General features: G+C 43.7%; 50 protein-coding genes (1 of these 50 running past the window's edge). 30 read left to right on the top strand and 20 right to left on the bottom strand.

The features are described from left to right. Positions 1 to 225, bottom strand: the 5' end (the start) of a protein-coding gene (gene ribF / locus RH96_RS12585; RefSeq protein ID WP_010201494.1) for a riboflavin biosynthesis protein RibF. 816 nt of this gene lie to the left of the window's left edge; 225 of the gene's 1,041 nt are visible here — the first part of the coding sequence; the start codon lies at positions 223 to 225; its stop codon lies off the left edge, out of view. Between the two features lie 253 nt (positions 226 to 478). On the opposite strand from ribF, the gene RH96_RS12580 reads away from it, so the two are divergent. Then, a complete protein-coding gene (locus tag RH96_RS12580; RefSeq protein WP_010201493.1) occupies positions 479 to 1,087 on the top strand; it encodes a GNAT family N-acetyltransferase in 609 nt (202 codons plus the stop codon). An 11-nt stretch (positions 1,088 to 1,098) separates the two neighbouring features. On the opposite strand, the gene RH96_RS12575 is transcribed toward RH96_RS12580, so the two are convergent. From RH96_RS12575 to ampD, 3 genes are all read right to left on the bottom strand, one after another. Next, positions 1,099 to 1,719, bottom strand: a complete 621-nt coding sequence (locus RH96_RS12575) for a hypothetical protein (protein ID WP_026037358.1) — start codon at positions 1,717 to 1,719, stop codon at positions 1,099 to 1,101. Positions 1,720 to 1,846: 127 nt separating this feature from the next. After that, complete coding sequence (gene murJ / locus RH96_RS12570; RefSeq protein ID WP_010201491.1) at positions 1,847 to 3,397, bottom strand: murein biosynthesis integral membrane protein MurJ; 1,551 nt, start codon at positions 3,395 to 3,397, stop codon at positions 1,847 to 1,849. A 322-nt stretch (positions 3,398 to 3,719) separates the two neighbouring features. After that, the gene (gene ampD / locus RH96_RS12565) at positions 3,720 to 4,310 is read right to left on the bottom strand and encodes a 1,6-anhydro-N-acetylmuramyl-L-alanine amidase AmpD (RefSeq protein ID WP_010201490.1); all 591 of its coding nucleotides are present in this window, start codon (positions 4,308 to 4,310) and stop codon (positions 3,720 to 3,722) included. 176 nt (positions 4,311 to 4,486) lie between these two features. On the opposite strand from ampD, the gene RH96_RS12560 reads away from it, so the two are divergent. From RH96_RS12560 to lpxC, 12 genes are all read left to right on the top strand, one after another. Further along, positions 4,487 to 6,673, top strand: coding sequence for a DUF4105 domain-containing protein (locus tag RH96_RS12560; protein ID WP_081501603.1), 2,187 nt, complete (start codon positions 4,487 to 4,489; stop codon positions 6,671 to 6,673). Positions 6,674 to 6,734: 61 nt separating this feature from the next. Further along, positions 6,735 to 7,574, top strand: a complete 840-nt coding sequence (locus RH96_RS12555; RefSeq protein ID WP_010201487.1) for an SDR family oxidoreductase — start codon at positions 6,735 to 6,737, stop codon at positions 7,572 to 7,574. Positions 7,575 to 7,662: 88 nt separating this feature from the next. Next, the gene (locus RH96_RS12550; RefSeq protein WP_010201485.1) at positions 7,663 to 8,667 is read left to right on the top strand and encodes a hypothetical protein; all 1,005 of its coding nucleotides are present in this window, start codon (positions 7,663 to 7,665) and stop codon (positions 8,665 to 8,667) included. A gap of 61 nt (positions 8,668 to 8,728) precedes the next feature. Beyond that, positions 8,729 to 9,433, top strand: coding sequence for an orotate phosphoribosyltransferase (gene pyrE / locus RH96_RS12545; RefSeq protein WP_010201484.1), 705 nt, complete (start codon positions 8,729 to 8,731; stop codon positions 9,431 to 9,433). 57 nt (positions 9,434 to 9,490) lie between these two features. Beyond that, entirely contained in the window at positions 9,491 to 10,462 is a 972-nt protein-coding gene (gshB, locus tag RH96_RS12540; RefSeq protein ID WP_010201482.1) for a glutathione synthase, read from the top strand. A gap of 280 nt (positions 10,463 to 10,742) precedes the next feature. Further along, positions 10,743 to 11,828: an undecaprenyldiphospho-muramoylpentapeptide beta-N-acetylglucosaminyltransferase gene (murG, locus tag RH96_RS12535; protein WP_010201479.1), complete on the top strand. Its 1,086-nt coding sequence runs from the start codon at positions 10,743 to 10,745 to the stop codon at positions 11,826 to 11,828. Positions 11,829 to 11,895: 67 nt separating this feature from the next. Next, on the top strand, positions 11,896 to 13,332 hold the full coding sequence (gene murC, locus RH96_RS12530) for a UDP-N-acetylmuramate--L-alanine ligase (RefSeq protein WP_010201477.1): 1,437 nt from the start codon (positions 11,896 to 11,898) through the stop codon (positions 13,330 to 13,332). 154 nt (positions 13,333 to 13,486) lie between these two features. Continuing rightward, positions 13,487 to 14,455, top strand: coding sequence for a D-alanine--D-alanine ligase (locus RH96_RS12525; RefSeq protein WP_051000758.1), 969 nt, complete (start codon positions 13,487 to 13,489; stop codon positions 14,453 to 14,455). 503 nt (positions 14,456 to 14,958) lie between these two features. Continuing rightward, complete coding sequence (locus tag RH96_RS12520) at positions 14,959 to 15,756, top strand: cell division protein FtsQ/DivIB (protein WP_026037355.1); 798 nt, start codon at positions 14,959 to 14,961, stop codon at positions 15,754 to 15,756. Positions 15,757 to 15,970: 214 nt separating this feature from the next. After that, on the top strand, positions 15,971 to 17,263 hold the full coding sequence (gene ftsA, locus RH96_RS12515) for a cell division protein FtsA (protein ID WP_201592179.1): 1,293 nt from the start codon (positions 15,971 to 15,973) through the stop codon (positions 17,261 to 17,263). Positions 17,264 to 17,553: 290 nt separating this feature from the next. Continuing rightward, a complete protein-coding gene (ftsZ, locus tag RH96_RS12510; RefSeq protein ID WP_010201472.1) occupies positions 17,554 to 18,753 on the top strand; it encodes a cell division protein FtsZ in 1,200 nt (399 codons plus the stop codon). A 403-nt stretch (positions 18,754 to 19,156) separates the two neighbouring features. After that, positions 19,157 to 20,074, top strand: a complete 918-nt coding sequence (gene lpxC, locus RH96_RS12505; protein ID WP_010201470.1) for a UDP-3-O-acyl-N-acetylglucosamine deacetylase — start codon at positions 19,157 to 19,159, stop codon at positions 20,072 to 20,074. Positions 20,075 to 20,372: 298 nt separating this feature from the next. On the opposite strand, the gene RH96_RS12500 is transcribed toward lpxC, so the two are convergent. Continuing rightward, a complete protein-coding gene (locus tag RH96_RS12500) occupies positions 20,373 to 20,888 on the bottom strand; it encodes a hypothetical protein (RefSeq protein ID WP_010201467.1) in 516 nt (171 codons plus the stop codon). 257 nt (positions 20,889 to 21,145) lie between these two features. Between RH96_RS12500 and RH96_RS12495 the strand changes: the two genes are divergently transcribed. After that, positions 21,146 to 21,871: a CHAP domain-containing protein gene (locus RH96_RS12495; RefSeq protein ID WP_010201465.1), complete on the top strand. Its 726-nt coding sequence runs from the start codon at positions 21,146 to 21,148 to the stop codon at positions 21,869 to 21,871. Between the two features lie 276 nt (positions 21,872 to 22,147). Here the strand turns inward: RH96_RS12495 and RH96_RS12490 are convergent, their stop codons facing one another. Together RH96_RS12490 and RH96_RS12485 are read right to left on the bottom strand one after the other, a co-directional pair. Continuing rightward, positions 22,148 to 22,924, bottom strand: a complete 777-nt coding sequence (locus RH96_RS12490) for a hypothetical protein (protein WP_010201461.1) — start codon at positions 22,922 to 22,924, stop codon at positions 22,148 to 22,150. A gap of 139 nt (positions 22,925 to 23,063) precedes the next feature. Next, positions 23,064 to 23,375, bottom strand: coding sequence for a YhbY family RNA-binding protein (locus tag RH96_RS12485; RefSeq protein ID WP_010201459.1), 312 nt, complete (start codon positions 23,373 to 23,375; stop codon positions 23,064 to 23,066). A 342-nt stretch (positions 23,376 to 23,717) separates the two neighbouring features. Between RH96_RS12485 and RH96_RS12480 the strand changes: the two genes are divergently transcribed. From RH96_RS12480 to RH96_RS12455, 6 genes are all read left to right on the top strand, one after another. Then, positions 23,718 to 24,350, top strand: a complete 633-nt coding sequence (locus tag RH96_RS12480; RefSeq protein ID WP_010201458.1) for an RlmE family RNA methyltransferase — start codon at positions 23,718 to 23,720, stop codon at positions 24,348 to 24,350. Positions 24,351 to 24,731: 381 nt separating this feature from the next. Then, the gene (gene ftsH / locus RH96_RS12475) at positions 24,732 to 26,627 is read left to right on the top strand and encodes an ATP-dependent zinc metalloprotease FtsH (RefSeq protein WP_010201457.1); all 1,896 of its coding nucleotides are present in this window, start codon (positions 24,732 to 24,734) and stop codon (positions 26,625 to 26,627) included. A gap of 166 nt (positions 26,628 to 26,793) precedes the next feature. Next, complete coding sequence (gene folP, locus RH96_RS12470; protein ID WP_010201455.1) at positions 26,794 to 27,690, top strand: dihydropteroate synthase; 897 nt, start codon at positions 26,794 to 26,796, stop codon at positions 27,688 to 27,690. Between the two features lie 109 nt (positions 27,691 to 27,799). Continuing rightward, positions 27,800 to 28,078 carry a succinate dehydrogenase assembly factor 2 gene (locus RH96_RS12465; RefSeq protein WP_010201454.1) on the top strand — a complete coding sequence of 93 codons (279 nt, stop codon included), beginning with the start codon at positions 27,800 to 27,802 and terminating at the stop codon, positions 28,076 to 28,078. A gap of 260 nt (positions 28,079 to 28,338) precedes the next feature. Next, positions 28,339 to 28,797, top strand: coding sequence for a hypothetical protein (locus tag RH96_RS12460; protein ID WP_010201452.1), 459 nt, complete (start codon positions 28,339 to 28,341; stop codon positions 28,795 to 28,797). Between the two features lie 230 nt (positions 28,798 to 29,027). After that, positions 29,028 to 29,741 (top strand): YidB family protein, encoded by a 714-nt coding sequence (locus RH96_RS12455; RefSeq protein WP_010201450.1) that lies wholly within the window; start codon positions 29,028 to 29,030, stop codon positions 29,739 to 29,741. A gap of 116 nt (positions 29,742 to 29,857) precedes the next feature. Here the strand turns inward: RH96_RS12455 and RH96_RS12450 are convergent, their stop codons facing one another. The 4 genes from RH96_RS12450 to RH96_RS12435 all read right to left on the bottom strand — a co-directional run bounded on the left by RH96_RS12450 (position 29,858) and on the right by RH96_RS12435 (position 34,452). Next, the gene (locus tag RH96_RS12450) at positions 29,858 to 30,997 is read right to left on the bottom strand and encodes a regulatory protein RecX (RefSeq protein ID WP_010201448.1); all 1,140 of its coding nucleotides are present in this window, start codon (positions 30,995 to 30,997) and stop codon (positions 29,858 to 29,860) included. Positions 30,998 to 31,037: 40 nt separating this feature from the next. Continuing rightward, the gene (gene recA / locus RH96_RS12445; RefSeq protein WP_010201447.1) at positions 31,038 to 32,096 is read right to left on the bottom strand and encodes a recombinase RecA; all 1,059 of its coding nucleotides are present in this window, start codon (positions 32,094 to 32,096) and stop codon (positions 31,038 to 31,040) included. 1,029 nt (positions 32,097 to 33,125) lie between these two features. Further along, positions 33,126 to 33,923, bottom strand: coding sequence for a tRNA (guanosine(46)-N7)-methyltransferase TrmB (gene trmB, locus RH96_RS12440; protein ID WP_010201446.1), 798 nt, complete (start codon positions 33,921 to 33,923; stop codon positions 33,126 to 33,128). A gap of 130 nt (positions 33,924 to 34,053) precedes the next feature. Then, positions 34,054 to 34,452 (bottom strand): hypothetical protein, encoded by a 399-nt coding sequence (locus tag RH96_RS12435; RefSeq protein WP_157999889.1) that lies wholly within the window; start codon positions 34,450 to 34,452, stop codon positions 34,054 to 34,056. Between the two features lie 256 nt (positions 34,453 to 34,708). Between RH96_RS12435 and RH96_RS12430 the strand changes: the two genes are divergently transcribed. Then, positions 34,709 to 35,638: a DUF2628 domain-containing protein gene (locus RH96_RS12430; RefSeq protein ID WP_010201443.1), complete on the top strand. Its 930-nt coding sequence runs from the start codon at positions 34,709 to 34,711 to the stop codon at positions 35,636 to 35,638. Between the two features lie 9 nt (positions 35,639 to 35,647). Here the strand turns inward: RH96_RS12430 and RH96_RS12425 are convergent, their stop codons facing one another. The 8 genes from RH96_RS12425 to gmk all read right to left on the bottom strand — a co-directional run bounded on the left by RH96_RS12425 (position 35,648) and on the right by gmk (position 46,845). Further along, on the bottom strand, positions 35,648 to 37,534 hold the full coding sequence (locus RH96_RS12425) for a monovalent cation:proton antiporter-2 (CPA2) family protein (RefSeq protein WP_010201442.1): 1,887 nt from the start codon (positions 37,532 to 37,534) through the stop codon (positions 35,648 to 35,650). Between the two features lie 89 nt (positions 37,535 to 37,623). Continuing rightward, complete coding sequence (locus RH96_RS12420) at positions 37,624 to 38,328, bottom strand: hypothetical protein (protein WP_010201440.1); 705 nt, start codon at positions 38,326 to 38,328, stop codon at positions 37,624 to 37,626. Between the two features lie 301 nt (positions 38,329 to 38,629). Then, entirely contained in the window at positions 38,630 to 39,730 is a 1,101-nt protein-coding gene (locus tag RH96_RS12415) for a cation diffusion facilitator family transporter (RefSeq protein ID WP_010201439.1), read from the bottom strand. A gap of 449 nt (positions 39,731 to 40,179) precedes the next feature. Beyond that, positions 40,180 to 42,477, bottom strand: a complete 2,298-nt coding sequence (locus RH96_RS12410) for a primosomal protein N' (RefSeq protein ID WP_010201438.1) — start codon at positions 42,475 to 42,477, stop codon at positions 40,180 to 40,182. A 133-nt stretch (positions 42,478 to 42,610) separates the two neighbouring features. Beyond that, on the bottom strand, positions 42,611 to 42,991 hold the full coding sequence (locus RH96_RS12405) for a RidA family protein (protein WP_010201437.1): 381 nt from the start codon (positions 42,989 to 42,991) through the stop codon (positions 42,611 to 42,613). Between the two features lie 133 nt (positions 42,992 to 43,124). Then, a complete protein-coding gene (locus RH96_RS12400) occupies positions 43,125 to 45,311 on the bottom strand; it encodes a RelA/SpoT family protein (protein WP_010201436.1) in 2,187 nt (728 codons plus the stop codon). A gap of 471 nt (positions 45,312 to 45,782) precedes the next feature. Then, entirely contained in the window at positions 45,783 to 46,043 is a 261-nt protein-coding gene (rpoZ, locus tag RH96_RS12390) for a DNA-directed RNA polymerase subunit omega (RefSeq protein ID WP_010201435.1), read from the bottom strand. Between the two features lie 175 nt (positions 46,044 to 46,218). Next, a complete protein-coding gene (gmk, locus tag RH96_RS12385; RefSeq protein ID WP_010201434.1) occupies positions 46,219 to 46,845 on the bottom strand; it encodes a guanylate kinase in 627 nt (208 codons plus the stop codon). A gap of 336 nt (positions 46,846 to 47,181) precedes the next feature. Here gmk and ispH point away from each other — a divergent pair, with 336 nt between their 5' ends. The 9 genes from ispH to RH96_RS12335 all read left to right on the top strand — a co-directional run bounded on the left by ispH (position 47,182) and on the right by RH96_RS12335 (position 56,557). Further along, entirely contained in the window at positions 47,182 to 48,138 is a 957-nt protein-coding gene (gene ispH / locus RH96_RS12380; protein WP_010201433.1) for a 4-hydroxy-3-methylbut-2-enyl diphosphate reductase, read from the top strand. 1 nt (position 48,139) lies between these two features. Further along, on the top strand, positions 48,140 to 48,385 hold the full coding sequence (locus RH96_RS12375) for a hypothetical protein (protein WP_010201432.1): 246 nt from the start codon (positions 48,140 to 48,142) through the stop codon (positions 48,383 to 48,385). A gap of 153 nt (positions 48,386 to 48,538) precedes the next feature. Then, complete coding sequence (locus RH96_RS12370; protein WP_010201431.1) at positions 48,539 to 49,354, top strand: thioesterase family protein; 816 nt, start codon at positions 48,539 to 48,541, stop codon at positions 49,352 to 49,354. A 551-nt stretch (positions 49,355 to 49,905) separates the two neighbouring features. Beyond that, the gene (gene htpG, locus RH96_RS12360) at positions 49,906 to 51,891 is read left to right on the top strand and encodes a molecular chaperone HtpG (protein ID WP_010201427.1); all 1,986 of its coding nucleotides are present in this window, start codon (positions 49,906 to 49,908) and stop codon (positions 51,889 to 51,891) included. A 319-nt stretch (positions 51,892 to 52,210) separates the two neighbouring features. Beyond that, positions 52,211 to 53,713, top strand: coding sequence for a C13 family peptidase (locus tag RH96_RS12355; RefSeq protein WP_010201425.1), 1,503 nt, complete (start codon positions 52,211 to 52,213; stop codon positions 53,711 to 53,713). A gap of 102 nt (positions 53,714 to 53,815) precedes the next feature. Beyond that, entirely contained in the window at positions 53,816 to 54,721 is a 906-nt protein-coding gene (gene fghA / locus RH96_RS12350) for an S-formylglutathione hydrolase (RefSeq protein ID WP_010201424.1), read from the top strand. A gap of 298 nt (positions 54,722 to 55,019) precedes the next feature. Next, positions 55,020 to 55,268: a TIGR03643 family protein gene (locus tag RH96_RS15340; RefSeq protein WP_026037348.1), complete on the top strand. Its 249-nt coding sequence runs from the start codon at positions 55,020 to 55,022 to the stop codon at positions 55,266 to 55,268. A 92-nt stretch (positions 55,269 to 55,360) separates the two neighbouring features. Further along, entirely contained in the window at positions 55,361 to 56,050 is a 690-nt protein-coding gene (gene rpe / locus RH96_RS12340; RefSeq protein ID WP_010201422.1) for a ribulose-phosphate 3-epimerase, read from the top strand. Positions 56,051 to 56,200: 150 nt separating this feature from the next. Further along, positions 56,201 to 56,557, top strand: coding sequence for a hypothetical protein (locus tag RH96_RS12335; RefSeq protein ID WP_010201420.1), 357 nt, complete (start codon positions 56,201 to 56,203; stop codon positions 56,555 to 56,557). A gap of 66 nt (positions 56,558 to 56,623) precedes the next feature. Here the strand turns inward: RH96_RS12335 and RH96_RS12330 are convergent, their stop codons facing one another. After that, the gene (locus tag RH96_RS12330) at positions 56,624 to 57,238 is read right to left on the bottom strand and encodes a transposase (protein WP_026037347.1); all 615 of its coding nucleotides are present in this window, start codon (positions 57,236 to 57,238) and stop codon (positions 56,624 to 56,626) included. Positions 57,239 to 57,671 lie beyond the last annotated feature (433 nt).

Genomic DNA, 57,671 nt, shown 5'->3' with positions numbered 1-57,671 from the left:
AGGGGCAAAAAATTCACGAGGCTGTGGCTCAAATATCATGACGGCAGAGCCAAGATTTTGCGCTTGGGCAATCTCACGAACTTGAGCCAGCATCGCTTGATGACCCAGATGTACGCCATCAAAATTGCCGATAGTCAGCGCACAAGGTGCTAGATTTATCGGATTCGTATGTGCAGGCAAAGCGCTCGGCGACGCAATCAGTTGCTCAAGAAAATAGGTGTTCATAAGTTTTCAGCTATGATAAGACCAGATAAAAAACGAAAAAACACACCTATACTAACAATCGATGTGTCTAAAAACAGCCATTATAAAGTAAAATAGCCCCACTAACATCCTATAGTCGACGCATAGTGAAAGTATCAGTCACTCAGCGTGGTCATTCTTTATGAGTTATTTGTATTTGCTTGTGTTATCAGTATGACTATTATTCACTATTATCGATGATGCCGATAATAATGCTAAAAATTATGGAGATCTTATGTCTGATGTTGCCTTGAACGCTATACCAACTGATTTATCGACACATCAGCTCGCTGATCAGTTTGTTGTGCAGCGTGCGAGTAAAGAAGATTTAGCAGAAGTCTTAGCCATTTATAATCAAAGCATACCTGCTAAACAAGCAACAGCTAACCTTGCATTGGTAACCGTAGATGAGCGAGCTGCTTGGTTTGATGAGCATCTAAGCAGTCCAACAAGACCCATATATGTGGTCAAAACATTGCGAGGAGGGGATGATACAGCGCAAGCGCAGTCGCCGATAGTTGCATGGGGCAGCTATAGTGATTTGTATGCGCGGACAGCTTATCATATCAGTACTGAGATCAGCATCTATCTAAATCAAGATTATCAGGGTCAAGGCCTAGGTAGCTTGTTGACACGCTGGATGTTGACGCAAGCGCCAAGCTTGGGCATTCGAAATATTGTCGCGCTTGTCTTTGCTCACAATCAGCCAAGTTTAGGACTTTTCCGTAAACTTGGCTTTGAGCAGTGGGGCTACATGCCAGAAGTTTGCGATATGGAAGGGTTTATTGCTGATGTCGTGATGCTTGGTAAAGCAGTAACATCGGATGACGATTCAGATAAGTAAGCTAAAATAGCTTAACCCAAGATCTTCCATTGACCTTCTATCTTCTGTAGCTGATAGGTCAATGGCGCAGGTTCGCTCTGTCCTTTGAGCATCAACTCACCAGTAATAGTGGCACGAGTCTTGTCATCATTATACCTAGTATCAGTGATAGTAACGCCATCGACAGTCTGCTGAAAAGCGGATTGTGTTTTGGCAAGCTCTTTTTCAAAATTCGCCATATCTACTTGATAGTATCCAACCGCTTCTTTTACATCGCCATAATATAAGCTATTTAGCGCCTGTTTGACGGTGTCTTCTGGCGTACCAGCTTCAGTCGGATTGGTCACTAAGCTTTTTTGTTTGGATGAAGCAGTGATTGGGTTGATGTTATCACTATCGATGGCTGTCTCATCTTTAGCGCTATCCGTCATTTGCTCGCTTGCCACTGGGTTATGTGCATCAACGTCTGCCGTCTGATTGGCTGCATCGACTTCAGGGTTTTCAGCTACGGCAGCTGTATCGCTCGCTGTGTTTGCGCTATCGGCTTCTACATTATCGTTGTTGCTACACCCGCTGATTAGTAGTCCGGTGCTTAATACACCAGCAGTTAGTAGCATTGGTAAGCGTCGTAACGTTGAATATTCGACTGTCATAGTAAACCTCAAATTTCATTTATTTATCAATAATCGATTATGACAACTATCAGCGGCATTCACTGTCAATTCTCATATTAAGCTTGTTTTGGTTTAGTAAGTCATTTATTCAGCGTTCACAAATAAATTAGCCATGCTTTAGCTGACGCGGACGGAAGCCTGTTGCTAATAATACCACCCCATAAACTAGGGCACCAACCGCACACATGATGAGCAGAGCCGCGATACGTCGCCACTGAGCCTCATCGGCTGGGAAGTAAGGTAACATGATATAAAGGACAGCAACCATAGAAGCGGTAGAGATTGCAAACTGAGCAAACAGCTTTTTCCAATGGCTGCCAAAACGGAAAATATCGCGCTTATGTAAGAAATAATATAATAAGCCCGCGTTTACGAAGGCCGCTCCTGTGGTCGCCAGGGCAAGACCACCATGCAGAGGTATCTCTAAAAAGTAAAATATCCCGATAAAAATTACACTAAAAACCATATTGGCAAATACCGATACGATACCGATTTTTACTGGTGTTCTAGTGTCTTGACGGGCAAAAAACGCTGGCGCAAAGATTTTGATGAGCATAAAGCCTAAAATACCACCTGCCATACTGCGTAATGCCAGCGAACTCATTTGCGCATCACGCAAGGTAAATTCACCGCGTAAAAACAGCGCTTGCATCAGCACATCAGCCAGTATAAATAAGGCTGCTGATGCTGGAACACCCACCAATATGATTAAACGTGCCGCCCAATCAATGGTCTTTTTAAAGCTAACATCGTCTTTTTTGGCTTCGCTTTTCGACAAGCTGGGCAAAATGACCGTACCAATCGCTACGCCAATCAGTCCTAACGGCAACTCACTCATACGTTCTGCCGCATAAAGCCAAGAAACCGAACCACCAATCATTAACGAGGCAAAAATAGTATTGAGGAGCAGATTAATCTGAGTGACAGAGACACCAAAGATAGCAGGCAACATGAGTTTTAAGATGCGTTTAACGCCTTCGTGCTGAAAGTCAATCTTGGGCGCGACCAGCAACTTTTGTTGCCAAAGCTGCGGTAATTGTAATAAGAACTGTAGCAAACCGGCGATTGCAACGGCATAACCGAGTGCCATAATCGGTGTATCGAACATAGGGGCAAAAATTAATGCGCCACCAATCATACATAAGTTTAACAGTACGGGTGCAAAAGCTGGCGCAGCAAAACGCCCGTAGCTTTGTAAAATACCGCTCGCAAAAGCGGTCATAGAAATAAATAATAAATAGGGAAAGGTAAGGCGCAGTAGCTCAGCGGTGATGGCAAATTTACCAGGTTGGTCAGCAAATCCGGGAGCAAATAACGTCACTACCCATGGTGCCATCAAAATGACGACCACGGTGAGCATCGATAGAATCAACAACAGGGCGCCCGAGGTACGACTGACTAATATCTGTACCTGTTGTAAGCTGTATTTTTCTTTGTATTCGGACAGTACTGGCACGAAAGCTTGGCTAAAAGCGCCTTCAGCAAACAGACGGCGCAAAAAGTTAGGTATCTTAAAGGCGACCAAAAAGGCATCCATCAGACCACCTGCGCCAAACACCCCTAATAATACGACATCGCGTACCAGACCTAAGATACGGGACAGCATGGTCATGCTGCTGACGACCATGGTTGAGCGAAATAACCGACTTTTTGCCATGAGAACCTATTTTGCTAAGTTGTTTACTGTTATTTGTTTACTGATGATTGTTTGCTGAGTTGCTGCTATCAAAAAACTGACGGATTATAGCACTTTCATAATCGAGATAAATGGATTGGATGTGGAATTGCTTTAGGGTGCTTAGATAAGCTAGGGCGTGTCCTCATTTTAAAAATGGTGATAAAAGTGAGGTAAATTGTAGTCAAACAAGGAAAAGAGCGCAGATAATATCGAGATATTACCTAGCTATTTGACGATGATTGGCAAGATTTAACCATTTTTAGCCCATTTAGATCGCTATCAGTTGAATTGAGGACACGCCCTAGCCCTTAAGGTTTTTCCCTACCAGTTCACGTAACTTTGGCCAGTCAAAATAATCGCCAGGATCTGTCTTTCGACCCGGTGCGATATCGCTATGACCAGTTAAGTGTCGGCGAGTTTTTGGGTAGGCGTCATATAGCGCAGCGATAACGGCTGCAAGTGTGTCATATTGCACCGAGGTAAAGGACACAAAATCTGACCCTTCCAGCTCGATGCCAATGCTATAATCATTACATTCAGGACGACCAAGGTAGCTGGATCTGCCTGCATGCCATGCGCGCTCGGCAAAGTTTACAAACTGTGTGATAGCACCATCACGTTCTATAAATACATGTGCTGAGACTTCTGCGCCTTTAATCGTCTGAAAATAAGGATGCGCATCCCAGTCCAATTGATTGGTAAATAATGCTTTTACATAATGAACGCCATCACTGCCGCAGACGCCAAACTCATTCGATGGTAGGCTAATATTGTGAATGACAATGGTGTCAATAGTCAGGTTGTCGGGGCGTTTATTATAGTTCGGCGACATAAGCCAAGTGGCTGAGGATAAGCGCCCGTCCTTTATAATCATTGGCGGTGTCGTGGACATAGTGCTCTCTTTTATTATGTGATTAATAAGTGCGTAGCAAATACTTGTGATTACCGATTTTTTATTAATTAATAGCAAGACTCTCTAAAAAATAGCCAATCACAACCTTCTTTTGACGATTCGATAGACCCAGTAACGCGATGAGCGTATGGCTTCTACAGTGCGAGATATTACTCATGTCTATATATTCAAACCTTGTGGTGCATTGCAACTTGTTGGCGACAGACTGTACGCCAACAAAGATGAGCAGGCGCGCGCGTTTACCATTAACGATTGCAGGTCTGTTACTGACGGTACAAGCGCAGGCATTTTTGCCAACGCCAGCAGAGCTTGTGACCACAGGTGAGCTAGCGTTAGATAACAAAGCTGATGCTGGGCTAAATAATAACATCAAGCCAAATAGCATCTCAAATAAAGATGGCACTGATCATTCGCGCACTAAGAATACTATTGGTAGTGTCGATAATAACGTTAGTCATATTGTCGCTACCAACACCAACGCAGAACAGCTGCTAGCATCATGGCGCGAGCAAGCAAAAACAGAAAACCTAGCCCAGCATACGACATGGCGACGTTTATTGTACTTCTTTGATGATCAAAAGAATCTAATTGGTAAGAAAAAAGACACAAGTCTCGTTGATGATGCTAGCTTCTTTTTAAGTGAAAAAGGTGCGCAAGACTCAGGCGCAGAGCTTGATGCATTGTTGGTCGCTCTTGCTGAAGAATTAGTACCGACTCATAATACGGTTGTCAAAAACAATAGCGCTAATAACTCGGTGCTCTGCCGTTTTCCAGCGCGCGTACAATGGCTGACTGATACGCTAAATATTGATAAGACAAGCTGGCAAGCTGAGTGTCCAGAGCTGGATGAGTGGATGCAAAAGCTGGCACCTGAGCAGCTGTCTATTATGTTTGCCGAAGAGTATTTGGACAATCCCATATCAGCCTTTGCCCATACCTTGTTGCGTATTGACTCAAAGGCCAGTGTGGCTGATCCCAGTCAGATTCATCATGCCTACGCGCTGAATTATACGGTCGATGGTGATCCAAACGATAGTTTTCCAGTTTATGCCATCAAATCCATGACAGGTCTCTATGATAACGCCATTGAAATCTATCCTTACCCAGAAAAACTGGCGAAATACTTGCAAGACGATGAGCGCGATGCGTGGACGTATCAGTTGAACTTGACCCCAAGCGAGGTGCAACAAATCATGTTGCATGTTTGGGAAACCAAAGGGTTAGAACTACCGTATTATTTCACCACTGATAACTGCGCCTCTGAGGTTTTGCGCCTCATCGATGTCGTGCGTCCACAGCAGCATTTATTAAGCCGATTGCCTTATGCCGTCGTACCCTCTGACGTCATTCAGCTGCTTAATGAAGAAGACTTACTGGCAAACCCTCGTTATACGCCAGCTGACAATACCGTACGTCAAGCCGTGCTTAACCAAGCCAAGGCCGCCGCTAAGCTGGGTTATCAGCCATTGACTAAAGAAGCTGCCCAAGAGATTAAATCCGCAGAGCGCAATCCAGCATCCAGTATGTCAACAGATGGTCAAACCATACTAGATCCACCTATCGTCGCTGCCAACAACAATCCAATAGACAGACATCCATTGCAAATGGCGCAGATTGGTGTCGGACAGCGCGGTGACAATAATTATATCGATGTGGGCGTGCGTGCAGGCTTTCATGACACCCTTGATAGGACAGCTGGTTTTTCACAGTTTTTTAATTTAGAAGGGCTGGCAGCGACGCTACGCCTTTACGACAAAGATGATAACAATAGCAGCCACAAACAGCCGGATAGTGTGGTCTTGCAGAATTTTACACTGCTGCGCGGACGCTCATTTAACCCAGTAAATAGCGCTCAGCAAGGCAAAACTTGGGGCGTCAGTGTCGAGGCGACCCGAGTAAACGATGGCTCACAGCAAGATGGTACGGATCATTTGGTTGGGAGCGTGGGTTATGAGACTGGCTGGTCGTGGGCATTTGGTACACCAAGTGCTGGTACTGGCGAGATGCCGCCGCAATTATGTTACACCTTGCTATCAGGCACGGGACAAGCAGGGCGCGGTATTAATAAAGGCTTTCGCGTAGGTGCAGGTGTGAATGCTGGTTGCCGTTATCAAATTAACAATCAGTTACGTGCGCAGGCTGAATTGCAATTGCCATATTGGTATCATGGCAGCAGCGATGAGTCTAATGCTCGCGGTCATTACTGGCAGCCGGTCTCAATGTTAGGTCTACAATACGATATCGATAAAAAACAAGCATTACGTATCAATGCCAACTACGAGTGGCAAGATCGCATCGATGCCAATGACGATGTACAACTGTCATATAGACGTTATTTTTAGTACTTATTATAAAAAATGTATAAGCAGTCATTAGAAATGGCGTTCGAATAAAGGATAAATGATGAGTACGCAAAATTTACTGATTATCGGTCAAGGTGATATCGGTTTACCGGTTACCAACAAGCTTGCGCAAGATGGCTTTAACGTTACTGGGCTGGCACGCAATGAACGCGAGCACTATCATTTGGATAGTGAGGCAACGTTTATGCAAGCCGATGCGTTGACATTGACCGCTGAGCAGCTGCAAGATTTTACACATATAGCGATTATCGTCACGCCCGATGACTATTCAACCAGCGGCTATCACGAGAGTTACTTGGCGATTAATCAGCATTTGGCGACGCTTGCTCCAAAGTTAACTAATCTTGAACGTATTGTCTTTATTTCCTCAACGGGTGTTTATGGGCAAGATAACGGCGAATGGATCGATGAAAATACCGCGCCTGTCAGTCCTGAGCGCGAAGCATCAAAGGTCATATTGCAAGCAGAGCAAGTCTTGCAGCAAGGCTTTGATGATAAAGCCATTATCATTCGTCCAAGCGGTATTTATGGTCGCGCGCGCTTAATGCGACTACGTAAGGCTCGTGAGCCAAATAAAGATCCAATGCCAGCTGAGCATTGGAGCAATCGCATTATGGATCGCGACTTGGTCAATATTATCACCAACGTCCTGACCAGTACTGCGCCAAAATCACTCTATATCGCCACTGACTATGCGCCCGTCACTACTTATGAGCTAGGCGTTTGGTTAAGCGAGCAAATAGGTGAGACGCCACCTGCTATTGATCATTCAAAAACAGCGGTTACGGGGAAGCGCTTGCACAGCAACATTCCGTTAGCTTGGCTGGATTATCCTGACTGGCAAGCAGGTTACCGTGACATTTTGAACCATCAAGAGTAAGCCCTTAAGAGTCAGCCCTTAAGAGTAAGACAATTGCCTTATTTAAGCATTCTTATTCGTTTTATACTTTATAAACTATGGAGATTTCATGACCCAGCCTTCTACTTCTGATGACCGTTTATCTCATGCTAATCTGGCAGCAGAAGGCGGTAAGCTGGCAGAAAACCATGTGCAAAAAAAGGCTGAGCAATCGTCTATGCTAGCTGATTCACAGCAGCCTGCAATCGTCCACCCCAACTTTGATCCCAGACAATCTCCCCTTGATCCTGCACGGCCCTTAACTGATATCCCAGAGCCTGCCCGCCGCTTGAACGGTCAATTGAGACGGCTTTACGGTAACTCTGCGCGGTTTTATCAGCCCAATGAAGACCGCTTTTCGAAATGGGCACTGATTGCTTCAGAAGCGCTGGCTGAGCATTTGTCATTACTTAATGCTGCCAAACTTATCGAGTTGCCTGATAACTTTTACGAAAATCATAGGGAGCAGCCATTGTTATCAGCATTATCCGATATGACTATGTTAGATATGTCAGATATCCAAAAGGCCATTCGTGCTTATCCAAAACTGCACCGCTTTGGGTTTAGGCCTGCTGATCGCTCTGAAATGATTGAGTCAGATAATAAACGCCACGACGCTTCAGCATCGCTACGAGCATTGACCAAGCGTTATAATCCTGATGAGCTACTCAATAGTCTGTATGCCGATGATTGGCAAGTGGTTTTGCAGCCGCAGCAGTTTGAGACAGGAGAGGGCAGTTTAGCGACAGATATCATGGCCTGTAGTGCTGCTGTCCATGCTTTAAAACAGTGCAGTACGCGCAAAAGTATCAATTATAGCTATAGCGCTGCGCAAATATGTCAGTATGTGCGTAGTTATTTGCTCAGTCAGATTGTTTGTGAGCCCTCGCAGCGGCACGCGTATCGTCAAATTCGGATGTTTTCTGGTCACATTATTGTTGCCGCTTATCATTTGGGCTGGGAGATACAAGTACGGAACGATGGCCAAAGCTATTTTAATGTCTCATCACGTAGTGGCTTACTGACTCGCTATGCCAATATGCAGGATTACGAGATCAATGGTTGGTCAAGCTGATCAATAATGCGTACAATAATGCCAGTTTTTCGCCCCTCTTTTTGCTGATAGGAATGTCATAATGTCTCACGTACCACGCCCTCAAGACCTCACGTTTTCATCTCATCAATTCATTCAATTGGCCTTAGACAACCAAGTCCTGAAGTTTGGTGAGTTTGTACTCAAGTCTGGTCGCATTAGTCCGTATTTTTTTAATGCTGGCTTGCTAGCGACGGGTGAAATGTTGTCGTTGCTCGCGCGCGGTTATGCCGATGCCTTGGCCGAACAGTTGGCTGCTAGCAATAACGGTACAGATGAGCAAGAGCTGGTTATTTTTGGCGCCGCTTATAAAGGTATTCCATTTGTGGCTGCCACCGCGCAAGCCTTATGGCACCATCATGGTATCAATGCTAAGTGGGGTTATAACCGTAAAGAAGCCAAAACCCACGGTGAAGGTGGTAATTTAGTAGGCGCTGATGTCAGTGGCAAAGCAGTTTGGGTACTTGACGATGTCATTACGGCTGGCACAGCGATGCGCGAAGTGGTCGATATTTTAGAGCAAGCAGGTGCAAGCGTTGCTGGTATTATCGTCGCACTTGATCGTAAAGAAAAAGGCTTGGCTGAGCATTCTGCTATTCAAGAGCTTGCAGCTACACTAGAAGTGCCTGTACGTGCATTGGTCGATATCGATGATTTGATCAGTTATTTGTCAGACGGCGAGAGCCAGTACAAAGATGCGACTCAATTAGCCAAAATGCAACATTACCGCGCGCAGTACGGCGTATAGTTGGGCGCTGAAGTTTGAATCTGTTTTAATAATAATATAACGTAAGTGAGCCTTATCATGAGCCAAGAAAATCAAAAAAAATCTTTAAAAATACTCGTCATCATGGATCCTATCGAACGGGTTAATTATAAAAAAGACACTAGCTTGGCGATGATGTGGGCAGCGCAAGATCGCGGGCATCAGCTTGGCTACTGTCAGATTCATGACTTATGGTTGGATCGTGGTCAGTTGATGGTCGATACGCAGCCGCTCACGGTAAAGCGTGATCCAGCAGATTTTTATACGTTGGGTGATAAAAGCACAGGTCCAGTCAGTGGTTATGACGTGATTTTGATGCGTAAAGACCCACCGTTTGATATGCGCTTTATTTATGCGACTTATATGCTTGACCATGCCAAAGCGGCAGGCGTGCTCGTGGTCAATGATCCACAAGCGATCCGTGATTGTAATGAAAAACTATTTGCGACGTGGTTTAGCGACTATATGAGCCCAACGATTGTGACCAGTAAACAGGCACATATTCGTCAGTTTATCGCTGAACAGCAAGATGTCATCGTCAAGCCACTAGATGGTATGGGCGGTACAGGTATCTTCCGTCTGACTGCCGATAGTCCTAATATTGGTGTAACGATTGAGGTGCTGACTGAACTTGAGACACTGCCAATCATGGCACAGCGTTACTTGCCAGAGATTAAGGAAGGCGATAAGCGTGTGTTAATCGTCGATGGCGTCGTGGTAGATTATAGCTTGGCACGTATTCCAAGCAAAGGCGAGACGCGTGGTAATCTAGCAGCGGGTGGTAGTGGTGTTGCTATGCCATTGACTGATATCGAACGCCAAGTGGCAGAAGTCGTGGCACCGATTGTCAAAGAAAAAGGCCTAATGTTCGTTGGTTTGGACTTAATCGGTGGGCGTATCACTGAAATTAACGTTACTAGCCCAACATGCGTGCGTGAGATTGATGATCAATGCGGTACAGATATCGCAACCGACTTTATCATGGCGATTGAGAACAAATTTACTGCATAGCTTTAGCTATGTTAAGGAATACTTTGACTACGTAAAACCCATATTTTAAGGTATTGTTAGTCATTGATTTTTCTTACCGTTTATTAGCATTACACGACGCCAAGCTGTGACCGATCATGGCTTGGATTTTTGTTATTTTTGCTGCATAAAGTGCTGTATATAAGACGATGATTTCCTCTATACTATGCGGGCTTTGGCTAGGTCATTATTTTTTCATAATTGTCTGCGCAGCAGAGAGATAAACCCTTCATATAAATAAAGTAAAGATAGGCAGGCGTTCATGAAAACACCGCATATATTGATGATGGCAGCTGGTACTGGCGGGCACGTTTTTCCAGCGCTTGCCGTTAGTGATGAGCTGACCCAGCGCGGTGCGGTCATTCATTGGTTAGGAACGCCAAACGGTATGGAAAATGGTTTAGTCAAACCGACTGGCTATACTTTTCATGCTATTAATATGCAAGGGCTTCGTGGTAAAGGCGTTGGTCGACTATTAAAGCTACCAATGACTCTGCTGTCAGCGACGATGTCTGCCGTAAAAGTGATTCGTAGTAATCAGATTGATGTGGTTGTTGGGTTCGGTGGTTATGTGACTGCACCTGGTGGTATCGCTGCACGTCTAACCAATACGCCACTGATTATCCATGAGCAAAATGCCATCGCTGGCATGAGCAATCGCTACCTGTCTAAGCTTTCGACCAAGACATTACAAGCGTTTGAGGATACCTTTGCTAATAGTGTGCAGTATGCCAAGCTTGAGACAGTGGGCAATCCCGTGCGTAATGCCATTACAGGTGTCGCAGAGCCAACGGTACGCTATGATGTGAATGATCGCTCACCGCTTAAATTGTTGGTAGTAGGCGGATCACTTGGCGCTCAAGCCTTAAATGACACCGTGCCAAAAGCGCTTGCACTGCTAAACGAGCCTTTTGAAGTGCGTCACCAATGCGGGCGTAACAATGAGGCCGCCACGCAAGCAGCTTACGATAGCGAAGACTTAAGCAGGCATCAGTTTACGGTACAGCCTTTTATCGATGATATGGCAGCGGCTTATAACTGGGCAGATATGATTGTATGCCGTGCAGGCGCATTGACCGTTACCGAAATCCAAAACGTCGGTATCGCTGCTATTTTTGTGCCGTTACCGCATGCCGTTGATGATCACCAAACGGCTAATGCGCGCACGCTAACCTCACATGATGCGGCAATCTTGTTACCGCAAACTGAGCTGACAGCCAAGCGTTTGAGTGACGAGCTTGCTGTACTTAATCGAGAAAAGTGCTTAACGATGGCAAAAAAAGGTCATGCTCTTGCCAATCGTAGTGCGAGTAAGCAAGTTGCCGATATTATTTGGCAAGCGTTGTAGCCTGTAACTCATACCCATTATTTTTAATTTACCAAATTTTATTGACCTTTAATAAAGAGAGATCCTTATGTCTACCTCTGCAAAAGCCTTACCTAAGCGTTTGATTGAAATACCAGAGATGCGCCGTATTCAGCATTTGCATTTTGTTGGTATTGGCGGTTCAGGTATGTGCGGTATCGCAGAGGTAATGAACAATCAAGGCTATCAAGTCAGTGGTTCTGACATCGCAGAAAGCTTGGTGACGAAGCGCCTACAGCAGATTGGCATCGAGATATCGATCGGTCATGACTCCAAAAATATCGCCAATGCGGATGTTATTGTCGTCTCGTCAGCGATTGATCGCAGCAACCCTGAAGTAAAAGCAGCGCTTGAAGCGCGTCTGCCAGTGGTACGCCGTGCCGATATGTTGGGTGAATTAATGCGCTATCGTCATGGTATTGCAGTTGCTGGCGCGCATGGCAAAACCACCACGACCAGTTTGCTCACCACGATGATGGCAGAAGGCCAGCTCGATCCTACTTACGTAATTGGTGGTAAGCTGAACGCCTCTGGCAAAAATGCCGCACTTGGTAGCAGCCGTTTCTTGGTGGCAGAAGCCGATGAGTCTGATGCATCGTTTTTGTCTTTACATCCGATGGCAGCGATTGTGACCAATATCGACCAAGACCATATGGAAACGTATGAGAATAGTTTTGATAAATTAAAAGCAGCTTATATTCAGTTTTTGCAAAACATGCCGTTTTATGGCTTGGCAGTGGTGTGCGGTGATGATCCAGAATTGTATGCAATGATTGATGATATCGGTCGCCCAGTCTTGACCTTTGGGCTTGAACCTTTTAACGATGTACAAGGCGTTGACTTGGTGACGGAAGGCACTAAAACGCACTTCACAGTATTGCGCCGTGACCGTGAGCCTTTGCGCTTGACGCTTAATATTCCTGGTACACATAACGTCTACAATGCCCTTGCCGCTATCACCATGGCGACCGATGAAGGTGTCGATGATGAAGCGATCAAACGCGCTTTGCAGAAATTTGAAGGCGTTGGTCGCCGATTTGAGCAGCATGCCTCTGTCGATATCGATGATGGTAATGTCTTATTGATCGACGACTATGGTCATCATCCAAAAGAAGTCGACGCCACCATTAAGGCCGCTCGTCAAAGTTTCCCTGATCGTCGTTTGGTAATGCTATTTCAACCGCATCGTTACAGCCGTACCCGTGATTGCTTTGATGACTTTGTCGAAGTGCTCTCAAGCGTAGATGAGCTATTATTGTTAGACGTCTATTCAGCAGGTGAAACACCAATTACAGGCGCTGATACCAAGTCACTAGCGCGCAGTATTCGTTTGCGTGGTGAGGTTGAACCGACGATTATTGATAAAGATAATTTAGCCCCTGTCATGCAACGTTTACTAAAAGCCAATGACATGCTCATTACTCAGGGTGCAGGTAATGTGGGACAGATTGCTGTCGACTTGGCTGCCAATAACCTTTACATTTAGTAAGCTAAAAATTTTAGGAACTGTCCTTATGACAACGAACGATAATCAAGAAAGTATAAACAATAATAATGCCGTTGATGCTGCTGAGGATAAGACAGCCATTATCAATCCAGAGTCCGCTCTAGCAGCTGCTGCACAAGCAGAGAAAAATGATATGGAAAACAACCGGTCAAGCCAAGACAAACCATTGAGCGCTGATGCCAACGAAGTAAAAGATGCTGGACAATTTGGTAAAGTAGCCGTCATTTATGGTGGCAGCAGCAATGAGCGCAGCGTATCGTTGGATAGTGGTGCCGCTGTATTGCAGGCACTACAAAACCAAGGCGTTGATGCCACTCATTTTGATCCTAAGCATCAAGACATTACTGAGCTTCGTGACTATGATCGCGTGTTTAACGTGTTGCATGGTCGCGGCGGCGAAGATGGCTTGCTACAAGGCGTGTTGCAATGGTTTGATATTCCGCAGACGGGTTCAGGTATTCTGGCATCAGCGCTAGGCATGGACAAAGTTCGTACCAAGCAATTGTGGCAAGGCTGCGGCTTAGCGACGGCACCATTTTCACTATTGACGGCCGATACCGACTGGCAGCAAGTGGTTAACATGCTAGGTTTACCACTCATTATCAAGCCTGTTCATGAAGGCTCCAGTATTGGCATGACCAAGGTTAATAACTTGGACGAGTTGCCTGCGGCTTATGCAACAGCGGTACAGTGCGGTGATGCGGTCATGGCTGAGCGCTGGATTACTGGTCGCGAGTTTACGATTGTCATTATCGATGATGAAGCCTATCCGGTCATTCGTCTTGAACCTGCTGATATTACCAACTTCTATGATTTTGAAGCCAAGTACAATCGTAATGATACCAGCTATTATATTCCTTGCGGCTTGAGTGATGCTGATGAAAAGCATTTACAAGACTTGAGCCTTGCGGCATTTCGCGCAGTAGACGCAAAAGGCTGGGGGCGTATCGATGCCATGCAAGATGAGGCGGGCAATTTTTGGTTACTTGAAATCAACACCGTACCGGGTATGACCAGTCATAGTCTGGTACCGATGGCAGCCAAAGCTCGCGGTATGGATTTTGATACACTGTGCTGGCATATCCTTGCGCAAACGTTATAAATAATTGATAACAGCTCAGATGTTTTTATCTAGGTTAATATGAATGACGCAGTTTATGACAGAATTATTGATGGCATAGATGTTTGAGAAACGGCTATTAATGAGTAAAAATAACCGTTTGAACAGCACTGATACTGTTGGTTGTTGGCAAACATAAACATAATTGAATGTATCGCTAGCCCTGCTATACCACAGCTTCATGTAAACTTGTGTAAATTCGTTGTCCGTAGTAGGGGTTAGGCTATTGTTTGACCGCAAAATACGTTAATATTGTAATTATTGAATCGTTTTAGTGATATTTATGAATGATTTATGACCTTGCGTTATAAATCGAGAGAAATAGACGCTTGATCGAAAATGATAGCGCCTTAAAGACGTTTTTAAATAAAATTTTTGATACTATATTAGTTATCCTACTGCAAAATATAAGCAGACTTACCTTTAATAAAAGTGCTATTGGCTTCATTAAAATAGCTTTATGCAAAATAGGGACAAAGGTCATTATGGCTCAAGCTGTCAACGACGTAACTGACTTGATGAGTGATAAAGCCCGTCGTCCAACATCTAACTTCCAAGTACCGAATTCGGTCAGATATTTTTTTATGGTATTGGTGTTAGGTCTGCTAGTGCTTATATTAATTATGGGTGGCAAAGCGTTACGTGATGCGCCTCCAGCTGCCATTCATGTCAGCAATCAGGGACTTACGGTTGCTCAGTACCAAAAGCTACAGCAAGTCATGAATCAACAGAAAGTGAGCAGTTTTTTTACTTCTGATCTACAAGCATTAAGAGATATTACTACGGGTCTTGCTTGGGTGGATCAAGTGAGTGTGACTCGTGACTGGCAACTTGGCATTGTGGTCACAGCGCTGCCCAAGCAGGCGGTTGCGAATTTTGGTACAGAACGTTTGGTCGATGCAAAGGGGATTGTTTTTGTCCCTGCTGATAGTAAGGATTTGACCCAAGCCCAATTTGCCACTTTGCAAGGTGAGATAACGCAAGCGCCGGTCATCATGCAACAGATGCAACAAATCAACGATTGGTATGCACCACTCGATATGCAAGTTGCAGATATTATCCTGTCGCCAAGAATGACATGGCTCATTCGTTTTGATAACGGTCAGCGAGTCATTGTTGATAATGAAAATACCGCGCAAAAGCTGCTGAATCTTAGTCAATTACTAGGTAATCAGTTAAGTAATCGCCGAAATGAAATACAGTCTGTAGATTTACGTTATAAAAATGGCTTTACCATCGCTTGGAATATGGCACAACCAGAAATCGAAGCACCAAAAAGCTGACTGTCATAAAAAATAGTGAGTAGTAAGGAACGGTGAGTAGAAAGAACGGTAAGCAAAAGTAGTTGATAAACTACCAGTACTTCATGACACTTTGTTTATTTAGTATAGAGATTGTAGGTACGATAGGATATAACGGCGTAAAGATAGTGATTTTTTTAATGATTTAATGGAGACGTCATTTGGTCTCCTGTTTAGCGATAATTTGTCTGGTACCATGAAAAATACTGAAAATCTGGTTGTTGTCCATCTAAGTGCCACGGCAGTGTATGTCGTTATTGGCAGCGTTGTCTCTGCAAAAGACATTCGTATTATGGGTGTAGGGCAAGTCAAAAATAGTGACTTCTATCAAGGTCAAATAAAACATCGCGAACGCTTGCAAGGCGCTATCAGGCAAGCCATTCAAGAAGCAGAAGATACTGCCAATTGCCGTGTGCATAGTGTGTGGTTGACCTTGGCAACGCCTGAGCTCCTGAGTAAAAACAGTGCGGGCGAAGTACTAGTAGAGGATGAGGTCGTACGTGCCAAAGATATGGTACAGGCATTGTCTAACGCCAAATCACGCGACTTGTCCTCAGACTATTATTTGATGCACTGTTGCCAGCAAGGTATCTATGTCGATGAACAAGATTTTATGGTCGACGATGCGATTGAGACGGTAGCGCACAATATCAGCGTGATGTATCACATGATGATGATGCCGGTCGCCAGCCGTCAGAACATCCAAAAACTATTGCAGAGTTGTGATGTCGGCATCGATCATATTGTCTTTGATGCGGTGACCAGTGCAGAATATAGCTTGATGAGTGATGAACGCCAGCAGGGTGTCTGTTTGGTTGATATCGGAGCGAGCACGACTAGCATCTGTGTTTATAAAGAAAACAAGTTGATTTTTACCCATTGTATCGCGACTGGCAGCCATGAAGTGACGATGGATATTTCCGCAGATGTCGGTATATCGATGATAGAAGCTGAAAAGCTTAAAAAATCGCATGGTACGGTCGATGTCAATAGCGTCGATCCTAGCTCGTTTTTTATCTTTAAGCCGCAAGGGACTAGCGACGAGATTAATATTGGTATTTATAACTTAGCCCGTATTATTGAAGCGCGTTATGTGCAAATTTTTACTGAAGTGGCGCGTCAATTGCATGAGGCAGATTTGATCAGCTATATTGATAAAGGCATCGTGCTGACAGGCGGCGGTAGTGTGATCAAAGGCATGATACCCTTTGCTAAGAAGCTGCTTAAAATGCCAGTCGTTTTGACCAATACCCACCCAGCAATCAGCGCTTATAATCACTTTGATAATGACGAATCATTCAAACAGCTAAATATCCAAGTCAATGATCGCGCTTATCAAACGGCATTTGGTACACTACTGTACAGCCAAAGCGAGCAGTTTCGCCACAGTGAAAAAAGCGAACCGGAAGCGATTCAAAAAAACAGAGTAACTGGCGTCTTTCAAAGTGCAGGGCAACGTTTTGCTAGTGTGCTCAAAAAGATACTATAACTCCGTTGCTAACGACGTTGGTACAAAAATATTTATATCAAAGAATACTTATACAATAAGCGTTGTTGTTTTGAAAGATGTACCACAATTAAGCGTATAACGTAATATCGAAAGTAACATTGAAGTTAATACCCTGAGCGATGATGACATATTTTCGTCCAAGCTTAACGGTTTAAGATATAGCCCTGTTTTATTTAAATACATTTATATATAGTAAGTCGATAGCGCGTCATATGAGTGCGTTACCATGTATCGACCATCACGCTATCTGCAACTGGAGAATCTTTTTTATGTCAAAATACACCATGCCAGATGATAACCAGCTTCAAAATAACGGCCAAGCAAGCTTCACAGTATTCGGTGTGGGTGGTGGTGGCGGTAATGCGGTTGAACATATGGTACAACAAGGAATTAGAGGTGTGACGTTCGTCTGTGCTAATACGGATAAACAAGCACTTGATCGTCTGACAGCGCCGCATAAGTTACAACTTGGCGCAAAAACGAACCGCGGTCTAGGCGCTGGTGCCAATCCAGAAGTCGGACGTGAAGCAGCAGAAAGCGAAGAAGAAGCCATCCGCGCATTACTCGAACATTCAGATATGGTCTTTATTACCGCTGGAATGGGCGGCGGTACTGGTACGGGTGCAGCGCCAGTCGTGGCTCGTATTGCCAAAGAGATGGAAGTATTGACGGTCGCTGTTGTGACCACACCTTTCAAATTCGAAGGCGGGAAACGTATCAAAGCAGCTAAGGCTGGTATTGAGCAACTGACCAACTTCGTTGACTCTATCATTACCATTCCAAATGACAAGCTGATGAGCGTCTACGGCAATATCTCTATGCAAGATGCGTTCAAAAAAGCGGATGATGTGTTATTACACGCCGTGCAAGGTATTGCTGAAACCATCGCAAGCGAAGGTATGATCAATATTGACTTTAACGATATCCGTACGGCGATGACTGCTAAAGGTCACGCCATGATGGGTATTGGTCGTGCTAGCGGTGATGATCGTGCGCGTCAAGCAACCGAAAAAGCCATTAGATCACCATTGCTTGATGATTTACGTTTAGAAAACGCCAAAGGTCTACTGGTTAACGTTATCTCTTCTGAGTCATTATCATTAGATGAGATGAGTAAAATCAGCGCAATCGTCGAAGAAATTACCGATATCGATGATGCCCATATCTTCTATGGTTCTGTAATCGACGAAAAAATGGGTGAAGATCTACATGTGACCGTTATTGCAACGGGTTTGACGTTGGATGAAAATGCAGGCCAAGAGCCAGAAGTAGTGGAGCAGCCTGTGCCTTCTGTGAATAGCACACAGCCTGTTGATCCTAATTTGCATACCAGTGCGCTAAACAGCCAAAAGCAGTCACAAGCGCAGCTGCATCAAGATAGTCTAGCGCGTGCAAATCCGACGCAAGAGCAGCCCAAAACCAAGACCAACAGCATTCAAGATTATTTAAAGCGTCAACAAAATAAATAGTCATTGTTTACTTCTCGTGATTATAAAAAGCCAGCGCTATGTCGCTGGCTTTTTTGTGCTCATCCATAAGAAATGATTTGTTTTGAAACATTATTTTTTAGTAAGCCGTTATTAGAGCGTGCTAAACGTTCACGGATAGCCTCTGTTAGTACATGATTAAAGGATCAAACATGCCTTATCCATGTACCACGCGATATATGCTGTAATTATTGTGTTTATTCATAACTAGCTGTTTTTTAAGGAAATTTATAGGTTGGTAAAATATGATTCACTCGAGTAATAAAATCACGATAAGTGTTATCAATCAAAGAGATAAGAAAATTAACGCTTTTTAACTATGGCGAATGGGGTGTGGATAATGGTACACTAGGTCAATTGTAACAAAATATGTGGGAAAACAGCCATGAACCAACGAACCATAAAAGCAGCGATAGCTGTTACAGGTACCGGTCTCCATAGTGGTCAGCCTGTTGATTTAGAGTTTCATCCACAGCCAGTTGATACTGGTATTGTTTTCGAGCGCTCAGATATTGAAGGCAGTCAGCCAATTCCAGCCAGTGCTTTTTTAGTACAAGATACTATGATGTCATCCAATCTCGTATTCGGTGGCGCGCGTGTAGGTACTGTAGAACACTTATTAAGTGCAATTGCTGGACTGGGTGTTGATAACCTATTGATTCGTGTTTCCGCATCAGAAATACCTATCATGGATGGTAGTGCTGCGCCGTTTGTCGCATTACTGATGCAAGCTGGTTTTTGTGAGCAAGAAGCTTCAAAGAAGTTCATTAAGGTTGTAAGACCAATAAAAGTAAAAGTAGACGATAAATGGGCAGAGCTACGCCCTTATGAAGGCTTTGAATTAAATTTTGAGATTGACTTTGATCATCCTGCTATTGATAAAAACTTTCAGCATGCACAGCTACAGTTTTCTACGCAAAACTTTATAGAAGAGTTGAGTTCAGCGCGTACTTTTGGTTTTTTACGGGACATCGAAGCCCTACGTCAGAATAACTTGGCTTTAGGCGGTAGTATGGAAAACGCGATTGTCATCGACGAGGCCAATATCCTTAATGAAGAAGGCTTACGTTTTAATGATGAGTTTGTGCGCCATAAAATTTTGGATGCTCTAGGCGATTTATATCTGATTGGCTATCCAATTTTGGGTCGTTTTAACGCTTATAAGTCTGGTCATGCATTAAATAATTTGTTGGTACGTGAGATATTGTCTAATCCTGATAGCTTTGAAATTGTAACTTTTGATGACAATGTAACCTGTCCTATCGAATATTTGCCCCTAAAAGGGGTCGCAGTTGAAGGATGAATACAGGAATACACACGAAGTATCGAAACATTTACGCAATATTACATAAAATGGTTATAAGAACCATTAATTTATATTCTCGTATATAGATATATAAGTAAGTATTTTTAAATAATACAACGTTAGCGTAGATAATACCGACGCTGTAGGTAATCAAAAAATCATCTGTTAGTCGCATTCACATTGTGAAGCTGACTAACAGATGATTTTTTTTGTTTACGTCATTACAAAAACCTAGCGTAAATGGCCTCATTTTTTGGAAATAGTTACATAACTTTACATGATGAAGTCGAGGTTTTTAATGATTTGCTAAGCGCAAAAGTGCTTTTCTGAGCTTTTCATCAGTGGTGACATGCTCTGCGGCCTGTGATATAGTCCGCTTTGTGTTTTGGCTAAGAGCCTGATTTTCATTGGCTTTGTGAGACTTTGATAAAGTTGCTGATAGCGCTAATGGTTTTTTAGATGAAAGACTATGCGCAGGTATTTTAGCTACAACGACGCGAATTTGCTTGAGTTGTTTAAATGTAATCGACTGCTCTGTTAATATCTGCAAATAAGCGTTCTGTAAATAGCGAATATGGTTAGCAGCGGTCATTGAGCCCACACTGAGTGTTAATTGCTCAGAGGTTAAGCCAACGACCCAGCAGGTACTAAGAATTTCTTCCGGTAGACAGTCTATTAGAAGCTCTTTTATCTCAGTGGTTGCTTCAATATATAGACGCATATTGTCAGCAAGGGTTTGGGGTAGCGCGCTACCAGAAAAGGCTTGATGATCAATAAGTTGGGCAAGCCGATTAGGCTGTTTTTTTGACATCGTAATGACTCATCTAATAGGTGACAAAATCGATATTCATAACAAATAAGCTCAATATATATGGGATGGATAGCAAACGATTTATGAAGCAGAAGACCGCGCTGCCAATAATACCAGCGTTAGTTACTGTAGAAAAAAGAGTGAGCTGTTGTACTAAGGATTTTATCATGTTTATTTGATGATTATGTCCTCTAAACTAATTGATGCTTTGTCACGGATGACGAGCAGTCTTGTATTAACAAATAGGTAGTAAATTTATGAAACAAGCTTTATTAATTTTGTCAGTACTGGGAATGGGCATAGCACAAACGAGTGGTGCTGCCGAGACCACCTTTCAACCAAATAATACCTTGAGTCATACCATCACCAATATCTCTACTTCTGCGAACTACGGTTCTAGTCGTAACATCTATAGCACTAATAGTGGTGCTCATGTATATAGCAACGACGAAATCAGTCAAGCGATTGACAACTTAAGCGCACATGCCAAGCAAAAAGAATATCAGCTTGCCTCGCTAACCAGTCGTTTATCGTATGAGCAGCGTCAGCAGCAAGCCAGCCGTGTGCCTGATCGCAACTCTGCTCCTGCTATGGCAGCAGCAAGCGCGTCACGAGTAGCGCTATCTAGAAGCTCTGGTTACTGTGCTCGCTACGTACGCAAAGCGCTACAATCAGCAGGTTATGAATTTACGCCAAACCCTTCAGCTTATCAGTACGCCTCTCGTGGTACGCTTGCTCAAGCAGGCTTTAGCAAAATCAGTAACGATATGTCGCCACAAGTTGGTGATGTCGTAGTCTACAATCGCACGTCAAGTCGTCCACATGGTCATATCCAGATCTTTGATGGCAATGATTGGGTATCAGACTTCCGTCAAAACAGCATTAGCCCATACAGTGGCACTTATAGCTATACTACATGGCGTGACTCGCAGTACGTTGATGATGCATCAGACCGCGGTATCTACCTTGCAATGGCTGACTAATAAGCGTCAAGTACATCGTATTTTAAGTAAACCGTTTTCTCCGAATCCAGTAATGCTCTTAATGACATTGCTGGTTTTTTTTGTTTAATAATATTAGGGCGTGTCTTCATTTTAAAAATGGTGATAAAAATGAGATAAATTGCCGTCAAACAAGAAAAATAGCGCAGATAATATCGGGATATTAACCAGCTATTTGACGATGTTTGGCAAGATTTAGCCATTTTTAGCCCATTTAGATGACTATCGAGTGAATTGAAGACACGCCCTAGATACGCGTTATCGTTCAATTGCTATCGATGACGCTAGCTGGTTAAGTAAGGCGGCTTCAGGATCAAACCTAGACCAATAGCGATGGTCGTGAAAGTCAGGCGGAAAGGCATGTGTAGGTGCGAAATATAAAGCGGTTTCACCGAACCATAAAATGACGCAAGGATGTATGTGCTCAATAGTCATATTACTGATAGAAAAATTTTGGCTAGACAGTTTGTCTAATGGCACACCGAAGGTTCGCTCGTAGCTATGAGGTGTATGCGTTTTCGATAATTTGTTCGAGGCATTGGCATTTATTGATGGTATTTGCGTATTTGGGCGATCAGTCCAGCTAATCTTTGCGGGTGTACGCCCATTTGCTAATAACAAGCGGGGTGGTGGCAGAGTGGCAGGGTTTCGATAGCTGTCAAACTGATAAAGCGCATAACGACCATCTGGGCTGGCGTTAACTTCAATATAAGTCGAATTACTGCTAATGTCAGCCATATCGTGATTATTTATTGAGTTACCTGTTATAAAGCATTCAAGACAGCTCTCTTCCCACAAATAGTCAGTAAAGCCGACATTTGCTTCTTCCCAAGTAGGCCAGTCTAATTGACCCACCAAAGATTGTGTTGGCAAGGTGATTTGATAGGTTAGCTGTAAATGCAACTGTGGCTGCTGCATGATAGTCGCATGTACAACGACTTGGATAGCTCTTAGCGTGTCTATGCTAACGCCAAGCTGCTGGGCATCATCTGCTATCTTTTCAGTGGCGATGCAAAGGTTAAAAGTCTGGCTCATAATTTGGTATGACTCAAAAAGTTATAATATTTGAATGTTCAAAAGACCCTAAGTTCACAAAAAGATAAAAGCCGCGAGCAGATTGCATCACGGCTTTTAGGTTGTATCAAAACACTCAAATCAAGCTGAGTATGACACACTACTGCGTGTGACGAGCAAGGTTTGATAGCTTAGGATTGGCATTTGGATTTTTACGTAGTAACAAGGCCATGCGGCCAATTGAATGTACCAAAGAGGCCTTTGCTGCTGCGGCAAGCTCAGCACCGATGACATCGCGTTCTTCTTTTGTGCCAGCAGGTAATTTCACTTTGATGAGCTCATGATCTGATAAAGCGCGATCAATCTCTTCAGTAATGGTCGGGGTAATACCTTTATTGCCAATCATAACGACAGGTTTTAGCTCGTGACCGATGCCTTTTAGGCGTTTGATAGTAGCGTTATCGAGTTGCATAGAATTCCTAGGTGTTGGTAAAAATAAAAATGGTACTGTCAAAAAACAGTGATTGATCATTATAGATAATCTGTGCCCATCTTGCATGAGATCAGCAGGATTTTGCACGATTTTACGTGACGAAAATGTTAAACTGAATGTTTGGTCACATTATAAACGCTACTGCCTTATAAAGCAGTGTTTTAACCAATAGAATTTGGTCAGTTTGCGATCATCAACGAATAAATAGCCTGATTGATGACACATCTAGAGTAATCGACGCTTTATTGAATTTAGTTTGTCAGTGATAGAGCGATTCAAAAAATTGTATTCAGGTTTTGTAAGGTAATAGGAGCAGGTATTTTGGCCACGCGTATTGAGAACAAAAAACTGTCAAAGAGCAGCAGTGCTTGGATGAAAGAGCATATTGACGATCACTATGTCCAAAAGGCGCAAAAAGATGGCTATCGTGCCCGTGCCGCTTATAAGTTATTAGAAATAAATGAAAAGACCAACCTCATCAAAAAAGGCATGACGGTCGTTGATTTGGGTAGTGCGCCGGGCAGTTGGTCACAAGTTGCTGGTCAATTGGTAGGTGAACAAGGTATCTTGATTGCCTCTGATATCTTAGCGATGGATACCTTGCCTGATGTTACCTTTATCCAAGGTGATTTCCGTGAAGCTGAGGTTTTTGACGCCATTATGGCAGAAGTCGGTGACAGGCAGGTTGACGTAGTATTGTCTGATATGGCACCCAATACTGCTGGCAATAGCGCAATTGATCAGCCGCGTATGATGTACTTGTGCGAGCTGGCAGTGGACTTTGCACTTGCAACCTTACCAGAAGATGGCGCGCTTATTATGAAAGTGTTTCAGGGCGAGGGTACACAAGAATTACGCAAGCAGATGCAGCTCGATTTTAGTAAGATTCGTAGTATCAAGCCAGGTGCATCACGACCGCGCTCAAAAGAGATGTTTTGGATAGCGATTAAATAGTTTTAACATCAATGAGTTGTTGCTATTGTAAGCGAGATGATGAGTCACCATAAAGTATCATTAGCGCACTATAAAAACCGCTACAATCGTTAACTGAATAAAAGTGAAACCTGCTTGAATTATGCAGGACAACACCACATATCATGGTATATTAACTTTGTTTCGAGCATATGTTTTAAGCAAAGTCGTCTGAAAATAAGCGCTTTATCAGCTCATTTACGATAGGTCAATGATAGCGAGTACTTGTTAATGCGTCTTTTTAGTCGCTGCAATGCAAGTACAGTGTTAAGCGTCTGGGCAGTTATTCAAGCAATGAGCAATGCGTTTATAGACGTCACGTGTTTAGTAAACACACCAATAAGTAAGGGATGGGAATAACTAGTGAGCGACATGGTAAAAAATACCTTATTGTGGCTGGTGGTAATCGGCGTTTTGGTGCTGGTGTTTAGCGGCTTTGACCAATCGTCTGAGCCGGATAGCCTTAACTACTCTGAATTTGTGACCGCTGTGTCAGAAAGTCAGGTAGCCAGTGTTGAAATTGATGGCGAGCAGATCACCGGCGAAAAGAAAAATGGCTCATCTTTTGAGACCATTAGACCAGCCGTGGCTGATGAGCAACTAATGCCGTTATTGCGCGAGAACCAAGTTGAGGTTCAGGGCACAGCACCGAAACGTCAAAGCGTGTTGATGCAGTTACTGATAGCCAGTTTCCCAATCCTATTGATTATTGGTCTGTTCTTATTCTTTATGCGTAATATGCAGGGTGGTGCAGGCGGTAAAGGCGGCGGCCCAATGAGTTTTGGTAAGTCAAAAGCCAAGATGCTGACTGAAGACCAAATCAAGGTCAACTTCGAAGACGTGGCGGGTTGTGAAGAAGCCAAAGAAGAAGTGGTCGAAGTGGTCGAGTTCCTGCGTGATCCTGATAAATTTACCAAACTTGGTGCAACCATTCCACGTGGTATCTTGATGGTAGGTCCACCGGGTACTGGTAAAACGTTGCTAGCAAGAGCGATTGCTGGTGAAGCGAAAGTACCATTCTTCTCAATTTCCGGTTCTGATTTTGTTGAGATGTTCGTTGGTGTCGGTGCCTCGCGTGTCCGTGATATGTTTGAGCAAGCGAAGAAAAGCGCCCCTTGTATCATCTTTATTGATGAGATTGATGCAGTCGGTCGTCATCGTGGCTCTGGTATGGGCGGTGGTAATGATGAGCGTGAGCAAACACTTAACCAACTATTGGTTGAGATGGATGGTTTTGAAGGCAATGAAGGCGTCATCGTCATTGCGGCTACCAACCGTGCAGACGTTCTTGATAAAGCGCTATTGCGTCCGGGTCGTTTCGACCGTCAGGTACAAGTTGGCTTGCCAGACATCAAAGGCCGCGAGCAAATACTAAAAGTACATTTAAGAAAGTTGCCGAATACCGTTAGTGTTGATGCCAACTCTTTGGCTCGTGGTACACCAGGATTTAGCGGGGCACAGTTAGCCAACCTTGTGAACGAAGCCGCTTTGTTTGCTGCGCGTCGTAACAAGCGTAGCGTTGATATGAATGACTTTGAAGATGCCAAGGACAAGCTGTACATGGGTCCTGAGCGTAAATCAATGGTCATCCGTGAAGAAGAGCGCCGTGCCACTGCCTATCATGAAGCAGGTCATGCGCTAGTGGCTGAGCTACTACCGGGTACCGATCCAGTGCATAAAGTCACGATTATGCCGCGTGGTTTTGCCCTTGGGGTAACTTGGCAGCTGCCTGAGCATGATCAAACCAGTATGTATAAGTCAAAAATGCTCAGTGACATTGCGATTTTATTTGGTGGTCGTATCGCTGAAGAAGTCTTTATCAATCAAATGTCGACGGGTGCCTCAAACGACTTTGAACGTGCAACCAAAATGGCACGAGCGATGGTAACTAAATATGGCATGTCTGATGCCTTAGGTATCATGGTCTATGAAGATGATGACAATTCACAAGGTTACTTCGGTGGCGGTGGTCGTACGATTTCTGAAGCAACTCAGCAAAAAGTTGATGACGAAGTTCGCCGCATGCTAGAAGAGCAGTATGATATCGCTCGAGAACTGATTGAAGGCAATCAAGAAAAAATGCATGCGATGGTTGATGCGCTGATGAAGTGGGAGACCATTAATAGTGATCAACTGCAAGACATCATAGCGGGTGAAGATCCACGTCCACCTAGAGTGTACCAGCATAATGAAGTAAACTTAGCTAAAGATAATGTGAAAACGACGGGTTCGACCCCACCGCCATTACCAGCGATGTAGTTTACCGCTCATGAGTAGCAAACATAAAAAGCCCTTTTTAATAGAGGGCTTTTTTATTGTCATCATTTTATGAAGGATTTAGAAAGACAGCAGATTTACTGATATCATAAGAGAAAAATAGAGCGCTAGCCCAGTTTTTATAAATTTAATCTACAACGGATTGGCTATGTCATTATTTCAACCTTTACCTATTTATACCGTCTCTAGTCGCGAAAAAACTTTAGATTTATCGCAACCACACATTATGGGCATCCTTAACGTCACACCCGATTCATTTTCAGACGGTGGCCAGTTTAATGCTATTGATAGCGCGCTTGCTCATGCCAAAGAGATGATAGAGGCGGGTGCGACCATTATTGATATTGGTGGTGAATCTACCCGTCCAAATGCTGACGCCGTTGCTACCACTGAAGAAATGCAACGAGTTGTGCCAGTCGTTAAAGCAATTAGACAGCAACTTGGTAATACCGTTTGGTTGTCTATCGATACCAGTAATCCTACCGTTATGCAGGCAGCTTTTGAGGCAGGCGCTGATATTTGGAATGATGTAAGAGCGCTCAAACGCGAGGGTGCAGCAGCGTTAGCGGCTGAGCTTGATATACCAGTTATGTTGATGCATATGCGTGGTGAGCCGACGACGATGAAGAATCTGGCACGTTATGACGATGTGATCGCTGACGTCAAAGCGGAGCTAAGCGCTCGTATCGATGAAGTCACGAGCGTTGGTGTTAAGCGTGAGAAAATAATGATCGATCCAGGTTTTGGTTTTGCCAAAAACTACGAACATCATTGCGCGCTATTGTCTCAGCTAGGAGAGTTAAAAAGTCTTGGCTTGCCCATGATGTTCGGTATCTCTCGCAAACGTTTTTTGGCAGAAGTATTGACCAAAAGTGGCGTCGAAGCGGTGGCTACAACTGAGGCGTTAGAACGAGATACGGTCGGCGTTGCTGCTGGTATATTTGCCCTGCAACAAGGCGCTAGTATTATACGTACTCATAATGTCGCGATGATGCAGCAAGCAGTGGCGTTATGGCAGCAGTTATCTGCCTTCAATCAACACTAAAAAATCAATGCTAGAATAGCCCTAATCACTGCTATCGCACTATATGAATATCTAATAGTTAACATTTAATATTAATCTGAACACCTACTAAAATAATGAGAGTAATTCTATGACCACTACGACCCAGCCAGAGCCAACCAATGAACAGCGGCGTGTCATTTATCAAGCCCGTCGTGGCTTAAAGGAATTGGACTTTTATATTGACCTATATGTGAAAGAGCTTTATTTAACAGCAGATCCCGCTGAGCAAGAAAGCTTTGCCCAAATGCTGACTCATGAAGATCCAGATTTATTGGATTATTTTACCAATCAAAATCGTCCAGATGATGAAAGCATATGGGCGCTAGTGAATAAGATTAAAACATGGCGTCATACTAAGGATATATAGTCGATTTACTTTGAAACAGATACAGTGCGATTGGGATGAATTTTTCGTAGCCTCTGTGATAGCAGGAAGCAAAATTTATACCAGTCGTACCTAACAAGTAATATATCGATTTTATTCCGAACTGACCATATTATAGCTGGGTAGCTTATCAGTTAAGCTATCCATGATCTTGAGTTTCCTTTTATGTGGTTAAATTTGTATTGATGACTGAGACAATCTGATAAATATGACGGTTTTTCCCATATGGCAGTTTTGTATATATGACAATGATTACCTCACCACGGATTGATACTGCTATCAAGACCGCTAGCCATTTGCGTACGTTACTGTATCTTGGTTTGGCGTCAGTCATGCTTGGATTGGCATGGCTTGCTGCATTGGCGCTATGGCAATATGTATTGATATTAACGATCACGGCAGCCGTCGTTAGCTATCTGGCATTGTCGCGTCCTATTTTATTGCATCTAACGCAGCCACCGCTCGACCAGCGTGTCGATCAACAGTGGCAACTTCTGATACGCACGAGTCAAGGTGATGGGCTATGGCAAGCACAATTGAGGACTGTTCAACATAATTATTGGACGATGAGCTTTGATTTTATTATTACAGAGCCTTATCAGCGCCCTTTGTCGGTGACTGTATTTCGCGATCAAGTGAGCCTTGAGCAATGGCGAGAGCTAAATATTCTGGCGAATGTGAATGCTGCAACAACAACTTAATTGGGCACACGAGGTTTCTCCTGAATGTTCAACAGACCCTAGGTTTGTAATGATTTTAATAGGCCAATATGGTGAATAACAAAACACCTATCTCGATAGTAAGATAGATTTGTTATATTGAACTACAAAAGCATATTCAGCGTTTATGCCATCTATTGATTTTATAATGGTCTGGTTAGATGGCATAGCGGCTTAGAACAACAAATAAAATGAACAAAAAGGAAGAGATTATGAGCTTATTAGGGAATTTAGTCAGTCAAGTAGCACGTAGTGCGATGGCTCCAGATGATGCACAGCGCAATCCTGTCAATCAGCGCACGACATCACGCCGCACTGGCGGGCTGGGTGATATTTTAGGTGGGGTATTGGGCGGTGGCCAAACCGGCGGTTATAACCCACAGCAGTATGATCGTCAGACGGATAATGGATTTGGTCTGGACGACATTCTAGGTAGTCTCACCGGCAGCAGTCAACGCGGCGGTATGAGCACTGGTGCGGGTGGCTTGGGCGACATCCTAGGTAGCGTACTGGGTGGTCAAAGTAATAGAAGTGGCAGCGGTGGCGGCAAAGGCATGCTGGTTGCTGCGCTTATGCCCATGGTATTGAGCTGGATTCAGCGTAATGGCGGCTTAGGCGCTGCTCTCTCAAAAATTACAGGTATGGGTCACGACAATCAAGTACGTTCTTGGATGAGTAGCAATGAGGTCAATGACAATTTGGACCCCAATGAGATCAACCAATTATTTGACGAAAACGAGATTCAGCAAGTAGCCGCACAGACCGGTGCTAATGAGACTGAAGTGCGTCAAGGTTTAGCGGAGTTACTGCCAGAAGTGATGAACCAATTGACGCCAAATGGCAACCTAGACAATGAAGCTGAGGCCAATCAAGAGATTGATCAAATCATTGGCCAATTATCTAGTCGACTGGGTACGTTAAAATAACCACGCTAAAATAGCTGCTTTTTAACAAACCAGTATTGATAAAAATGCAATAAAAAAGAGTATGTCTAATCACGTACTCTTTTTTTACGACTAATTAATCGTTATGAGTCATTAGTCTAAAAGCGCTCATCTAATGTGTCTAGCGTATAGTTGAGCGCAGTAAAGCAAATATCACTCTTGAAACCTCTATATTGTAAAAATCGCAGTTGGCGAGCCTTGTCTTTTTGCTCAGTGGGGATGTCGTCACCATATTTTTTGGTGCGGGCGGCAACCGCTAATTTCAGCCAATCAATCCCTTCGACGAGGTTGTCGGCGCTGTCATCTACAAATTCGCTAAACTCATTTGACTCTGCATTCGCCATATCGATTAGCTCGTCGATATTACTAGGCATGATCATCTTTTTGCGATAAAACTCCTGCTTGATACGTCCACGTCCCCGACCTTTACGAATATTTTCACGAATAAGCATGAGGGTAGTGCGATAGTCACTTTGATAGCCTTTCTGCTCAAACTCTTCGAGTAGTGCATCGATTTTGGCAGGATTCTGCTCTTTATCGAGCAGCTTTTGTTTTAATTCAGCCTTGCCATGTTCACGGCGTGATAAATAGTAAAATGCTAACCAACGTAAGCGGCTTTCCGCTTTAATGGCATCAACATCGGCCTTTCGTTGTTCAGGGGTACGTAGATAGGCTTTTAATGCTGATGGCAAATTGTCCATTTGATTAGCTGCAGCAGTGTCTTTCTCTGGCTCTGATAAATGCTCATCAGTGGAACCAAATGTGGTGTCGTCGATGACGTTATCTGTATCTGAGTTTTCTTTTATATTGGACTTGTCATCTAACGAGTTATCATGAATGTCACGTTTAACTTCCGCTAGCATCTCTTTGATACTTTGCGGTTCAGGTGATTGATAAGTAGGTACATTATTAGGCTCTGGCTCAAAGTTAGCAGCCGGATGGAAGCGTTTCTTACGCTTTTTAGATTTGGTTTTAGAGGATTTAGATGAATGTTCAGGAGTAAAAAATGAGCTAGTGTCGTTGTCGGAGTGATCAAAGGTTTGAGACGTTTCATCGTCCTCAGAAGTTGAGCGCGTTGGACTAAACTTTGGATGTTTTGATTTAACTACAGGCTGTTGTCGCTTAGCAGATTTTTTAGAGAGATACTTTTGAGTGGCTGTTTTTTGTTTAGAGACAGGAGTACTAGCTGAATCGGCTTCCGACTCAGCTAGGATTTCGGCTAGGGTCTTAATTTCCATAATAAATCATGGTCATTGATAACGGATACTAATGAAGCCGTTATTGAACAGGTTCAGAAGCAAGTTCTGCATCGGCTTCATTAGTATCCGTTGCTTTGGCTTCTTTTTTGGATCCAAGTTTTTCATCACGAATTTTATCTTCAATCTCTTTTGCAATTGCAGGATTTTCTTTCAAGAACAATACAGAGTTGGCTTTACCTTGACCGATTTTTTCATCGCCATAGCTGTACCAAGAGCCTGCTTTACCGACTGCGCCAATTTCGACACCCAAATCAATCACTTCGGCTAAGTGGTTGGTACCTTCGCCATAAGTGATTTCAAACTCGGCTTGACGGAATGGCGGTGCCATTTTATTTTTAATAACTTTCACACGAGTTTGGTTCCCGATGATTTCATCACCGTTTTTGACCGCACCGATACGGCGAATATCCATACGGACTGAGGCGTAGAATTTCAGCGCATTACCACCAGTCGTGGTTTCAGGGCTACCAAACATGACACCAATTTTCATACGGATTTGGTTAATAAAGACCACCATACAGTTGGAGCGTTTGGCATTACCGGTAATTTTACGTAGCGCTTGGCTCATTAGACGTGCTTGCAAACCCATGTGTGAGTCACCCATTTCGCCTTCAATTTCTGCACGCGGTGTCAAGGCTGCGACTGAGTCAATGACGATCATATCGACGGCACCCGAACGTACCAACATGTCAGTGATTTCAAGCGCTTGCTCACCATTATCAGGCTGAGACAGCAGTAGGTCATCAGTTCTCACGCCAAGCTTGCGCGCATAAACGGGATCTAGTGCATGCTCAGCATCAATAAAGGCACACACGCCACCTTGCTTTTGGCATTCTGCAATCGCCTGCAGCGTCATGGTCGTTTTACCTGAGCTTTCTGGGCCGTAGATCTCAACGATACGACCTTTTGGCAGACCACCGATACCAAGGGCAATGTCTAGACCCAATGAGCCTGTTGATACCACATCAACATCCATAATGGCTGAGTCATCACCTAAATGCATGATAGTGTTTTTGCCAAATTGCTTTTCAATTTGACCTAGTGCCGCTTTGAGGGCTTTGGCTTTATTGTCGTCCATACTGGATTCCTTATCTTCAATCATTAGTGTAAGACTATAAATTTGGTGCTATAAAGAAAATATTCGTACCATGACAGTTAATGGCTTAATAGTGCTGATAATTATCTACATAGTAACCAGCGTTCAGCTAGATTATATAGGTTGTCATATCGATGAGATAGATAGTAATATTGGATATATCACCTTACTATACAGTAAAATCAAATAATGATAAAAGTAAAATTAAGTCCGTAATTAATGGCTACAGGGTTAACTTCTAGGCTGTATTAAGCTCATTGATCATGAAGCGCTTCTTTATGCGACTGTTGATTAGATAAGGTGATTATAACAAAAACCAAGGATCATATAGGGGGTTCGATGATGTTAAACGACACTATATGTCGCATGATAAATGACTGAAATTTTATATAGACTATGCTGGAGCTTATGTATTATTTCAGACGGGATAATGGGGTAGTTTGTCAATAGATTTATAAGTTGTCCACAACAAATAAATAGCGTCTATTTACCTTATGTGAAACATCGCTAATATTAAAATAATATTTTAAAATATTAAAAATAATTTATTATGATTTAAATTTGAACATAAGTTATTGAATAATATAGATTTTTAAATTGTACAAAAAATGAACGATTTTACCTAACCCTTTAAGCTACCTAGGAAAATCCTTGTCAAGTAGTGACTTATACACAGGGTTATCCACAGCTTATGGGGAGAACTCGTGCAGCCCTTATAGTACCAATGCTTGCATAGATGTATAGTATCAGCGAATCATTCAATTATACGTTTTGTGCCATCATGCAACTATTTTTTATCTGGCAATTTCGTCAAAATTGCTATGTTTCACATATTGCTGCTTTGTTAATTTAATAAATAAAATTCTTCAAAGCGTCTCAAACAGAGGGTTTGGCTGATTAAATACTGAATATATTTAGATAAAATGAGGATGGGTAATACCAGCTGCATAAAAAAGCGGCTAAATGTCTTAGCCGCTTTGTCAAAAGTCATTAAGGGTAACGCGATAAGGCTTACTCTTTAATATAGATTAAATCCCAGACACCATGCCCGCGCTCTAAACCGCGGCGCTCAAACTTGGTCATTGGACGAAAGTCAGGGCGGTCAGTAAAGTTGCCTGCACCCGCTTGATTGGTGAGTCCTGAAAAACCGTCTAAAACCTCAACCATCCAAAAGGCATAATGCTCCCAGTCGGTTGCCGTATGGAACCAGCCACCTTGTTTTAAACTGCGCGTGACAATCGCCATACGTTCAGGGCTGACAAAACGACGCTTATAATGGCGCTTTTTTTGCCATGGATCAGGGAAGTAGAGCTGAATACGGTCGATATGATTTTCTGGAAGCTGCTTTAGCAATTGGATGGCGTCGCCGTTAATGATTTTGACGTTACTCAAACCTTTTGTACCTGCCATATAAGCACATTTACCGATACCTGGCTCGTGTACTTCAACACCCACAAAGTTACGGGTAGGCTCGGCAGCTGCCATCTCAATGAATGAGTCACCCAGTCCAAAACCAATCTCTACAGTAAGCGGCGCATCAATACCGTTGGGCGTATCGGCGAATAGTACGCGCAAGTCATCGATACCATCAAGATTGCCGTCACCGAAGCTGTTATTAACCAAGTAGTCAGCAAACTCTGGATCAGTGAGAGCCATCTCGGCGTTCTTATTCATGTGCGTGCGCCGTTTCATAAAAGTATTCACAATACGAATATGTTTATCGTTTTGCGAAACGGTCTCGATGGCAGTATTAGGCTCAGCCACTTGATTTATATCATTTGAGTTATCGGGATTAGAGGATTGGTTCATAGGGTTACTAAGACTTTATAAAGTTGCGAATATGAGCGTATTATAGGTTAAATATGAGCAAGTGTGAACGTTCAATTATCAGGCAGTTGCTGATGGCGTAAACCGCTTTCACTCTCCTTTCAAACATTTTCTAAGCTTTCGTACATAATTTTAAACCTGCATCGATGATATCGTCCGTAGAAACTTTGGCGTCAGCAGGTGATAAATAGTTTTTATCTGTTTCAGTATCTGTCTCAGTATCGCGCCAGATTGTATCTTTTGCACTGAGCGTTTTCATTGGCGGCTTATCAATGTCTGTATTTGAATCAGCATTGAGCATATAACGCTCTCCACTGAGGGTTGTTATAGAAACAATTGATTTGTCGTCAATGTTATCACATCTTATTACCACACTCTCGGCAGTAAATGGCCATTGACCTACAAAGGTGCTTTGATCAAAACCTAGCTCATTTTTATAAGGATCAGATATGGCACTGACGTTAACGATGATAAGGGTTATAGCAGTAGCGATTAGAACGGTAATAGTCATAATGGTTATGATTATATTGCGCTTGAGTGTAGACATGAGATGCTCACGAATCAAATAAGGACAAGAGCTTAGTCGCTCTATGATTGGCTTTTGCATCAGTTTATACTAAAGATATTCTATAAATATGAAATATTAATGAAGAATATAAAGAGTGTATTTAATCTGATTATTCGCTTAAAAAAGTATCTTACAGTGATTATTGATACGCTTTTTATCGAGAGCCTACTGCTATGTTATTTATCGAGAGCCTACTGCTATGTTATTTATCGAGACGGATTCACCGCCACCGTTTTACCAAGAACAGCTGACTGCTGTCAAGCGTGAGCAGTTGGATAAATGGTTTATCGGTCATCGTACCCAACGCTATTATCTCAAGCGCTTCGCGGAGTTTGATAAGCAAGGCTATTTATCGCCAAAATGGCACTGGGCCGCGTTTTTTATTACTTTTCCTTGGCTACTATATCGCAAGCGCTATATGGATGCGATCGTCTATAGCGTGGCAGGTTGGTCTTTTATTCAGCTTAATATTGCGATTGTGTTGGTTGTCTTTGAATTTGTGGCGATGTCTTATATTCCTGATGCGTATCAAATGGCAACGCGGCTAGGTATTGCTGCGATGATTTGGCTGTATTGGGCGTGTATGGTGGCGCGTTGGACAGACGCTTATTACTACCGTATGGCACGGCGCGAAATCGCTGACGCCGTTGATGACCATCCACGAGATGACACTGCGCAGCAGGCACATCTGCACCGAGAGGGTGGGGTGAGCTTATTTGGTTTGGGATTGGGCTTTGGGCTTTTTGCTTTCGCCTTACTGGTGATTAAGGTACAGTTTTTACCTATTATCGCGAAGCCAAAAGCCAATGAAATATTATTCAATGCTTATGACATCACCAAAACGACGCAGAATCGTGTGGCTGTCATTTACCAACAGACTGGGCAGTGCCCCATTGATTTGCCATTTAACATAGACGACCCGCAAGTGCTGGTACGTATTGACACTCAAGTGCCGGGCGTTCCTAAAACAGATTGTGCCGTCATAGGAACGATCCATGATGTTAAATTCCCACTGCGTTATCTCAATGAGCAAACAGTGGCTTTTTATCATGTGGAAGATAACGATAGTTGGCAATGCACCAGCTCGCTAAACGAAAAACTGGCGCCGCCAAACTGCTCAACGGATTAAAAAAGGTAGTTAAGCTTTAGGATCAGGAACGATATCGTCTTTTTCATCAACGGGCGTCGCTTGGTTTTTTAGGGCGTCAGAAAACTCACTCAAATCCATCTTACGGGCTTTACCAATATCCTCATCAAATAAGCTTTCAAGCTCTGCCATTGATGACTGTACTGATTCAATCAGGCTGGCTTCATCATCATAGATGGCTTGCTGACGTTCAATCAAGTCGTCATCATAATCACGGAAAGTCTGTACGGTTTCGCGCGCTTTTTCTGGAGAGATGCCGAGCAGCTGCAAGGACTCACGCGACATATCTAATGACGATAAATAAGTCTCACGCCAAATATGGCGCACCCCAACTTCACGGAGGCGATAATAATGCTGACGATCGCGCGCTCGTGCCAAGACGATTAAATCAGGGTAGTTCTTACGCAAGTATTGAGCGGTGGTAATAGAGCGCTCTAAGTCGTCAATGGCAAGAATAAACACACGTGCTTTTTTGATACCAGCGGCACGTAATATTTCAGGGTTTTTTGGATCACCATAATAGACTTGGTTACCAAAGCGACGGACAAAATCCACCCGATTGGCAGAGCGTTCGATGGCTGTGAATTCGATATTATGCATGCGTAATACACGACCGATAATCTGACCGACACGGCCAAAGCCCGCGATAATGACCTGATGCTCATGATCGGGAATGGTGTCGTACTCACGGCTGGGTTTGCTTTTGGCAAATAATGGCTCTCCTATTTTTTCTAATAGTAAGAATGCCAATGGCGTCAGCGCCATAGAGATGGTCACAATGAGATTTAGGGTGTTTGCTAGCTCAGGTCGCAGAACGTTTTGGGCGGTGGCCACACTGAACAAGACAAACGCAAATTCACCCCCTTGAGCGAGAGTCACCCCCAATCTGATACTGGTTGGCCATCGATTGCCAGATATTTTTGCGATAGCGGTGACCACACCGAATTTGATAAACATCAATGCCATCGCACAGCCGATAATAAAGATGGGCTTGGCCAAAATGAGTTTGACATCAGTCAACATACCGACTGACATAAAGAATAGCCCCAATAGCAATCCTTTAAAGGGTTCGATACTGGCTTCTAACTCGTGACGGTACTCCGAATCTGCCAGCAATACGCCAGTCAAAAATGCGCCAAGCGCCATCGATAGACCAATTTGACCCATCAAGATAGAGACACCCATGACGATAAATAGTGCGACCGCAGTCAGTAATTCTGTCGCACCACTAGAGGCGACAAATTTAAAGAAAGGTCGAACCACATAGCGGCTGGCAAAAATCAGTCCAGCGAAAACGGCGAAAACCTTGCCAAAATAGATTAAGTCGTAGCTCTGCTCGCGCACCCCTGACAAAAACGGAATGACCGCTAATAAAGGAATCACGGCAATATCTTGGAATAACAAGATGGTAAACGCTTCACGCCCATGAGTACTAGACAGCTGCTGTTTTTCAGTCAGTATTTGTAGCACAAAAGCGGTAGAAGAGAGCGCCAAGCCGAAACCGACGATAAAAGCAGTATCGAGTTGTAAGGAGAAAAATTGATATAGGATACCCATCAATAAGGTGCCGGAAAGACCGACCTGCAAGCCGCCAAGGACGAATATTGAGCGGCGCAGCGCCCAAAGCCGTGAAGGCTGGAGCTCAAGACCAATGATGAAGAGCAGCATCACCACGCCAAATTCAGAAAAATGTAATAAGCTCTCAGCATCGCCCGCTACATCTAGCGCACTAGGCCCTAAGATAAGTCCGGTGATTAAATAACCAAGGACGGTCGCAATACCAAAGCGTTTGCCAAGGGGTACAAAGAGCAGCGCGGCTCCCAAGAAAATTGTAGCTTGTAACATTAAATTTGGTGAGCCGGCGGCGGCAGCGAACATCTGGAATCCTCAAAATTGGCAATAAAATAAGCAATGTGAAACAGTCAATATAAAACAAGAAGGACAATAATAAATAACGCGAGCATACGTTATTTTTTGCGATAAATCTTCCACACGCCATTATCGGCAAGCGGATTGTTATAAGCATCATTACGACGCTTACGCGGTGTCTGCCGACTGTCTATTATCTTAAAATTGGGCAAAGCGTGGACAATGAGTCCAGTACGATAAAATCGCACGCGCTCAGGCTCTAACATCTCACCTTTATTATCGCGACAAAAGACGTACGCACGCAAATCAATAAATTCACGATGAGCGACCAAACGTGCCTCATCATCGTTATCAAATACGGTTGCCATACGCGCAATCTCATCAGCGCTGTAATCCCCGCATTTATCCGTAAGTGCACCGACTGAGCCAAAACTTTTAGATTCTTTAGCGTGAGTTTTGGTTAGATGCAGTCGTTGCACATGATAAATAAACTGCGGTATTTCGAGGCTAGCTGGTAGCGGCAGATAATCAGGTGGTAGATTGGCCGCAGGATAAAAGGCCATCGCGCGTTCGAGCAGAGTCTGCCAACGCTGTTGATAAGCTTTGACTTCGGCTAAATTGCCTTCATAGATAGGCATGTCGCGAACTTGTCGTAAAATATCAGGTGGAAATTGCGCATCACGAAAGCTGGCGATGTCTTCTTGCAGGGTTGATAGCAAAACCTTGGCGTGTTTTTTGCCATCTTTTGAGGTAGGGTCGTCGATATAGTCTGGGGCGACAAAAGGTGCTGAGCGTCTAGACATAGTGGGATATCATCAATGAATAAATTAAAAAGATACTAATAAGTATGTTTGCCAATGTTCAATAGGGTTTGAATTGATCATTTATCATTAATTGATAGTTATTATAACCATATAAACTTACTGGCACTTTATTTTTTTAAAGTGATTGAGCAAATTTTAATGAGAGTTGCCAATATAGCAGCCATATGAAGAGCTGGCTTAGTATTAAATTAGCATCGCTTAATCTTAATCTTAATCTTAATATTAATACAGCATACAGATTTTGCTGAGTAGCGTTATTGACGGACTCTAATATAGCTGCTCAATGATTGTGACCAATATGACCCCCATTATCAACGGTGCGCTCGGAGATGTCACAGACTAATGCATCGCTATGGGTAGCTGTTTGCGGATGCGATGAGCTTTCGACCTGAATAGTCGCATGATGAATGCCAAGTGTTAATAAGCTTTTTTCCAGATCCTCAATCAGCAGACTTGATTCATGAATACTCATTTCTCCATCGACGACAACGTGACAAGACAGTGCATTTAAGCCGCTGGTGATACTCCAAACGTGCAGATCGTGTACCTTGTGTACTTGAGGATGGGCGATCAGTTTTTGCTCCACATTGACTAGCGATATACCTGCTGGCGTGCCTTCCATCAATATATGGACTGAATCGCGTACAACGCGGTAACCGCTGATTAAAATCAGGATGGCAACGATGACTGACGCCGCCGCATCTGCCCACAACCAACCAAAACCTATCATTAGTAATGCGGCAATAATAGCCGCAACCGAACCCATCAAGTCGCTCAAGACATGCAAATAAGCACTTTGCATATTCAGATTCACTGGTGCTTTGCTATCAGATGCTTTGTCTATACTGGCGCCGTGGCTATGCTCATTTTCAGCGTGGCTACCTCGGTGCATCAACCAAGCGACTAAAATATTAATCAGCATGCCAATGGTCGCAATGATAAGCATCCCTTGGGTAGCAATGTCAGGCGGTGAATTAAATCGTTTAATCGCTTCATAAAAAATCATCAGCGCGATAATAACCAAAGTAGCGCCATTTACCCCCGCCACCAAAATTTCAAAGCGCTTATAACCAAAGGTCTTTTGATGGGTCGCTGCTTTTTCACCAATTTTGAACGCCATTAACGTCGCGCCAAGGGCCACCGCATCGCTGAGCATGTGACCGGCATCGGATAATAGTGCCAAACTACCGGTGAGCCAGCCACCGATCGCTTCGATAAACATGTAGCCAGTGATTATAATAAAGCTAAACAGTAAAGTGCGCTGATAGCCTTTGGTATCGCGCGGTGCCGTGGTCTGTTCTAAGTGTTCATCGTGGTCGTGAGTGTCTTGCTTGTCATGAGTGTAATTGCTCTCATTATCTTGAAGCAGAGGTTCAGGCATATCAGCATCGCTCTGATGAGAATGGTTACTTCGTTCAGGGTTTGAATTATTTTGACTCATAACAACACTCAGGATGATAGAAGGTAAAATGGATGGTTTATAAAGCTGGGTTTGCTGTGCATAAACCAGACAGATATACAGAATTTAGCACATTTAATAAATGCTTGCTGTATCTAGGGCGTGTCATCAATTAGCACATTTATATATTTAATGGTCTTAAAATGGCTAAATTTTGCTAAACATCGTCAGAAATTTTGCCAATATGTTCATATTAGCGGCTATTTCTTCCTTGTTTATCTGCAATTTTTCTCATTTTAAGCCTCACAATCTAATTGATGACACGCCCTAGGCGGTAAACGATGAATGACCGATTTTGAATAGCGTTCTTTAGTAACGGCGAGCTATAGTGTGATGATTGTAGTTAAAGGATCACGATTAGGAATTGGGCATCACCAACCGACAGGATCGACATCCAAAGTAAGCTTCAGATATTTCGCGCTTGGCAAGGCGAGTACCGGTTGCCACCATTGATTTAATACTTGATGTAACTGTCGTCGATCTTTGGCTAGCAGTAGCAATTGTACATGGTAGCGGCTGTTCTTCTTGCTCATCGGTGCGTCGATAGGACCAAGCACAGCAAGATTATGGCCATTAGGTAGAATGGCAATCGCATCTTTCAATGCTTGCGTCGTAGCGGCAAGCGTTTTGCCTTCGCAGCGTATCAAAGCAGCATGGCTATGCGGCGGTAACCCCATCATTTTGCGCTCTTGCAATAGTTCGCGAGCAAAGGACAGATAACCATCTTTTACCAGCTTTAATAACAGCTCATTATCTGGCTGCAAGGTTTGAATCAATACACGACCAGACTTATCACCGCGTCCAGCACGACCAGCCACCTGAATCATTAATTGCGCGGTATGTTCTGGCGAGCGAAAGTCAGCGGATAAAAAGCCACGATCAGCATTGGGCAAGCAGACCAAGGTAACATTGGGAAAGTGATGACCTTTGGCGACCATTTGCGTGCCGACTAAGATGGCAGGCTTGCCTTCATTAATACGCTGATAGATATTCTCCCAGCTGTCTTTATGTCTGGTCGTATCACGATCGATTTGGATAATGGGATACAACTCTTTACTGGTTTGCGGATTGGCAAAAATCGCGTGCAGGTTTTCGCTGAGTCTTGTGGTACCCATCCCTTTGGCATCTAGGTTTTGACTGCCGCAATCAGGACAAACGGTGGGAATATAAGCTTGCCAATCGCAATGATGGCATTTTAAGTACGAGCTGCTTGAATAGGAATTAGATTGCGATTGACTATTATAATGAACGGTTAAATGCGCGTCACAGCGTGGACAATCTGCCTGCCAACCACAAGCCTTGCATAGCAAAACTGGCGCATAGCCACGACGATTTAAAAATATCAATACTTGATCGCCCGCTTCGAGCGTTTGCCGTATCGCACCAATTAACGCATCGGTCAGCCCCGTATCATAGCGTGCACCATCATCTTGAGTCTGTTGATGGGTGCTTTGCAGGCGCGCATCAATCAGCTGCATGGTTGCAGGCTTTGCATTGCCAGGGCGAGTCTGCAGTTGGCATTCTACTAATTTGCCGTCATCGACCAGTTTTAAATGCTCAAGCGACGGGGTCGCGGTACCAAGTACGACAGGAATGTTGCATTGCAGGCCGCGATAAAGCGCGACGTCAGCGGCATGATAACGTAGGGTATCTTGTTGTTTATAAGAACCATCATGTGCTTCGTCGACGACGATAAGTCCTAAATCAGCAAAGGGATATAGCACTGCTGAGCGCGTCCCGATAATGATTTGAGCATGACCCGTGCGGCAATCTTGCCAGCCTTGTAAGCGATGAGTGTTGGTCATGCCGGAGTGTAGCAAGACAATATGGGCGGCAAAACGACTGGCAAAGCGCGCGCGCGTCTGCGGGGTCAAACCAATCTCCGGTACTAAAATCAAAACCTGTTTGCCCGCTTCTAATACGGCTTGCATCGCTTGCAGATAAACTTCGGTCTTGCCACTACCAGTAATGCCGTTCAGTAAAATCCCCGTGTAGCGCTCAGCTTCGTGCGCCGCAATAATAGCGTCGACAGCAAGCGCTTGCTCATCATTGAGATCGAGTGGCATTTTTGCGAGTTTGACAGGAGCAGGTGCTTGTTTTGGCTCAATATAGCGCTCGATCAGGCCTTTATCTTCCAGCGTTTTTAAAAAACTGCGCTGCATACCTTCTAACAGCAGCACATCTTCGCTCGCACCGCGCTCACCGTGTAATTTTAACATATCAAATTGTTGCTTTTGCTTTTTGGCATTGGCACGAAAATCGCCATCAGCTATATGCGGCAAAATTCGCCAGTGCGTAATCAGCAAGTCTAGTGGCTTGCCTTGACGAACGAGACTGGGCAAGATGACAGCTAACACATCACCAAGCGGATAGTGGTAATAGCTTGCCAGCCAATAAGCCAGTTTTAGCATGCTGGCATCTAAAATCGGCTCAACATCTAAGCATTTATTAATAGGTTTGAGTTTTTTTATCGGTACGCTGCTATCCGCTTCAGCGATATGAGCGACCACGATACCGATTAAGGTTTGACGACCAAAGGACACCTCGACGCGGCTACCAATTGGCGGTATCCATGGTGAATTATTATCTGGCAAAGCATTCATATCTGCCGGTAAGCTATAGTCAAACACCCGATAAAGGGGCACGGGCAGAGCAACTTGTACCAACATAAAATACATCTCTATTGTTTGGGTATTTAAGTAATGAGAATAATAGTAAGCCCAAATAGTGATATTTGGGCTTACGCTAACAACCGTTATTTTGACTCAATTACTTAAGAGTTGAGTGTGATGAGCATCAAGATTATTCAATATATAGAATAGACTCAATTTCGACCACACCGCCTTTTGGTAGAGCAGCGACTTGTACGGCTGCGCGGGCAGGGTATGGCTCAGATAGGTTGGCCACGAACACTTCATTTAAAACGGCAAAATCACTTAAGTCTGTCAAAGATACATTGAATTTAACCACATCATTTAGACTGCCGCCAGCTGCTTCACAGATAGCTTTGATATTTTCGAACACCTGCTCAGCCTGTGCTTTAAAACCTTCTCTCAACTCCATGGTTTCAGGGTCGAAACCTAACTGTCCTGAAATATAAACGGTGTTACCGACCTTTACAGCTTGCGAATAGGTGCCAACAGCGGCAGGGGCTTTATCAGTTTGAATGGTTTGACGAGTCATATTATATCCTTAAGGTATTTTTTTCGTTTGATTGATTGGATTTACTGACTAAAAACGAAGTAGCAAAGTTTATCATTGTTTTGGGTTGTTCTGAAAATTCGAGATTAAAAGTAAGGGTATTTAACACTTCTATCTACAGCTGATAGAGTCGCATGATATTGGGAAAACCCAGCAGCGAGCGCAGTTCGCGAATACCTTGTGCTAAATGATTGCGACTACGGACCACAATATGAATGATGGTGTCAGTATGGCGCACATCGACCGTTTCCACCCCCATATTTAACTGGCGCAGATGGTAGATAACTTCGCTGATTTGTTCGTCGCTGAGGGCAAGAGACAGCTTCAAATAAGCCGAAAAACGGACTTTGCTAGCGTGCTCGCCGGATTCATTTTGTTTGATGGCCTTATCATTGCGCCAGCGCAGCTGTATCACTTGATAAGGGTTATCCTTACGAATATCATCGAGCGAGAAGCATTTATGGCGATGTACCACCAAGCCGTGACGGGATAAATGACCAACGATAGGGTCGCCGTAGATTGGATGGCAGCAATTGGCAAAATCAAGCTCTACCCCTGAGGCATTGACAATCAATTGTTGCGGTTGGGCATCATCATCATTTTGTTCTTTAGCCTGCAAGTCACTGACTTCGTCGCTAAATAAGCGAGTGACCACCAGTTGTGGCAGTAGCGTGCCCGAGCTAATCTGTTCAAATAGCGCATTTTTTTCTGTCAGACCACGCCATTCTGTCAAGTTTTTCCAATCGCTGTCCGTTAAATCATCGAGGCTTTTTTGATAGGTTTTTAGCGCGCGATCCAAGGCTTGTTGACCATGATGCTGTTTATCAGCAGCAGATAAATCCTTAAACCAGCGTAAAATCTCTTCACGGGCTTTATTGGTCACGACAAACCCGAGCCATTCTGCCTTTGGCTCTGAGTGGCTATTTACTTCAATTTCGACCAATTGCCCGTTTTTGACCACCGTGCCCAGCTTGGCTTTGTTGCCATCGATATTGGCACCGACGGCCACATTACCGACCATAGGTCCAACAGCATAAGCAAAATCAAGCGCTGTGGCTCCTTGTGATAGCTCATAAGCGCGACCTTTGGGACTATAACAAATAATTTTGCTTGAATGTAGGTAATCCATCAGCTCGCTAATCGTCGAGACGGCAGCAGTAAAGTCAGGGCTGTTTTGATTTAAGCTGTCTTCATCGACCAAGTCTTTCATATTGCGTAGTGACGCCTGAATGACTGATTGACTGACATCGGAGGCGTGTTCCGCCCCGATAACGCCAAGCCTTGCCGCATTTTGCATTTGCTTGGTCAAAATAGTAACTTTTACAAAATCATTATCCCGCTCATAAATAAGGGTCAGGGATTGATTGCCACCCGGTAGTGGGCGACGAATATTGTCAGCGATATGGGTATCATCGATTTGATATTTTTTGATGAGGTAATAAGCCAGCTTGTCGCAAGCTTCAATATTGTCGAGCACAATCTCAAAAGCATAGTGACGAAGCAGCGCATTAATCTCACCGCGATTGCGGAAAAACTGTCGATATATCACCACGCGATTGTCTAATACTTTGACGAGGCCATTGAGCCCTAAATTGTTTAAGACAATAGTCAGATAGCTATGAATAGCCTCTCTTTGAAAATTACGTCCCAACCCGTGTTGCAGCAGCTTATCTGAAATCTTGTTATACATACCAGAATCAAGATTGCGGTAACACAGCACCTCAATATAATCAGCGATGTCATTGAGACCCATCAGACGGGCAAATGGTACATAAAAATCTAACGTCTCTTGCGCTGTCGTGCGCTGTTTTTCAGGACGTACCGCATCCAGCGTCGACATATTGTGTAGGCGATCGGCAAGCTTAATGATTAACACCCGTGGATCAGCAAGGGTAGCCGTCAGGATTTTATGAAAAGTCGCCGCTTTATTTTGTTGTTTATTATGGGTCGAAGATTTTAATTTGGTGACGCCATCAACCAGTCTAGCAACCACTTTGCCATAGCGTTGCTCGATTTGCTCATCGCTAACGTCGGTATCTTCGACGGTATCATGCAAAATCGCTGCAATAATGGTATCTCGATCTAAACGAAAACCTGCCAATATTTCAGCGACCGCAATCGGATGAGTGATATAAGGCTCCCCTGATTTACGCTTGTCTTTAATATGCGCAATATCACCGAACTCACAGGCATCAACAATATCACGGCGTTCGGCAGCAGTCAGATAGCCAACTGAACGGAGCAAATTATATTGAGCATCATCGACTAGATGATGACTGAGTTTGGGAAGGGTTTGACTCATAAAGTGACGATCCTATTTTCCATTACCTATAATTGATTAAGCTCTGCTAAGGTAAATGGTGACTGAATGAATACTAATCTACTGTTAAAGCAAGATAATATCGATGTATGGATATATGGATATATGGATAAAAAAGCAACCGGATGGTATCGTTTACAAGGTTGACGCTGTCACGTTTTTAAATTGCAGCGACCCTATTATAAAAGAAAACGATTATTGTAAAAAAGCGCAATAATTATAATAGAGAGCAGTAGAAAGGCGAGACCACTCTCTAATTAATCGTAAATCGTATTCAATGTCAACTGCTAAGCGTTGGTGCCAGAAAAAAACTTATAAATTTATACCCAGTGGTATGATTTTGGGCGTAAATGGCTTTCATAATAGCCAAAAGCATACAGTTGTAAACGAAAAACCACAGCATAAGCTGTGGTTTTTATCATCAATATGCGCTTGCATATCAAACAGCTTTTACTAGAAGCTATGATCGCCTGACAGTGCTAAATCCATTGAGCTAGTAGCAAAGTTATGCTCTGGCTGATTTAGAATATCGCGAGTGATTTTGCCCGCGGCAATTTCACGTAGAGCCAATACCGTAGGCTTGTCGTTATCGACTTCAACCAACGGCTCAGCGATACCTTTGGCCAGCTGACGGGCGCGCTTACTTGCGACCAAAACCAGCTCAAAGCGATTATCAACATTATCCAAACAATCTTCAATCGTCACTCGTGCCATAAATAGCTACCTCGGTTGTTTTTATTAGTCACAGACATAGTCCGTCACTCAAATAAAAATAATATCAAAAATATAAAGGGGAATAGCTAGACATTGTAGCATTTTTTGCCTAGGTAGGTGGTTGCTTTTTATGTCTGCTTGCCAAATTAAACCCTACTGACAGGCAGTAATAACCCTACTCTTGTACTTTATTGCTTAGCAAGTTGCTAATCGTACGATGATAACGCTGCTGTTGGCGTTTTAGCGTCTGTCTATCAGCGACGATAATGGCTTTTAGCTCAGTCAAAGCGACTTCGAAATTATCATTAATTATGACAAAATCAAAATTTACGTATTGCGCCATCTCAGTCACTGCGCCTGCTAAGCGCTGCTCTATGACTTCTATCGTGTCTTGCGCGCGAGTCGACAAGCGCTGGCGTAACGTGGCAATGCTTGGGGGCAGAATAAAGACCATCGTCGCGTCAGTAAATATTTTTTTGACTTGTAGCGCCCCCTGCCAATCAATCTCCAAAATCACATCGACACCGGCCTCTAATTGCGCACGTACGCTTTGTTCTGAGGTGCCATAATAATTACCAAACACTTCGGCGTGCTCCAAAAATTTATTGTCGCCGATGGCAGTCACAAATTTCTCGACATCGGTAAAATGATAATGATGACCATCAATTTCACCCGGACGCGGGACGCGAGTCGTATGGGAGACACTGACGGTCAAGTCATTGGTGGTGGCAAGTAGCTGCTTCACCAGTGAGGTCTTGCCCGTACCAGAGGCAGCGGTAATAATAAATAATGAACCTGTCATACAAAGTGTCCTAATGGGGTGTGCCCTAATAAAGTGTGTGCTAATAAAAGACGAAAAGATGTGATAGTGAACCGCCAAAGCGTCAAAGGCTGGTAAAAATATAAAATGTCATCATGTAGGGTTAGAGAAATCATAACTACTGCCTAATTATAAACTGCTTTTGACACTTTTGTTTTTTTAAAGACCGACTGCTTCTATAGCGACTGGAACGATGGTATTTTAAAAGGCAATAAAAGCAAATTATGCTAAAGTAGCGTATTGAATGCATCCCAACTTTTGACGTTAAGCTTTTGACGTTAAGCGATAAATACAAATTATCTAATGATAGGCCATCTTATGCAAATTTATCTTGCCAATCCACGTGGTTTTTGCGCTGGTGTCGATCGCGCGATTGCGATAGTCAACGAAGCATTGACCCGCTTTGAGCCCCCTATTTATGTCCGTCATGAGGTTGTACACAATAAATTTGTGGTCTCGGATTTGGCCAATCGCGGTGCGGTATTTGTCGAAGAGCTTCACGAAGTACCCGATGGCGCAATCGTTATTTTCTCTGCGCATGGGGTCTCAAAAGCGGTCGAAGATGAGGCAACTCGTCGTGATCTAACAGTATTTGATGCCACTTGTCCGCTAGTCACTAAGGTACATATCGAAGTCGCTAAATTTGCGCAAGATGGTATGGATGCGGTGTTGATCGGTCATGCTGGACATCCTGAAGTTGAGGGCACAATGGGGCGATTTAATCGTCGTCATGGTGGAGAGATTCATTTGGTCGAAAATGAAGCCGATGTCGAAAAGCTGACTGTGCAGGATGGTGAGCGTTTGGCATTTGTTACTCAAACGACCTTGTCGATGGACGATACGGCACGCGTCATCGATGCACTGCGCGACAAATTCCCTAGTATCGAAGGACCGCGTAAAGATGACATCTGTTACGCCACCCAAAACCGCCAAGATGCGGTCAAAGATTTGGCCAGTCGCTGCGAGATAGTCTTGGTGGTAGGCTCACCAAACTCCTCAAACTCAAATCGTTTGCGTGAATTGGCAGAGCGGATGAATTGCCGTGCTTATTTGATAGACAACGCCAGCGAAATGGACAGTAGCTGGTTTGATGGCGTAGAGAATGTGGGTGTCACCGCAGGGGCTTCAGCGCCAGAAGTATTGATTCAAGAGGTGCTACAGCAGTTGCAAGATTGGGGCGGTGACTTGCCAAGTGAGCTGTCAGGTATCGAAGAGAATGTCATATTTAGTCTGCCCAAAGCCTTACGTATTCCGGTCACGCAAGTAGGTAAGTAACATGAAAAAGCACAAAAAAAAGTTCGTATTGGTCGAAGCCACAGTCGATGACATCAATAAGCAATTGAAAATTAATATGTTTGTGATTGTCATTTTGGTATTGATGCTTATTCTTAATACGGCACAATTTACGAAAGATTATAGTGTCTTATATGGTGTCCTTATTGCTATCATGGCTTTTTTCCTCTTTATAATGGCTAAGAGTCGCACGTTGCTCAATATGAGAAAGCAAGAGCTTACTAAATAAACAATAAAGGTAAGCCAAGCCTGAAAATTACTAGGAAGTGATTGACACGCTCTGGTAACGCATAACTTTTTTATACAACCATAACCACTTCTCACAACAGTTACAAAATACTGGATGAATGAGCAAGATTTGAGACAACATTAAGGATGGTTAATGTCAGCTTATTACAACTTTATTAAACGTGAACAGCAAGAAGATGGTGTGATGATCGCACACTATCAGCCCACCAAGCATGCCCAAGGCGCTTGGAATGAGCACGAGCAGCATATGGCACCAGCGACAGGATTACTGACCGCTGAGCTTAGTAGATTTGCTCCACAAGAGAATATGAGAATTGCCCGTATTAGTCTCGACATTTTGGGGCTCATACCGCTTGATGAGTTTACTGTTACTACCCGTTGTATTCGTCCGGGCAGAACCATTGAGCTGGTTGAGTCGGTGCTGAGCAGTCGTGGCCGTGATGCTATTATTGCTCGTGCATGGCGACTGATGACTCAAGACACCAGCGAGATTGCAGGACTGGAGGATCAAAAAGCACAGTACCAACCTGAAGACTTGGCAGTCTGGGATGGTATGAAAGGTTGGCCAGGTGGTTTTATTAAAACAGTGCGCTTAGTCACTGATGCTGATCGTCGCGCTGGGCGTGGTATGGTTTGGATCACCAATGATGTTGAGATGGTCGAGGGCGAACCGACGGATGATTTGGTGCATTTATTGGGCATGGTCGATACTGCCAATGGCGTCGTGCCACGACTTGGTCTCGGACTATCAACGTTGGAGTGGATGTTTCCCAATACTGATTTGCAGATTCATATGCATCGCGCGCCGCAAGGACGTTGGCTCGGCATTGACGCGGTACAACAGTATGGCGCTGATGGGATTGGGGTGACCAGCGCAGTGTTGCACGATATATATGGCCCGTTTGGTCGCAGCGAGCAGATTTTGACCATTCGTCCGATGCCACGTTAAATGTTGAGTAATTTTATTGTTTTAAAAAACAAAACAAAAATATGTATTTAATATATTTTACAGAATTATAGTAATCGGTTGTAATGGTGTCTATCAAGACAATATTACTGCACTGAAGGTTACTATGAAAACACATATTCACTTTTCAAATAAGCTAATGACTATTTGGGATTTATTGCTAGAAGCTTACTCAGAATAAAGTTTAATATAGTCAGTTCAATATAATTTCGATACAAGGAAACCGAGTGCAAGTTATACATTAGTATGCTTAGCGAGGATGACGATGTAGCGGATTTATATAGACTTGACTATATGCCTTTTTAAATGATTATGTGAGTATATGGCTCACAAAAAACACCGCCTTAGCAAACTAAGACGGTGTTTTTTATTGAATAACCCTTTTGCGCTTGAAATTTTCTTCTATGCCCCTATTAGTATAAACAGCTTAACGGTATCCAACAGGCTAGCATTTGATAATGCTATTAAAGCGGTCTTGGCAGGTTCATCGTTATTTTATAATAAGTACTTAATAGAATTCAAAGGAGTGTTTTATGAGTGAAGCAACTCAAGCTAAAGGTCTGAATCCAGAATTAAAAAAACATACGTTTGAAGCAGAAGTGGCGCAATTGCTGCATTTGGTGACGCATTCGCTCTATTCTAACGCTGACATCTTTGTCCGTGAATTGGTATCTAATGCCTCTGATGCCTGCGATAAACTGCGTTTTGAAGGCACCAATGATGACAGTCTTTATGAAAACGATGGTGAGTTAAAAATTCGCATCGCCGTCGATGAAGATGCTAAAACGATCACCTTTACCGATAATGGTATTGGTATGAATGAAGCGGATGCCATCGAAAACTTAGGTACGATTGCCAAGTCTGGCACCAAAGCGTTCTTAGACAAGCTTTCTGAGTCGCAAAAGCAAGAAGGTCAATTGATTGGTCAATTTGGCGTTGGTTTCTATTCAGGCTTTATCGTGGCAGATACGATTAGCGTAGAATCACGCAAAGCGGGCGAGCCTGCAGATAAGGGCGTACGTTGGGTATCCGATGGCACTGGTAGCTTTACCGTTGAGCCTATCACCAAGGACGCGCGCGGTACTGCCATCACGTTGCATCTAAAAGAAGAGTACGTTGAAGGCGAAGACAGCTATCTAGACCGCGCCAAAATCAAGCGCTTGGTGAATAAATACTCTGACCATATCAGCCTACCGATTCAAATGCGTAAAGAAGTTTGGCAAGAAGATGTAGCTGATGACGAAACTGACAGCGCTGATGCGCAAGCCTCTGCTGGCGGCGAGATGGTACTGACTGACGAATGGGAAACCATCAACAAGGCCAGTGCTCTGTGGACTCGCTCAAGCTCTGAGATTGAAGACGAGGAATATGTCGATTTTTATAAAAACATCTCCTATGACATGGATGCACCGCTGACGTGGACGCATAACCGTGTCGAAGGCCGCGTTCAGTATACGCAGCTGCTATACATTCCTAAAAAAGCGCCTGTAGATTTATATACTCGTGAGCAGCAGCATGGTCTCAAGCTTTACGTCAAGCGCGTCTTTATTATGGACGAGGCTGAGCAGTTGCTACCGATGTATCTACGCTTTGTCAAAGGGGTTATCGATTCAGCTGACTTGCCATTGAACGTCAGTCGCGAGCTATTGCAAGAATCGCGTGATGTGAAGTCTATCCGTGATGGTAATGCACGTCGTATTTTGACCTTGCTGGCAAGTTTGGCCAATAGCGAAGACAGTGATAAGCAAGAGAAGTTCGCGCAGTTCTACGCCGAGTTTGGTGATGTCATCAAAGAAGGTTTGGGCGAGGACATGGGCAATCAAGAACGTATTGCCAAATTGCTACGTTATGCGACCAGCACACAAGACAGTGTGACGACCAGCTTTGAAGACTATAAAGCGCGCATGAAAGACGGTCAAAAGGCCATCTATTACATAACGGCTGATAATTTGGCAGCGGCAAAGAACAGCCCGCAGCTTGAGTTGTTCAAAAAGAAAGGCATCGAAGTTATCTTGATGACCAGCCGTGTCGATGAATGGGCGATGAACTTCTTAACCTCATTTGATGAGACACCGCTACAAAATATCGCCAAAGGCGCGGTTGATTTGGGTGATTTGCAAGACGAAGCCGAAAAAGCCGAAGCCGAAAAAGCCGAAGAAACCATGAAGCCAGTGGTTGATAAGCTAAAAGCAGCGTTAGGCGAGCGTGCGAAAGACGTGAAAGTGTCTACGCGCTTGGTTGATAGCCCAGCCTGTTTGGTCGTTGGTGAAGGTGAGTTGTCGCCACAAATGATTCAGATGCTCCAGCAAATGGGTCAAGATGTGCCAGCGAGTAAGCCAACGCTTGAAGTCAACCCTGATCATCCATTGATTAAGAAGCTTGAAAGTAGCGAGCAATCTGATGTTGATTTTGACAAGCTGGCGCAAGTCATCTTTGATCAAGCATTGCTAGCGGATGGCGGTCAATTAGACGATCCAGCAGCTTACCTAAAACGTGTCAATGAGTTATTGATGAGATAGTATTGAGTCATTGATATAGAAGGAGGTCTTGTATTCAAGGCCTCCTTTTTTTAATTGATTTTCGGTCAGATTTGAGCGATTTTTTACAAATCAGCCTTATCCTCTTGACCGACAATCCGTTACAATCGCGTTAGATTGGCGAGCCATACTATTGACTCATGCTATTCGTTTTTTTGCTTATTCTATAGTGGATCAAACATAACGTCGCTGTGTGTAAGCCGCGCAAAAAATGTAAATAAATAACATTGAACGGCTGCTGCATCAAAATACTTATCATTGATTCACTTTATTTCTTTCGACTGGCTAGAGGTCTAAGTCTTTGTCACTTACGTCGCTAAAAACCGTATCGCTTCAGCGCTTTTCACTCAATTTCGCTGCCAATATTATCGCAACTTTATGGATGCTAGTGGGGTCAACGCGCGCGTTTTCTTGGGTTAAGCCCACCTTTATTCAGTTTGCGGTCTTCGCGCTATTGGCACTTGGTAGCAACGTGCTTTTCTCATGGCTGGCTGCTGAAGGCGGCAGTATTTTTAATGAGCAAGGATTGGTCAGCTATCTCATCTGGCCGATGATTATTTTATTGAGTGGTATTATTTTGGCACGGCGAGCGGGCAATCAGGCGCTGGTTTTTGTGCCTGTGGTGCTATGGTTGGTTGCTGACACCTTGTCGGCATTATTACAAAGTCTGGTGCAGTTTTTTGGCAGTTATGGTTGGCTGCCGGACTGGAGTTATTCATTTTTACCCATTCTGTTTTTAGTGCTGTTCTTATGGCAGACGCTTGCCTTATTGTGGATTTTTTCTCGTCGCATGCGCACACCATGGTGGGAGCGTATTATTGTGCTGGTAGGCGCAGTGGCGCTGCTGACTATCTGGCAGCGTAATGTCGCCGACCAACCCATATTTAAGCAAATACCTGTAGAGCCAGTGTTAGAAGAGGCTGCATTGTACGAGCAGCCACGTCTGTTGCAACAAGCGCTTGATGGCATTGATCCAAGTATCGATGGCAAGACTGACTGGTACTTTATGGGTGTGGCTGGGTTCTCTGATCAAAATGTTTTTCGCTCCGAGATTAATAAAGTACGCGAGCTGTTCGATGTGCGCTTTGGCACCAGCGGTCATTCGCTCTCACTCATTAATAATCAGTACAGCTGGCTCGATGAACCAATTGCGACTAAGACCAGTATTTTGCGCGGCTTAAAAAGAATTGGTCGGCAGATGAATGCCGATGAAGATGTGCTATTTCTCACGCTATCCTCACACGGTACTGAAGATATCGTGCAATTGGCGAATCCACCACTTGCGATAGATAATTTAGATGCTACCTGGTTGCGCGAATCTTTGGATGCTTCAGGTATTCGCTGGCGTGTAATCGTCGTATCAGCGTGTTACTCAGGCTCGTTTATCGATGAATTGGCCTCACCGACCACAGTGGTGATTACTGCCTCAGCGGCTGATAAAGCTTCGTTTGGCTGCACCAATACGGCAGAAATGACTTATTTTGGGCAAGCGTTCTTTGCTGAAAGCCTGCGTGAAAATACCAGCTTTGAATCTGCCTTTAAGGATGCCCGCTTACGAGTGACTGAGCGCGAGAGTGTGATGGGTTTTGAGCCATCAGAGCCACAGATGGTGATTGGTAGCCTAATGGAGACGGCGCTACCTGCGTTTGAGCAAGTATTGTTTGATAAAACCCGTCCGCCAGTCGCTAGCATTACGAATAATGCGGGTTCTACCACCGTTAATATTTTACCCAGTAATACTGCAAATACCGCTTCCAACAGTACCTCTAACTTGCCAGTAAATGCTACCAGTGATATTGATTAAAATTTGAGTGCTATTTAACTTGTTATCAATGTGCTTTTTAATTTATAAAGCGCTTTTTATAGGCCATCGTTTATTTTACCTTGGACAAAGAGGAAGTTACTCATGAATAATACTTATAATAAAAGCTTGTCTGCTAACAGCCAGCTCACGCAAAAGAGTGTGAATCGCTGCTTTGATGGCGAGCAGCATTACTATAGTCATCAATCGACAGCGACGAAAACGCCGATGACGTTCAGTATTTATCTGCCTGATGAAGCGCTCGCAGGGCGGTTATGTCCTGCCGTTTTATATCTATCGGGTTTGACCTGTAATGCTGATAACGTCACCCATAAAGCGCATTTTCAACAAAAATGTAGCGAGCTTGGTATGATATTTATCGCACCCGATACATCACCTCGAAGTAGTGACAGCAGTGACGGTGACAGCAGTGAAGTGCCGAACGATGAGCGCTATTTTGTCGGTCAGGGCGCAAGCTATTATGTGGATGCCACACAGCAGCCGTGGGCAGATCATTTTAATATGCAAAGCTATATCGTCGATGAGCTATACGATTTGCTGCGCTCAGAATTTCCCATTCATAGCATGGGTATCACTGGACACTCCATGGGCGGTCACGGGGCGTTACTGTTGGGTTTTAAATTCCCAAGTAAGTTTGTCAGTGTCTCCGCCTTATCGCCCGTCTGTGCTGCCAGTGAGTCGGCATGGGGGCAAGCCGCCTATACTGAGTATTTCGGCGATGACCAATCACTATGGTCGCAAGCAGATGCATCAAAGATGATCGAAAAGGTCGGTCAGCAGTATGCCAGCATCTTGGTCGATCAAGGCGCTGCGGATAATTTTTTAGCAGAAGGACAGCTGCAAACAGCCAAACTTCAAGACGCTTGTACAAAAGCCAAGCAGCCTTTAACATTGCGTTATCAGGCAGGTTATGACCATAGTTATTATTTTATTCAGAGCATTATTAACGACCATATCGAACATCATTGGCGCATGGCACAACTTAGCTAAGCGTCGATATTGAACTCTTTTCACTAAGCCGCTCAACACGCGCTAATGTTTAAAAGGTAAAATTATGGCAAGTTATCAAGATTTAACAGCATCTAATTCCGATGCGAAATCAATACGTGATACCCATTCAATACGTGACACTCATTCAGAGTCTAAAAATGCGCAATCAGCACTTGCGACTATGCAAGCTGATATGGATGCGGCGCTAAAAAATAAGCAGCATAGCAACGATGACCCAATCTCTAAAGCTAACTCGGATGAGTTCATCGCAAAAAATATAAATGACGCTGGTGACAGAGTGCTTGATGAGATTCAAGTCTCGCGAGTGATAGAGATGGCATGGGAAGACAGAACACCATTTGGGGCGATCGAGCACAGCTACGGTCTTAATGAAGCTGGCGTGATTAAGCTCATGCGCCAAGAGCTAAAGCCGTCGTCTTTTCGATTATGGCGTCAGCGCGTGAGCAGCCGTGCTACCAAACATCAAGCGAAACGAGATTTTGGCGTTGGTCGTGCTTATTGTAAAACCCAATACAAGCAGCGCTAGAGCATGTCCTCAATCTAAACAGAAAGGACTAAAGCTGACAGCAATTTTATTTTATTAATACTTTATATAAACATCAATTAGGTAGCCAAATTATGATCAGTCCTTCTAAACCATATCTTATTGCACCATCGATACTCTCAGCTGATTTTGCACGTTTAGGCGAAGAAGTCGAAAAGGTATTAGAGTCGGGTGCCGATGTGATTCATTTTGATGTGATGGACAATCATTACGTACCCAATTTGACGTTTGGTAGTATGATTTGTAAGGCGCTGCGTGACTATGGCATTGATGCACCTATCGACGTACATCTCATGGTGTCACCTGTTGATAGTATGATTGATCAGTTTTTAGAAGCGGGTGCGAATATTATTACGTTTCATCCAGAAGCCAGTCATCATATCGATCGCTCTTTACAATTGATTAAAGATGGTGGAGCAGAGTGTGGTTTGGTATTGAACCCTGCTACTTCATTACATCATTTGGATTACGTCATGGATAAAGTGGATCAAATTTTATTAATGAGTGTGAATCCTGGCTTTGGTGGTCAGTCGTTTATTGAAGGTACTCTAGACAAGGTGCGCCAAGTCCGTCAACGTATTATTACCAGCGGTCGAGATATCAGATTAGAAGTCGATGGCGGTGTCAAAGCCAGTAATATCCGAGCCATCGCTGAAGCGGGTGCTGATATGTTTGTCGCCGGTTCTGCGATATTCAATCAAGAAGACTATAAGGCTGCTATCGATGCCATGCGTGTAGAGCTTGCATTGGCCAATAACTGTTAATAATTGATAATGATTATTAATGACTGCTAATAACTGCCGTATGACGTGATAGCAAAATTGACCCAATACCACTGGGACAAAAAAGTATTAACATGTGCTGTATAATTTATAACGATGCCTAACAGCAAGTTCCGTAAAGGTAGGTGAAATATGGACACAAAAAATTCAATCAACTCGTCAGCGTCACCTGAACCAGTCGCAAGCACAGCGCAGCAACGCAGCTTAGTACCCAAAGGTATTACCATTGGCTTGGCTATGTTTGCGCTTGTTTTAAGCTTGGCAGGTTACGGCTTTCGTCTCATGGTAGGTGATGATACTGGCGAAGTATTGCGCCACGCTGCGGTCATCGTGCCTGCATTTATGCTGGGTATTCCGCTGTTGTTCTGGATAGGGTCACGCATATTTAACAAGATCAAAGGCACACATATAGAAAGCTGGAATGCGATTAGCTTGGGCTACTTAACCTCTTGTATATCGATACTATGGTTGATGGGCACTTATAGTTAATTTTGGTGTAATGGACAAAATTCATGCTAGAAATTAGAAGGTAGTCGCTAATGGACATAATTCATGCTATTTGAGTGTCTTTGACTCTAAAAAGTCTTTAATAAACCGTAACTTACGATACTCATTTAGCCCATGATGACTGTGTAATTGTCGCTTGAGCTCACTGAATAACCCTTCGAGAGAATTAGTAGTATTTGGTAGGTCTAAATGCCCATATTCTTGATAAGTAAATAACCAATCGCTATTGGTTCTTAAACTACGATAAGCACTTCTAAGACGCTTGTGGGTGTACCACGTTCTGCCGGTATCCTCATTGGTACTACGCTCATTAAGATAGGCTTCATGAGTCAAATACCAGTGATCTAAGCGCTTTACAAACGCATCTTTATCAAGCTGTTTTATTTCTAAAGTAAGTCGTCTAAGCTCGATACTGGCACTATTCTTAGGGCGACGAGTTAAATAGCGGGTCACTATTTGCACTTGATGAAACTGGCACATCTGGCAAGGGGTGCGGGTGAATAACGTCCTCAGTCCTCGTCTACCATCACAGGTGATGCTTTGTATATCTACGCCTAACGATACTAGATGATCAATCCCTTGCTTATAAGCACTATTGGTTTCATGACTGACTATCGCATAATTAAGAACGGTTCTAGTGGTGTTGTCCACTGAGACTGCCAAGGCACACGAGGGGATAGGAAGTGGTGTCCATGATGATATTAGCAGTCTTAGGACGTTTAACTGGATACTCAATACTGATTTTATCTAAGCGTCTTTGAATGGTTTTAAGACTACAGTGATATTTATCCGCCAGTTGTTGGTAGGTCTGTTTTCCTTGCGTATATTCAGTCCAAAGCGTTCGGTTATTAAGTCTTTTGCCACCTAAAAACTGCCGCCTGCAAGCTAGACATTGATACTGCTGTTTGCCAAGCTTACGTCCATTCTTCTTGGTGTGTTTATCACTACAAAAAGGGCAGTTTTTTGATTCATGGCGTTGATTCCTTGGAAATATAGACAGTATATAGCGTTAGACCCTACGTCAGCATGAAAAATGTCCATTACACCTAAATAAGCGTACCTGTATAACTATTTATATTTACGCTTATAAAACCGT

This window comes from Psychrobacter sp. PAMC 21119, assembly GCF_000247495.1.
In the GTDB taxonomy this organism is placed as follows: Bacteria; Pseudomonadota; Gammaproteobacteria; order Pseudomonadales; family Moraxellaceae; genus Psychrobacter; species Psychrobacter glaciei.
This window is presented reverse-complemented; position numbering and strand designations above follow the sequence as displayed.

Coding starts and splice junctions, on each gene's coding strand:
- RH96_RS12405 (WP_010201437.1), bottom strand. CDS start 42,991: ATGACTCGTCAAACCATTCAAACTGATAAAGCCCCTGCCGCTGTTGGC.
- RH96_RS12425 (WP_010201442.1), bottom strand. CDS start 37,534: ATGTTCGCTGCCGCCGCCGGCTCACCAAATTTAATGTTACAAGCTACA.
- RH96_RS12555 (WP_010201487.1), top strand. CDS start 6,735: ATGAGTACGCAAAATTTACTGATTATCGGTCAAGGTGATATCGGTTTA.
- RH96_RS12400 (WP_010201436.1), bottom strand. CDS start 45,311: ATGAGTCAAACCCTTCCCAAACTCAGTCATCATCTAGTCGATGATGCT.
- trmB (WP_010201446.1), bottom strand. CDS start 33,923: ATGAACCAATCCTCTAATCCCGATAACTCAAATGATATAAATCAAGTG.
- htpG (WP_010201427.1), top strand. CDS start 49,906: ATGAGTGAAGCAACTCAAGCTAAAGGTCTGAATCCAGAATTAAAAAAA.
- murJ (WP_010201491.1), bottom strand. CDS start 3,397: ATGGCAAAAAGTCGGTTATTTCGCTCAACCATGGTCGTCAGCAGCATG.
- RH96_RS12410 (WP_010201438.1), bottom strand. CDS start 42,477: ATGTTGGTACAAGTTGCTCTGCCCGTGCCCCTTTATCGGGTGTTTGAC.
- ampD (WP_010201490.1), bottom strand. CDS start 4,310: ATGTCCACGACACCGCCAATGATTATAAAGGACGGGCGCTTATCCTCA.
- RH96_RS12415 (WP_010201439.1), bottom strand. CDS start 39,730: ATGCCTGAACCTCTGCTTCAAGATAATGAGAGCAATTACACTCATGAC.
- ispH (WP_010201433.1), top strand. CDS start 47,182: ATGCAAATTTATCTTGCCAATCCACGTGGTTTTTGCGCTGGTGTCGAT.
- RH96_RS12550 (WP_010201485.1), top strand. CDS start 7,663: ATGACCCAGCCTTCTACTTCTGATGACCGTTTATCTCATGCTAATCTG.
- RH96_RS12370 (WP_010201431.1), top strand. CDS start 48,539: ATGTCAGCTTATTACAACTTTATTAAACGTGAACAGCAAGAAGATGGT.
- pyrE (WP_010201484.1), top strand. CDS start 8,729: ATGTCTCACGTACCACGCCCTCAAGACCTCACGTTTTCATCTCATCAA.
- RH96_RS12430 (WP_010201443.1), top strand. CDS start 34,709: ATGTTATTTATCGAGACGGATTCACCGCCACCGTTTTACCAAGAACAG.
- lpxC (WP_010201470.1), top strand. CDS start 19,157: ATGAACCAACGAACCATAAAAGCAGCGATAGCTGTTACAGGTACCGGT.
- murG (WP_010201479.1), top strand. CDS start 10,743: ATGAAAACACCGCATATATTGATGATGGCAGCTGGTACTGGCGGGCAC.
- ftsA (WP_201592179.1), top strand. CDS start 15,971: ATGAAAAATACTGAAAATCTGGTTGTTGTCCATCTAAGTGCCACGGCA.
- RH96_RS12455 (WP_010201450.1), top strand. CDS start 29,028: ATGAGCTTATTAGGGAATTTAGTCAGTCAAGTAGCACGTAGTGCGATG.
- fghA (WP_010201424.1), top strand. CDS start 53,816: ATGAATAATACTTATAATAAAAGCTTGTCTGCTAACAGCCAGCTCACG.
- RH96_RS12465 (WP_010201454.1), top strand. CDS start 27,800: ATGACCACTACGACCCAGCCAGAGCCAACCAATGAACAGCGGCGTGTC.
- RH96_RS12520 (WP_026037355.1), top strand. CDS start 14,959: ATGGCTCAAGCTGTCAACGACGTAACTGACTTGATGAGTGATAAAGCC.
- RH96_RS12560 (WP_081501603.1), top strand. CDS start 4,487: ATGTCTATATATTCAAACCTTGTGGTGCATTGCAACTTGTTGGCGACA.
- RH96_RS12575 (WP_026037358.1), bottom strand. CDS start 1,719: ATGACAGTCGAATATTCAACGTTACGACGCTTACCAATGCTACTAACT.
- RH96_RS12420 (WP_010201440.1), bottom strand. CDS start 38,328: ATGTCTAGACGCTCAGCACCTTTTGTCGCCCCAGACTATATCGACGAC.
- ftsZ (WP_010201472.1), top strand. CDS start 17,554: ATGTCAAAATACACCATGCCAGATGATAACCAGCTTCAAAATAACGGC.
- gmk (WP_010201434.1), bottom strand. CDS start 46,845: ATGACAGGTTCATTATTTATTATTACCGCTGCCTCTGGTACGGGCAAG.
- RH96_RS12435 (WP_157999889.1), bottom strand. CDS start 34,452: ATGACTATTACCGTTCTAATCGCTACTGCTATAACCCTTATCATCGTT.
- murC (WP_010201477.1), top strand. CDS start 11,896: ATGTCTACCTCTGCAAAAGCCTTACCTAAGCGTTTGATTGAAATACCA.
- gshB (WP_010201482.1), top strand. CDS start 9,491: ATGAGCCAAGAAAATCAAAAAAAATCTTTAAAAATACTCGTCATCATG.
- folP (WP_010201455.1), top strand. CDS start 26,794: ATGTCATTATTTCAACCTTTACCTATTTATACCGTCTCTAGTCGCGAA.
- RH96_RS12460 (WP_010201452.1), top strand. CDS start 28,339: ATGACAATGATTACCTCACCACGGATTGATACTGCTATCAAGACCGCT.
- RH96_RS12335 (WP_010201420.1), top strand. CDS start 56,201: ATGGACACAAAAAATTCAATCAACTCGTCAGCGTCACCTGAACCAGTC.
- RH96_RS12525 (WP_051000758.1), top strand. CDS start 13,487: ATGGAAAACAACCGGTCAAGCCAAGACAAACCATTGAGCGCTGATGCC.
- RH96_RS12485 (WP_010201459.1), bottom strand. CDS start 23,375: ATGCAACTCGATAACGCTACTATCAAACGCCTAAAAGGCATCGGTCAC.
- RH96_RS12375 (WP_010201432.1), top strand. CDS start 48,140: ATGAAAAAGCACAAAAAAAAGTTCGTATTGGTCGAAGCCACAGTCGAT.
- RH96_RS12495 (WP_010201465.1), top strand. CDS start 21,146: ATGAAACAAGCTTTATTAATTTTGTCAGTACTGGGAATGGGCATAGCA.
- rpe (WP_010201422.1), top strand. CDS start 55,361: ATGATCAGTCCTTCTAAACCATATCTTATTGCACCATCGATACTCTCA.
- RH96_RS12580 (WP_010201493.1), top strand. CDS start 479: ATGTCTGATGTTGCCTTGAACGCTATACCAACTGATTTATCGACACAT.
- RH96_RS12500 (WP_010201467.1), bottom strand. CDS start 20,888: ATGTCAAAAAAACAGCCTAATCGGCTTGCCCAACTTATTGATCATCAA.
- rpoZ (WP_010201435.1), bottom strand. CDS start 46,043: ATGGCACGAGTGACGATTGAAGATTGTTTGGATAATGTTGATAATCGC.
- RH96_RS12490 (WP_010201461.1), bottom strand. CDS start 22,924: ATGAGCCAGACTTTTAACCTTTGCATCGCCACTGAAAAGATAGCAGAT.
- RH96_RS12450 (WP_010201448.1), bottom strand. CDS start 30,997: ATGGAAATTAAGACCCTAGCCGAAATCCTAGCTGAGTCGGAAGCCGAT.
- recA (WP_010201447.1), bottom strand. CDS start 32,096: ATGGACGACAATAAAGCCAAAGCCCTCAAAGCGGCACTAGGTCAAATT.